The 56,734-nt window shown below is 71.1% G+C and carries 53 protein-coding genes (1 of these 53 cut by a window edge); 14 read left to right on the top strand and 39 right to left on the bottom strand.

Annotated features, from left to right (window positions below):
* From AB0K28_RS35075 to AB0K28_RS35045, 7 genes are all read right to left on the bottom strand, one after another.
* A protein-coding gene (locus tag AB0K28_RS35075; RefSeq protein WP_364378339.1) for a DEAD/DEAH box helicase crosses the window boundary here: on the bottom strand, window positions 1-1,736 show its 5' portion. The gene continues 994 nt to the left of window position 1, outside the view; the window shows 1,736 of its 2,730 coding nt (coding positions 1-1,736); it begins with the start codon at window positions 1,734-1,736; its stop codon lies beyond the left edge, outside the window.
* Between the two features lie 100 nt (window positions 1,737-1,836).
* A complete protein-coding gene (locus tag AB0K28_RS35070; protein WP_364378337.1) occupies window positions 1,837-2,724 on the bottom strand; it encodes a YegS/Rv2252/BmrU family lipid kinase in 888 nt (295 codons plus the stop codon).
* A 39-nt stretch (window positions 2,725-2,763) separates the two neighbouring features.
* Window positions 2,764-3,678, bottom strand: a complete 915-nt coding sequence (tatC, locus tag AB0K28_RS35065; RefSeq protein ID WP_364378335.1) for a twin-arginine translocase subunit TatC — start codon at window positions 3,676-3,678, stop codon at window positions 2,764-2,766.
* A 98-nt stretch (window positions 3,679-3,776) separates the two neighbouring features.
* The gene (gene tatA / locus AB0K28_RS35060) at window positions 3,777-4,130 is read right to left on the bottom strand and encodes a Sec-independent protein translocase subunit TatA (protein ID WP_345385838.1); all 354 of its coding nucleotides are present in this window, start codon (window positions 4,128-4,130) and stop codon (window positions 3,777-3,779) included.
* Between the two features lie 29 nt (window positions 4,131-4,159).
* Window positions 4,160-4,360: a hypothetical protein gene (locus AB0K28_RS35055; RefSeq protein WP_355428185.1), complete on the bottom strand. Its 201-nt coding sequence runs from the start codon at window positions 4,358-4,360 to the stop codon at window positions 4,160-4,162.
* Window positions 4,357-5,331 (bottom strand): WYL domain-containing protein, encoded by a 975-nt coding sequence (locus AB0K28_RS35050; protein ID WP_364378332.1) that lies wholly within the window; start codon window positions 5,329-5,331, stop codon window positions 4,357-4,359. The genes AB0K28_RS35055 and AB0K28_RS35050 overlap by 4 nt, the downstream gene beginning before the upstream one ends.
* Before the next feature lie 28 nt (window positions 5,332-5,359).
* Entirely contained in the window at window positions 5,360-6,322 is a 963-nt protein-coding gene (locus AB0K28_RS35045) for a WYL domain-containing protein (RefSeq protein ID WP_345385842.1), read from the bottom strand.
* A 38-nt stretch (window positions 6,323-6,360) separates the two neighbouring features.
* Here AB0K28_RS35045 and AB0K28_RS35040 point away from each other — a divergent pair, with 38 nt between their 5' ends.
* Window positions 6,361-7,443 (top strand): DUF3866 family protein, encoded by a 1,083-nt coding sequence (locus tag AB0K28_RS35040; protein WP_364378329.1) that lies wholly within the window; start codon window positions 6,361-6,363, stop codon window positions 7,441-7,443.
* On the opposite strand, the gene AB0K28_RS35035 is transcribed toward AB0K28_RS35040, so the two are convergent.
* The 9 genes from AB0K28_RS35035 to prcB form a co-directional block, all read right to left on the bottom strand.
* Window positions 7,374-7,868, bottom strand: coding sequence for a DUF3291 domain-containing protein (locus AB0K28_RS35035; protein ID WP_364378327.1), 495 nt, complete (start codon window positions 7,866-7,868; stop codon window positions 7,374-7,376). The genes AB0K28_RS35040 and AB0K28_RS35035 overlap by 70 nt on opposite strands.
* Before the next feature lie 63 nt (window positions 7,869-7,931).
* Window positions 7,932-8,609: a helix-turn-helix domain-containing protein gene (locus AB0K28_RS35030; protein WP_364378325.1), complete on the bottom strand. Its 678-nt coding sequence runs from the start codon at window positions 8,607-8,609 to the stop codon at window positions 7,932-7,934.
* Between the two features lie 9 nt (window positions 8,610-8,618).
* A complete protein-coding gene (locus AB0K28_RS35025; protein ID WP_364378323.1) occupies window positions 8,619-8,972 on the bottom strand; it encodes a hypothetical protein in 354 nt (117 codons plus the stop codon).
* A 15-nt stretch (window positions 8,973-8,987) separates the two neighbouring features.
* The gene (locus AB0K28_RS35020) at window positions 8,988-9,944 is read right to left on the bottom strand and encodes an FKBP-type peptidyl-prolyl cis-trans isomerase (protein ID WP_364378321.1); all 957 of its coding nucleotides are present in this window, start codon (window positions 9,942-9,944) and stop codon (window positions 8,988-8,990) included.
* A 101-nt stretch (window positions 9,945-10,045) separates the two neighbouring features.
* Complete coding sequence (locus AB0K28_RS35015) at window positions 10,046-10,978, bottom strand: FKBP-type peptidyl-prolyl cis-trans isomerase (RefSeq protein WP_364378319.1); 933 nt, start codon at window positions 10,976-10,978, stop codon at window positions 10,046-10,048.
* Between the two features lie 140 nt (window positions 10,979-11,118).
* Window positions 11,119-12,477, bottom strand: a complete 1,359-nt coding sequence (gene pafA / locus AB0K28_RS35010; RefSeq protein ID WP_355428161.1) for a Pup--protein ligase — start codon at window positions 12,475-12,477, stop codon at window positions 11,119-11,121.
* Window positions 12,478-12,608: 131 nt separating this feature from the next.
* Window positions 12,609-13,133, bottom strand: coding sequence for a hypothetical protein (locus AB0K28_RS35005; RefSeq protein WP_345385856.1), 525 nt, complete (start codon window positions 13,131-13,133; stop codon window positions 12,609-12,611).
* A 317-nt stretch (window positions 13,134-13,450) separates the two neighbouring features.
* Window positions 13,451-14,305 carry a proteasome subunit alpha gene (gene prcA, locus AB0K28_RS35000; RefSeq protein WP_364378627.1) on the bottom strand — a complete coding sequence of 285 codons (855 nt, stop codon included), beginning with the start codon at window positions 14,303-14,305 and terminating at the stop codon, window positions 13,451-13,453.
* Between the two features lie 22 nt (window positions 14,306-14,327).
* Window positions 14,328-15,176 carry a proteasome subunit beta gene (gene prcB / locus AB0K28_RS34995; RefSeq protein WP_364378316.1) on the bottom strand — a complete coding sequence of 283 codons (849 nt, stop codon included), beginning with the start codon at window positions 15,174-15,176 and terminating at the stop codon, window positions 14,328-14,330.
* A gap of 196 nt (window positions 15,177-15,372) precedes the next feature.
* Between prcB and AB0K28_RS34990 the strand changes: the two genes are divergently transcribed.
* On the top strand, window positions 15,373-16,455 hold the full coding sequence (locus AB0K28_RS34990) for a DNA polymerase IV (RefSeq protein WP_364378314.1): 1,083 nt from the start codon (window positions 15,373-15,375) through the stop codon (window positions 16,453-16,455).
* Window positions 16,456-16,463: 8 nt separating this feature from the next.
* Here AB0K28_RS34990 and AB0K28_RS34985 read toward each other — a convergent pair whose 3' ends face one another.
* Window positions 16,464-17,462, bottom strand: coding sequence for an endonuclease VII domain-containing protein (locus AB0K28_RS34985; RefSeq protein WP_364378312.1), 999 nt, complete (start codon window positions 17,460-17,462; stop codon window positions 16,464-16,466).
* A gap of 32 nt (window positions 17,463-17,494) precedes the next feature.
* Window positions 17,495-17,704, bottom strand: coding sequence for a ubiquitin-like protein Pup (locus tag AB0K28_RS34980; RefSeq protein ID WP_345385864.1), 210 nt, complete (start codon window positions 17,702-17,704; stop codon window positions 17,495-17,497).
* Between the two features lie 146 nt (window positions 17,705-17,850).
* On the opposite strand from AB0K28_RS34980, the gene AB0K28_RS34975 reads away from it, so the two are divergent.
* A complete protein-coding gene (locus AB0K28_RS34975; protein ID WP_364378309.1) occupies window positions 17,851-18,255 on the top strand; it encodes a hypothetical protein in 405 nt (134 codons plus the stop codon).
* A gap of 42 nt (window positions 18,256-18,297) precedes the next feature.
* On the opposite strand, the gene dop is transcribed toward AB0K28_RS34975, so the two are convergent.
* The 6 genes from dop to AB0K28_RS34945 form a co-directional block, all read right to left on the bottom strand.
* Complete coding sequence (gene dop, locus AB0K28_RS34970; protein ID WP_364378307.1) at window positions 18,298-19,812, bottom strand: depupylase/deamidase Dop; 1,515 nt, start codon at window positions 19,810-19,812, stop codon at window positions 18,298-18,300.
* 86 nt (window positions 19,813-19,898) lie between these two features.
* Complete coding sequence (locus AB0K28_RS34965; RefSeq protein ID WP_364378305.1) at window positions 19,899-21,023, bottom strand: acyltransferase; 1,125 nt, start codon at window positions 21,021-21,023, stop codon at window positions 19,899-19,901.
* Between the two features lie 22 nt (window positions 21,024-21,045).
* Complete coding sequence (locus AB0K28_RS34960; RefSeq protein WP_364378303.1) at window positions 21,046-22,071, bottom strand: pyridoxal-phosphate dependent enzyme; 1,026 nt, start codon at window positions 22,069-22,071, stop codon at window positions 21,046-21,048.
* 10 nt (window positions 22,072-22,081) lie between these two features.
* Window positions 22,082-24,628, bottom strand: coding sequence for a carbamoyltransferase HypF (locus tag AB0K28_RS34955; RefSeq protein WP_364378301.1), 2,547 nt, complete (start codon window positions 24,626-24,628; stop codon window positions 22,082-22,084).
* Between the two features lie 297 nt (window positions 24,629-24,925).
* Complete coding sequence (gene arc / locus AB0K28_RS34950) at window positions 24,926-26,689, bottom strand: proteasome ATPase (protein ID WP_345385880.1); 1,764 nt, start codon at window positions 26,687-26,689, stop codon at window positions 24,926-24,928.
* 204 nt (window positions 26,690-26,893) lie between these two features.
* Window positions 26,894-27,745 carry a tRNA (adenine-N1)-methyltransferase gene (locus AB0K28_RS34945; protein WP_355430611.1) on the bottom strand — a complete coding sequence of 284 codons (852 nt, stop codon included), beginning with the start codon at window positions 27,743-27,745 and terminating at the stop codon, window positions 26,894-26,896.
* A gap of 55 nt (window positions 27,746-27,800) precedes the next feature.
* Here AB0K28_RS34945 and AB0K28_RS34940 point away from each other — a divergent pair, with 55 nt between their 5' ends.
* The 3 genes from AB0K28_RS34940 (at window position 27,801) to AB0K28_RS34930 (ending at window position 30,750) form a co-directional block, all read left to right on the top strand.
* Entirely contained in the window at window positions 27,801-28,895 is a 1,095-nt protein-coding gene (locus AB0K28_RS34940) for a GNAT family protein (protein WP_364378298.1), read from the top strand.
* A gap of 222 nt (window positions 28,896-29,117) precedes the next feature.
* Window positions 29,118-29,621, top strand: coding sequence for a hypothetical protein (locus tag AB0K28_RS34935; RefSeq protein ID WP_364378296.1), 504 nt, complete (start codon window positions 29,118-29,120; stop codon window positions 29,619-29,621).
* Window positions 29,622-29,913: 292 nt separating this feature from the next.
* Complete coding sequence (locus AB0K28_RS34930; protein WP_364378294.1) at window positions 29,914-30,750, top strand: sugar nucleotide-binding protein; 837 nt, start codon at window positions 29,914-29,916, stop codon at window positions 30,748-30,750.
* A gap of 98 nt (window positions 30,751-30,848) precedes the next feature.
* Here the strand turns inward: AB0K28_RS34930 and AB0K28_RS34925 are convergent, their stop codons facing one another.
* The gene (locus AB0K28_RS34925; protein WP_364378292.1) at window positions 30,849-32,396 is read right to left on the bottom strand and encodes an FHA domain-containing protein; all 1,548 of its coding nucleotides are present in this window, start codon (window positions 32,394-32,396) and stop codon (window positions 30,849-30,851) included.
* A 344-nt stretch (window positions 32,397-32,740) separates the two neighbouring features.
* Complete coding sequence (locus AB0K28_RS34920) at window positions 32,741-33,877, bottom strand: site-2 protease family protein (RefSeq protein ID WP_364378290.1); 1,137 nt, start codon at window positions 33,875-33,877, stop codon at window positions 32,741-32,743.
* A gap of 111 nt (window positions 33,878-33,988) precedes the next feature.
* On the opposite strand from AB0K28_RS34920, the gene AB0K28_RS34915 reads away from it, so the two are divergent.
* The 3 genes from AB0K28_RS34915 (at window position 33,989) to AB0K28_RS34905 (ending at window position 36,804) form a co-directional block, all read left to right on the top strand.
* A complete protein-coding gene (locus AB0K28_RS34915) occupies window positions 33,989-34,849 on the top strand; it encodes a RecB family exonuclease (RefSeq protein WP_364378288.1) in 861 nt (286 codons plus the stop codon).
* A gap of 90 nt (window positions 34,850-34,939) precedes the next feature.
* Window positions 34,940-36,124: a sensor histidine kinase gene (locus AB0K28_RS34910; protein ID WP_364378624.1), complete on the top strand. Its 1,185-nt coding sequence runs from the start codon at window positions 34,940-34,942 to the stop codon at window positions 36,122-36,124.
* Window positions 36,121-36,804 carry a response regulator transcription factor gene (locus AB0K28_RS34905; RefSeq protein WP_346114457.1) on the top strand — a complete coding sequence of 228 codons (684 nt, stop codon included), beginning with the start codon at window positions 36,121-36,123 and terminating at the stop codon, window positions 36,802-36,804. Before AB0K28_RS34910 ends, AB0K28_RS34905 begins: the two co-directional genes overlap by 4 nt.
* Window positions 36,805-36,836: 32 nt before the next feature.
* Here the strand turns inward: AB0K28_RS34905 and AB0K28_RS34900 are convergent, their stop codons facing one another.
* From AB0K28_RS34900 to metH, 8 genes are all read right to left on the bottom strand, one after another.
* Window positions 36,837-37,814, bottom strand: coding sequence for a dipeptide ABC transporter ATP-binding protein (locus AB0K28_RS34900; protein WP_364378621.1), 978 nt, complete (start codon window positions 37,812-37,814; stop codon window positions 36,837-36,839).
* Between the two features lie 32 nt (window positions 37,815-37,846).
* Window positions 37,847-38,872, bottom strand: a complete 1,026-nt coding sequence (locus AB0K28_RS34895; protein ID WP_345385900.1) for an ABC transporter ATP-binding protein — start codon at window positions 38,870-38,872, stop codon at window positions 37,847-37,849.
* Complete coding sequence (locus tag AB0K28_RS34890) at window positions 38,869-39,882, bottom strand: ABC transporter permease (RefSeq protein ID WP_345385902.1); 1,014 nt, start codon at window positions 39,880-39,882, stop codon at window positions 38,869-38,871. The genes AB0K28_RS34895 and AB0K28_RS34890 overlap by 4 nt, the downstream gene beginning before the upstream one ends.
* 87 nt (window positions 39,883-39,969) lie before the next feature.
* The gene (locus AB0K28_RS34885) at window positions 39,970-41,736 is read right to left on the bottom strand and encodes an ABC transporter substrate-binding protein (RefSeq protein ID WP_345385904.1); all 1,767 of its coding nucleotides are present in this window, start codon (window positions 41,734-41,736) and stop codon (window positions 39,970-39,972) included.
* A gap of 50 nt (window positions 41,737-41,786) precedes the next feature.
* Window positions 41,787-42,779 carry an ABC transporter permease gene (locus AB0K28_RS34880; protein WP_345385906.1) on the bottom strand — a complete coding sequence of 331 codons (993 nt, stop codon included), beginning with the start codon at window positions 42,777-42,779 and terminating at the stop codon, window positions 41,787-41,789.
* 236 nt (window positions 42,780-43,015) lie between these two features.
* Window positions 43,016-43,525, bottom strand: a complete 510-nt coding sequence (locus AB0K28_RS34875; protein WP_364378284.1) for a cellulose synthase — start codon at window positions 43,523-43,525, stop codon at window positions 43,016-43,018.
* A gap of 100 nt (window positions 43,526-43,625) precedes the next feature.
* Complete coding sequence (locus AB0K28_RS34870) at window positions 43,626-44,270, bottom strand: HAD family phosphatase (protein ID WP_345385910.1); 645 nt, start codon at window positions 44,268-44,270, stop codon at window positions 43,626-43,628.
* A gap of 102 nt (window positions 44,271-44,372) precedes the next feature.
* Window positions 44,373-47,837 carry a methionine synthase gene (gene metH, locus AB0K28_RS34865; protein WP_364378282.1) on the bottom strand — a complete coding sequence of 1,155 codons (3,465 nt, stop codon included), beginning with the start codon at window positions 47,835-47,837 and terminating at the stop codon, window positions 44,373-44,375.
* Window positions 47,838-48,112: 275 nt separating this feature from the next.
* Here metH and AB0K28_RS34860 point away from each other — a divergent pair, with 275 nt between their 5' ends.
* Complete coding sequence (locus AB0K28_RS34860; protein WP_364378280.1) at window positions 48,113-48,967, top strand: PAC2 family protein; 855 nt, start codon at window positions 48,113-48,115, stop codon at window positions 48,965-48,967.
* Between the two features lie 367 nt (window positions 48,968-49,334).
* Window positions 49,335-49,670, top strand: a complete 336-nt coding sequence (locus AB0K28_RS34855) for a TetR/AcrR family transcriptional regulator C-terminal domain-containing protein (protein WP_364378277.1) — start codon at window positions 49,335-49,337, stop codon at window positions 49,668-49,670.
* A gap of 24 nt (window positions 49,671-49,694) precedes the next feature.
* Here AB0K28_RS34855 and AB0K28_RS34850 read toward each other — a convergent pair whose 3' ends face one another.
* Window positions 49,695-50,417, bottom strand: coding sequence for a CbiX/SirB N-terminal domain-containing protein (locus AB0K28_RS34850; protein ID WP_364378275.1), 723 nt, complete (start codon window positions 50,415-50,417; stop codon window positions 49,695-49,697).
* Window positions 50,418-50,541: 124 nt separating this feature from the next.
* Entirely contained in the window at window positions 50,542-51,708 is a 1,167-nt protein-coding gene (locus tag AB0K28_RS34845) for a uroporphyrinogen-III synthase (protein ID WP_364378273.1), read from the bottom strand.
* Window positions 51,709-51,937: 229 nt separating this feature from the next.
* Here AB0K28_RS34845 and AB0K28_RS34840 point away from each other — a divergent pair, with 229 nt between their 5' ends.
* Complete coding sequence (locus tag AB0K28_RS34840; RefSeq protein WP_364378271.1) at window positions 51,938-52,417, top strand: peptide deformylase; 480 nt, start codon at window positions 51,938-51,940, stop codon at window positions 52,415-52,417.
* Here the strand turns inward: AB0K28_RS34840 and AB0K28_RS34835 are convergent.
* From AB0K28_RS34835 to AB0K28_RS34825, 3 genes are read right to left on the bottom strand one after another with little or no spacing between them, the layout of a single operon-like run.
* On the bottom strand, window positions 52,359-52,640 hold the full coding sequence (locus AB0K28_RS34835; protein WP_345385920.1) for a WhiB family transcriptional regulator: 282 nt from the start codon (window positions 52,638-52,640) through the stop codon (window positions 52,359-52,361). The genes AB0K28_RS34840 and AB0K28_RS34835 overlap by 59 nt on opposite strands.
* A gap of 30 nt (window positions 52,641-52,670) precedes the next feature.
* The gene (locus tag AB0K28_RS34830; RefSeq protein ID WP_364378268.1) at window positions 52,671-53,600 is read right to left on the bottom strand and encodes a glycosyltransferase; all 930 of its coding nucleotides are present in this window, start codon (window positions 53,598-53,600) and stop codon (window positions 52,671-52,673) included.
* Window positions 53,597-54,190, bottom strand: a complete 594-nt coding sequence (locus AB0K28_RS34825; protein WP_364378266.1) for an HAD-IIIA family hydrolase — start codon at window positions 54,188-54,190, stop codon at window positions 53,597-53,599. The genes AB0K28_RS34830 and AB0K28_RS34825 overlap by 4 nt, the downstream gene beginning before the upstream one ends.
* A gap of 179 nt (window positions 54,191-54,369) precedes the next feature.
* Between AB0K28_RS34825 and AB0K28_RS34820 the strand changes: the two genes are divergently transcribed.
* Window positions 54,370-55,998, top strand: a complete 1,629-nt coding sequence (locus AB0K28_RS34820; protein ID WP_364378264.1) for a carbamoyltransferase C-terminal domain-containing protein — start codon at window positions 54,370-54,372, stop codon at window positions 55,996-55,998.
* The coding region (locus AB0K28_RS34815) for a glycosyltransferase (RefSeq protein ID WP_364378262.1) at window positions 55,998-56,734 on the top strand (737 nt) is incomplete at its 3' end. The genes AB0K28_RS34820 and AB0K28_RS34815, both read left to right, overlap by 1 nt.

Raw genomic sequence — 56,734 nt, 5'->3', positions numbered from 1 at the left:
ACGATCGCCAGCCCGGCCCGCCGCCCGCCCGGCACCCTGATCACGTCACCCGGCTGCAACGCCTCCAGCGACCGCACCGCCGCCGCCCGCCGCGCCGCACCCCGCTGCCGCGACAGCTCAGCCTCACGATCGGACAGCCGCCGCCGCAGCGCCGCGTACTCGGGGAAGTCGCCCAGGTGGCACGTCATCGCCTCCTGGTAGCCCTCCAGCGCCTCCTCGTGCTTACGCAGCTGCTTGGCCAGCCCCACCACCGCACGATCGGCCTGGAACTGCGCGAACGACTCCTCCAGCAGCGCCCTGGCCCGCTCCCTGCCGAACTGCCCGACCAGGTTGACCGCCATGTTGTACGACGGCTGGAAACTCGACCGCAGCGGATACGTACGGGTGCCCGCCAGCCCCGCCACCGACAGCGGATCCATGCCCGGCTGCCACAGCACCACCGCATGACCCTCGACGTCGATGCCGCGCCGCCCCGCCCGCCCCGTCAGCTGGGTGTACTCCCCCGGCGTCAGATCCGCGTGCGTCTCACCGTTCCACTTGTCCAGCTTCTCGATCACCACGCTGCGGGCCGGCATGTTGATGCCCAGCGCCAGCGTCTCCGTCGCGAACACCGCCTTCACCAGGCCGCGGGTGAACAGCTCCTCCACGACCTCCTTGAACGCCGGCAGCATGCCCGCGTGATGCGCCGCCAGGCCCCGCTCGAGCCCGTCACGCCACTCCAGGTAACCCAGCACCGCCAGGTCCTCATCGGGCAGGTGCGCGGTGCGCTCGTCGACCAGCTGCCTGATCTCGTGCCGCTCCCGGTCGGTCGTCAGCCGGATGCCGGCCGACAGGCACTGCTGCACCGCCGCGTCGCACCCCGCCCGCGAGAAGATGAACGTGATCGCCGGCAGCAACCCCTCGCCGTCGAGCTTCTCGATCACCTGCACCCGGTCCGGCGGGCGCGGCCGCGAACGCGGCGCCCGGCCGTAACCCCGCCTGCCACGCCCCGCCGTCAGCCGCTCCGCATCACGCGTCACCCGCATCAACGTCGGGTTGATCCGCGGCGTCAGATCGTCGGTCATGAACAGGTCGTAGATGCGGTTGCCCACCATCATGTGCTGCCACAGCGGCACGGGACGGTGCTCGTCGACGATCACCGTCGTGTCGCCGCGCACCTCGCCCATCCACTCGCCGAACTCCTCGGCGTTGCTCACCGTCGCCGACAGCGCCACCAGCCGCACCGACTCCGGCAGGTGGATGATCACCTCTTCCCAGACCGCGCCCCGGAACCGGTCGGCGAGGTAGTGCACCTCGTCCATCACCGCGAACCCGAGCCCGGCCAGCGTCGCCGAGCCCGCATAGAGCATGTTGCGCAGCACCTCGGTCGTCATGACGACGATCGGCGCCTCGCCGTTGACGCTGTTGTCGCCCGTCAGCAGCCCGACCTTGGCCGTGCCGTAGCGCTTGACCAGGTCGTTGTACTTCTGGTTGGACAGCGCCTTGATGGGGGTGGTGTAGAAGCACTTGCGGCCCTGCTCCAAGGCCAGGTGGACGGCGAACTCGCCGACCACCGTCTTGCCCGACCCCGTGGGCGCCGCCACCAGGACGCCGTCTCCGGCCTCCAGGGCCCGGCAGGCGTCGAGCTGGAAGTCGTCCAGCGCGAAGTCGTAGAGACCTCGGAACGATCTCAGCGCGGCCCCGTCGTCCCCGTGTTTCTGACGGAAGGCCGCATAGCGTTCCGCTGGCGTTGTCATAGTCGCCAGCCTACCGAAACCGCCATTCCGGTCCGTCCCGGCCGCCGTTCGCGGAGCTTCTGGCGGGCGGCACCGGCCCGGCGCCTTTACAATGTAGATTTCATACGATGACGCGTAACGCCCCCGGCCGGACCTCGCAGTGCAGCGGGGTCTCGCCGATGCGTTCGCCGTCGGCGTAGGCGACCACCTCGGGCGCCTCCACCCGCACGCTGCGCACCCGCCGCACCGACACGGCGGGATGCCGTACGTGGCTGCCCCGGTAGACGCTCGGGAAGACGCGGACGAACTCCCCCGTGGACAGCGCGTTCAGCAGCACGACGTCCAGGAGGCCGTCGTCGGGCCTGGCGTCGGGGCAGACCCGCATGCCGGCGCCGTACGACGTCGTGTTGGCCACCGCGACCAGCATCGCCTCCCGCTCGACCACGTCGGTCTCGTCGTAGGTGATGCGGAACGGGATGGGCTTGAACGCGCGCAGCTCCCGCGCGGTCGCCACCAGGTATCGGGCCATGCCGGGCGGCCAGGTGAGGCCGTTGGCGCGTTCGTTGACCCGCGAGTCGAAGCCGCAGCACGCCACCCCGGCGAACAGCTCCTCGGACGTCCCGGCCCTGATGCGGGCGGCGTCCACCAGCCGGGTCTTCATGCGCAGCACGGCCCTGGCCGCGGCCAGCGGATCCTTGGCCGGCACGCCGAGCGCGGCGGCGATGTCGTCGCCGGTGCCCGCGGGGATGATGCCGAGCGGCACGTCGGTGCCGGCCACCGCCTGCACGGCCAGGTGGACCAGCCCGTCGCCGCCGAAGGCGACGAGCGCGTCGGGCCGCTCGGAGACGGCGGTGCAGGCGCGTTCGAGCGCGTCGGCGGAGTCGTCACCGACGATCACGGACAGCTCGGCCCCTCCGGCACGCAGCCGGCGCGCCACGGGCTCGAGCAGGCGCAGCGTACGCCCGCCGCGGGCGGCGGGGTTCACCAGGAGGGCGAGTTGCGGGGACACGCCCGGAACATATCGCCTCCTGGGCTGCGGGGGAATGCCTCAGCGCTTGTCGGTGCCCGGCGGCTCCTCATCGGCGGGCCCAGCGGCAGGCCCAGCGGCAGGCCCAGTGGCAGGCGTCGCAGGCGGCCCGGCAGGAGGTTCTGCGGCCGATGCGGCAGGCGCGGGCGTCCCGACCGGCGCGTCGTCCTCGGCCAGCGGGGAGGCCTCGTCATCGGACAGGTGGTCGAACTCGCTCCTGCCCGCCCCGCGCCTCTCGCGCAGGTAGATGACGCCCTCGGCGACGAAGTAGAGCAGGATCATCGGCATGGCGAGCGCCATCATCGTCAGCGGGTCGCCGCCCGGCGTGATCACCGCGCCGAAGACGAACATGATGAAGATGACGGTGCGCCGGTGCTTTTTGACCGTGGCGTGCGACAGGACACCGATGATGTTGAGGAACACCAGCAGCAGCGGCAGCTCGAACGAGATGCCGAAGATCACCAGCATGATGAGCACGTAGCCGAGGTACTCGTCGATCTGGATGGTCGCGACGGTGTCGCTCGGTGCGAAGCCCAGCAGGATCGCCAGGCTGGTGTCCATGATGAAGTAGGCGAGAGCGGCGCCGAGCAGGAACAGCGGGACCGCGATCCCGAGGAACGTGATCGAGTAGCGCTTCTCGTTGCGGTAGAGGGCGGGCGTGACGAACGCCCAGATCTGGTACAGCCAGACGGGTGAGGAGACGACGAGGCCGACGAGCGCCGAGACCTTCAGCGTCAGGAAGAACGACTGGAAGATGCCGCCGTAGGTGAGTGTGCACTGCCCTTCGCGCAGCTGCTGCGCCTGCGGGGTGTCACAGAACGGCTCTTTGATGTAGGCCCACACCGGATCGAAGAAGAACCAGCCCACGATGATGCCCACGATCACGGCGGCCAGCGCGATCAGCAGCCGGTTGCGCAGCTCGCGCAGGTGCTCCATGAGGGGCATGCGACCCTCGGGGTCGCGGACTTGCTCCGAATCGCTCGATCGTTTGAGCAGCGCCATCTAGCAGTCCTGGGTGAGGAGGAGGGGTGGGGTCAGGCGTGCTTGTCGGCCTGGGCGGCACTGGCGCGCAGCCTCGCGGCCTGCTCCTCCAGCTGGCGGGCCTGCTCCTCGGCGGACAGACCGGGCGCCGGGGCGGGCGGGGCCGCGGGGGTCGCCGGCAGCGGCTGCGGCTGCGCGGGCTGCGGCTGGGCCTGCGCCTGCGGCTGGACGGGCTGCGCGGTGTGCTGCACGTCGTCGTCGTCATCGCGCAGCTTCGCGGTCTCGGACTTGAAGATGCGCAGCGACCGGCCGATGCCGCGGGCCATGTCGGGCAGCTTCTTCGCACCGAACAGCAGCACCAGCGCCAAAAGAATGATCAGGAGTTCGGGCACTCCGAGGTTCGGCATGAAACGCCCTTTCTAGCGAGTTGCCTCTTTCAGCCACGATCGTACGCTGCCCGGGGCGTGGTCTCACCCCCCTGGCCGGTCAATCTGGCCCGCCGCGGCTCAAGCTGGGCCTGCGCCTCGGCCACTTCCCTTCTCAGAGTACGTGCCGCCGCCACGACGCGAGCACCGGCCACCGCCAGCACCGCCAGCCCGGCCACGCCGATCGCGACGGACAGGAAGATCCAGGTCATGACCGGTGAGCGTACAGGGCGAGCGCCCGCTCGGCCTCCTCGCGCACGCTCTCCGCCATCGCGGGCGGCGAGACGACCCTGCCGGTGTCGCCGAGGCGCAGCGCCAGTTTCAGGATCCAGTCCTCGTCGCGGGCCCGCAACGCGACCCGCAGCCGGCCCTCGCCCAGCTCGGTGACCTGCTCGCACGGGTAGTACTCGGCCACCCACCGCCCGGCGGCGCTCAGCTCCAGCTCGACCAGCTCGTCGGTGGGCGAGGGCCGGAACACGCCGTCGGTCACGTCGCGCGGCTCCGCCTCCGCGGGCGGGTCGGCGGGCACGTCCAGCACCTCGACGCCGAGCACCCGGTCGAGGCGGAACAGCCGCATCGCCTCGGCCCGGTAGCACCAGCCCTCCAGGTAGGCGCGGCCGTCCACGACCAGCACCCGCATCGGGTCGACCTCGCGCGGCGTCACCTCGTCGCGGCCCGGCACGTAGTAGCGCAGCGACAGCCTGCGCCCCTTGGTGAGCCCCTCACGCACGCGGGGCAGCGCGTCGGGCGCGGCGTCCACGTCGACGGCGACCTGGCTGCTGACGGTCGCGGCGCCCTCGCCCGCGGCCCGCTCCAGCTTGGCCGTCACGCGCGGCAGCGCGTCGGGCACCCCGCCCTCGGGCAGGGCCAGCTCGGGCCTGGCGGCCAGCGTGCGCAGCGCCACCAGCAGCGCGCTGGCCTCGTCGATGCCGAGCCGCAGCGGCCGCGCGATGGTCTCGGCGTTGTCGATGAGGATCTCGCCGCCGTCCCACGACACGTCGATGAGGTCGCCCGGAGTGTGGCCGGGCAGCCCGCACATCCACACGAGCTGCAGGTCGTCGATGAGCTGCTTCTCGCTCAGCCCGAACACCGCCGCCACCTCGCCGACCTGCGCCCCCGGGTGCGACATCAGGTAGGGCACCAGCGCAAGCAGCCGCGGCAGCCGATCGGCGGACCCGCTCATTCCCGTTCCCCCTCGTTCAGACGCCCGCTCACGCCAGCGCTCCCTTCAGGCGGCAGATGACGGCCTCGCGCGCGTCGGGCGGCCCGACGACCTCGACGTCGGAGCCCAGGCTGGCCATCCACCCGGCCAGCCGCTCTGCGTCGGAGAAGACCAGCTCGGCCTCGTCCCAGCCGTCGCCGCCCGCGCGTACGGACCTGGCCAGCCGCCGCAGCCCCTCGCACGTCCCCTGCCTGACCCGCACGACGGCCACCCGCTCGTGGCTCGGCTCGTCGGGGAAGGCCACCATGGCCCGCAGATCGACGTCGGCGGGCACCTCGACCACGCCGGGCCGGCCGACGGCGGTGACCTGCCCGGTGATCCTGCTGAGCCGGAAGGCGCGCGGCGCGTCCCTGTCGCGGTCGAACCCCGCGAGGTACCAGCGGCCGCGCCTGCTGACCACGCCCCACGGCTCGACGGTGCGGCCGCGCACGGTCTCGCTGCCCGACGCCCGGTAGTCGAAGCGGACCACGCGCCGGTCGCGCACGGCGTTCCACAGCGCGGGGAAGGCCGGGTCGCGGGTGTCGACGCGCAGCTCCAGCGCGCTGCCGCCCATCGAGCCGCCGACCGGCTGGTCGGTGGCGACGCCGCCGGCCCGCAGCTTCAGCAGCGCGCCCGAGGCGGCCTCGGCCAGGCTGGCACGCTGCCACACCTGCGCCGCCAGGCCCAGCACGGCCGCCTCGTCGGGCTCCAGTGTGATCTCCGGCAGCTCGTACGACTCCCGCTCGATACGGTAGCCCGGCTCGTCCTCCCACGGGTCGCGCACCACGTCGATGGGGATGCCGATCTCGCGCAGCTCGTTCTTGTCACGCTCGAACATGCGCTGGAACGCCTCGTCGCCGTCGCGGTCGTAACCGGGGACGGCCTGGCGGATCTGCTCGGCCGACAGCGGGCGCCGGGTGGCGAGCAGGCAGATCACGAGATTGAGCAACCGCTCTGTCTTCCGGCGCGACATCTGCCTCACTCCTCCTTCATCGACGCTACCCTGCCCCCGTGATCAGATGGCGCAAGGGCGAGGTCGTACGGATCCGACGCGAGTGGCCGGGAGCGGTGGAGCTGGACGTCACCGTGCCCGAAGGTGAGTGCCGGGCGCTGGCCTACCCCCCGTTGGTGGGCCGCCCGGAACCCGGTGACGAGGTGCTGCTCAACACGACCGCACTCGCGATGGGTCTCGGTACGGGAGGTTACGCCATGGTGGTGGCCGTCCCGAACCGTTTGCCGGAAGATCCCTCCGGCCCCGGGCACCTGGTGAAGGCCAGGTACACGCCGCTGCAGGCCACGGTGCTGGGCGCGGACGAGCAGGATTCGCCGCATCACGACCTGTTGCGCGAGGCGGACTCCCTCGACGGCATGCCGGTGGTGGTGGCCGACCTGCACTCGGCGCTGGCCCCCATCCTGTGCGGTCTGTACGAGGCCCGGCAGGGGGTCCGGGTGGCGTACGTGATGCAGGACGGCGGGGCGCTGCCGGCGTGGTTCTCGATGGCGGCCGCCCGGCTGCGCGAGATCGGCTGGCTGTCCGGGGTCGTGACGGTGGGGCAGGCGTTCGGCGGCGACGTCGAGGCGGTCACCGTGCACACCGGGCTGCTGGCGGCCCGCCACGTGCTGGAGGCCGACGTGGCGATCGTCGCGCAGGGCCCCGGCAACCTCGGCACCGGCACCCGGTGGGGCTTTTCGGGGGTGTCGGCGGGCGAGGCGGTCAACGCGGCGGGCGTGCTGCTCGGACGGCCGGTGGCGGCGCTGCGGGTCAGCGAGGGCGACCTGCGCGAGCGCCACTACGGCGTCTCCCACCACTCGCTGACCGCCTACGGCAGGGTGGCGCTGTCGGCCGCCGACGTGCCGGTGCCGATGCTGCCGGGCGAGTTCGGGGAGCGGGTCAGGGACCAGGCGGAGCTGCTCGCCGTACGGCACCGGCTGGTCCCGGTGGAGGTGGACGGCCTGTACGAGGCGCTGCGCGAGTCGCCGGTGCGGCTGTCGACGATGGGCAGGAGCCTCGATGAGGATCTGCCCTACTTCCTGGCCTCGGCGGCGGCCGGCAGGCTGGCGGCCTCGCTGCTGGGGCGGCCCTCCGGCGTGTAGGCGTCCCTGAACGTGAACGCCTCGGGGCCGGGCCCGCCGGTCCTGAGGCGCTCCAGCCGTTCCATGCCCTCCGCGAGCGACGGGATCTCCCCGTCGGGCACCCACCACATCACCATGTACGGCTCCACCGCGCGCAGGAACCACTCCCTGCGCCGGCGCAGCACGCCCAGATGCGGGCTGCGGTAGACGTAGTCCCACAGCGACTCCGTCGACTCCCACACCGAGAAGTTGATCAGCAGCATGTCGCCGTAGTCGTGCACGACGGTGGCGGTGGGGTCGGCCTCACTCTCCTTGAGCCGCCAGACGAAGCCGGGGGCCGCGTCGGCGAGGGCGTTGATCGGTTCGAGCAGGGCGACGAACTCGGCGAGCTCGGCGCTGTCGATGGGCGCGCGCAGATGAGCGATGTTGAGCTGGGCGAGATGCATGGGCTCAGCTCACCATCGCAGGCGCTTCTATGTCAATATGCGTTTGTTTTAGAAGTGCGGGGATCACGGGAGGTCTTCATCCGGTCCTTCGGGTTCGAGAACGTCGAGCGACACGCAGCACTCGTCCGGGCGCGGGTCGAGCACCGCCCTGCCGGGATCGTCGCCCAGCCCCTCCAGCAGTCCCTGGCACAGCGCCAGGTTCATCGAGCACACCAGCAGCGGCTGCTCCCGCGCCAGCACGTGGAACGGGCAGTTGCGCAGCCGCAGCCGCCCGCCCTCCGCGTACGGCTCGTAACCCCGCTCGCGCAGCACCCGCTCCACCGGCTCGCCCCTGCGTCCGGCCCCCAGCCGCGCGCCCGCCTGCCTGGCCACCGCCTCGGTCTGCTCCTCGGCGCCCAGCCGGTCCACCACGTCCGCCAGCACCGAGGCCAGCGCCGCGTAGTCGCGCGGCGGCAGGCTCACCGACCGCTCGCCCCGCGCCCTGCGGTAGACCTTCGCCGGCCGGCCGCTGCCCGGGCCGCGCTTGTCCGGCCGGCGGAACCCGCTCTCCAGCAGCCCCGCCTCCACCAGCTTGTCGAGGTGGTGACCGGCCAGCGTCCTGGACACCCCCGCCGCCTCGGCCGCCTCACCGCGCCCCACGTCGCCGCCGCTGGAGGCGACCACGTCGTACAGGCTGCGGCGGACGGGGTCGTGCAACAGGGCCAGCGCGTCGAGATCGCCGCCCACGGGCTCGCTACTCACACGCGGAGTCTACGAAAGCCGCCGCTCCACCCGCTTCAGCACGCAGGAGCGGCCGACCTTGTACGCGCCCCCGCCGTACCGCTTCCAGCAGGCGCCCTTCTTGAGCACGCGGATGTCGATCCACCCAGGAGCGCCGTGACTCCTGTGCACGGCCTTGGCGTTGCGCAGCAGTTCGGCGGCCACCTTGCGCGCCTGGGCCTTGGTCGAGGCGGAGGCGTTCACCCAGCTCACGCCGGCGTCGCCGCCGAACACGCAGGGCTTGACGCCCTTGCAGAACGGCGGGTTCGCGGTGGCGCCCGCCGCCGGCGCGAGGCCCAGCAGAACGGTTAACGCGGACACGATGACGACCAGTGAACGGATCATGCCGAACATCCTGCCTCAGTAGGCGGCGAGCAGATCCACGACGAAGACCAGCGTGTCGGAGCCCTCGATGCCCCACTCGGGGCGGCCGGCCGGGCCGTAGCCGTACGCGGGCGGCACCACCATCGCGACCCTGCTGCCCGCCGGCACGCCCGTCAGCGCCTTGTCCCAGCCCTTGATCACGCCGCCGTCGCCCAGCTTGAACGCCTTCGGCCCGCCGCCCGCCCAGGTCGCGTCGAAGACCCGGCCGCCCCGCCAGACGGCGCCTGCGTACTGGGTGACCACGAGCTGCCCCGCCCGCGCCGGAGGGCCGTCTCCCCTGCTCAGCACCCCGGCCGTGAACTCCTGCGGCGGCGCGCTCCGCGGCACCGTCAGGGACGGCCCGGGGCCGCCGCCGATCCGCACGCCCGCCAGCGTGCCCGCCCCCGCCCGCACCGTGGCGTCCTTGTGGTGGGCGCCGAGGATGTCCACGACGTAGAACAGCTCCTCCCCCGCCCGCACGCCGCGCGGCGGCGCCGCGCCGAAGGCGTACTCGGGCGGGATCGCCGCGGTCACCCTGCTGCCCACCCTGCGGCCCCGCAGCGCCCGCTCCAGCCCCGGCAGCAGCTCGCCCACCGGGAACGCGGCCGGCGTGCCCCGCGTGAAGCTGGAGTCGACCAGGCGGTTGGCGGCGCCGTCCCACACGTGCGCGGTGTACTGCACGATCGCCACGTCACCGGCCGCCAGCGGCTCGCCGCCGCCCTTCGTCGGCTCGTCCACCCGCAGGCCCGCCCCGGGTTTCGCGGCGGGGAAGACGATCGTCGGCCGCGCCCCGAACGCGCCGCCCACCTTCAGCTCCTCAGCGGCCCCGCCCGTGCACCCGACGGCCAGCGGCAACACGACCGCCACGACCGCCACAGCCCGCAGCACGGCCCGTACGGCCCCGTCGTGAGTCCCGGCCCGCGGCGACGGCTCCCGGGTGGCGGCACGGCGCATCGGCCCTCCCACACGCGAAACGGCCCGGTGGCGCCATGCCACCGGGCCTCGCGATGCTACCGGGCCGCCGGTCGGCGGACCGGCGGTTCGCTAAAGACGCATCAGTAGGCGCCCAGGACGTCCACCACGAACACCAGCGTGCTGTTGGCCGGGATGCCCTGCTGCTCCTGGCTGCCGTAGCCCATCTCCGGCGGGATGCTCATCACGACCCGGCTGCCGACCGGCACGTCCACCAGGCCCTTCTGCCACCCCTGGATCACCTGGCCGAGCGGGAACTCGGCCGGCTCGCCCCGCTCCCAGCTGGAGTCGAACTGCTTGTCGCTGCCCCAGATCTTGCCCGTGTAGTGCACCGACAGCGTCTGGTTCGCGGTCACCTTCTCGCCGGTGCCGGTGATCAGCGTCTTGACGACGAGGTCCTTCGGCGCCTTCTCCTTGGTCTTCGTGGTCAGCGTCGGCGCCTTCTCGCCACCGGGGTTGACCACCTCGACGCCCTTGATCGACTCCTTCGTCTCCGTGCCGGTGGCCGCCTTCAGCGGCGCCGGCCGGGTGCCGACCACGTCGAACACGAACACCTTCGTCGGCTCCGCGGGAGCCGCCTGCTGCTGCCCCTGCACCGCGTCGTTGGCCAGCACGGCCAGCAGCCGCCCGCCGCCCTTGACCTTGGTGAAGCCCTCCTGCAGCACCTGCGGCAGCTGCTCGTTGACGGCGATCGTCTCCGGCGCCTTCGTGTCGTAGGACGAGCCCTGGACCTTGTTGTCCTTTCCGTCCCAGTTGAAGACGGTCAGGTTCACGATCACGCGGTCGCCCGCCTTGACGCCCGTGCCGTCGCCGGGCTGGATCACCTCGTACGACGACGTGGTCGCGGGCGTGCCGGACGGGAACGTCACCGTGGGCTTCGCCCCCACGTTCCCGGCGACCTTGACGCCGGACGACCCGCCGGTGGAGGCGGTCGTGCCGGAACCGTCGTCGGAGCCGCACGCGGCGGCGAACAAGATCAATGGCACGGCGGCCAGTACGGCCAGAGCGCGGCGCATGGATTTCCCTCGGAAGAGACGTCAGATTCGCGTCACACTACCCGACATCGGAGTAGGGCCGAGGTAAACGGCACCCCAGGCCCTGCCCCGGAACCGCGCCGCGTTTCCGGGGCGCGTCTCCGGGGCGGGGCGCCCGCCGGTCACATGCCGGCGATCAGCTTGTCGACCCGCTCGTCCACACTCCTGAACGGGTCCTTGCACAGCACCGTGCGCTGGGCCTGGTCGTTGAGCTTGAGATGCACCCAGTCGACGGTGAAGTCGCGCCGCTTCTCCTGCGCCTTGCGGATGAACTCGCCCCGCAGCCGCGCCCTGGTCGTCTGCGGCGGCACCGACTTCGCCTCGAAGATCTTCAGATCGGACGCCACCCGCTCCACCGAGCCGCGCTTCTGCAGCAGGTAGAACAGGCCGCGCTTACGGTGCACGTCGTGATAGGCCAGGTCGAGCTGGGCCACCCGCGGCGACGACAGCGGCAGGTCGTACTTGCGGCGGTAACGCTCGATCAGCTGGTATTTCGTCACCCAGTCGATCTCCCGCGACACCAGGTCGAGATTGCCCGTGTCGACCGCGGTCAGCGTGCGCTCCCACAGCTCCAGCACCCGGTGGGCGATCGCGTCGCCGCCGCGGCGGTCGACGAAGTCCTTCGCCTTCGACAGGTATTCCTGCTGGATCTCCAGGCTCGACGCCTCACGCCCGTTGGCCAGCCGCACCCGCCGCCGGCCCGTCATGTCGTGAGACACCTCGCGGATCGCCCTGATCGGGTTCTCCAGCGACAGGTCGCGCATCACCGTGCCCGACTCGATCATGCGCAGCACCAGGTCGGTCGCACCGACCTTCAGCAGCATGGTCGTCTCGCTCATGTTGGAGTCGCCCACGATGACGTGCAGGCGGCGGAACCGCTCGGCGTCGGCGTGCGGCTCGTCCCGCGTGTTGATGATCGGACGGGACCGCGTCGTCGCGCTGGAGACGCCCTCCCATATGTGCTCGGCCCGCTGGGAGACGCAGTAGACGGCGCCGCGCGGCGTCTGCAGCACCTTGCCCGCGCCGCACACGATCTGCCGCGTCACCAGGAACGGGATCAGCACGTCGGCCAGCCGGCCGAACTCGCCGTGCCGGCCCACCAGGTAGTTCTCGTGGCAGCCGTAGGAGTTGCCAGCCGAGTCGGTGTTGTTCTTGAACAGATAGATGTCACCGGCGATGCCCTCTTCGCGCAGCCGCTTCTCGGCATCCACCAGCAGGCCCTCGAGGATGCGCTCCCCGGCCTTGTCATGGGTGACGAGCTCGATGACGTTGTCACACTCGGGTGTTGCGTACTCAGGATGGCTGCCCACGTCGAGATAGAGACGTGCGCCGTTGCGGAGGAAGACGTTGCTCGATCGGCCCCAGGACACGACCCGCCGGAACAGGTAGCGCGCGACCTCGTCGGGGGACAGCCTGCGCTGGCCCCTGAACGTGCAGGTCACGCCGTACTCGTTCTCCAGCCCGAAGATGCGACGATCCATCACCTCACACTATGCCCACGGATCGGCGAGCGGGAGAGATCTTCGCACGTGTTTTCCGGTCCGGGTCCCGCGAGACGCGTTTTCGTCCCCCGCGCCCGCCCCCACGGGGCGCGGGTCGTCCACGACGTACGTCAGGGGGTGAAGATCTCCTGAACCTTGACGATCTGCCCCTTGTAGACGGTGATGAGCGAAGGCCGCGGCGTCTTCCCGTGCCGCTTGATCAGCGTCGCCCTGGAGCACCGCTTGACGCCCAGGCTGCTGTTACGGCTGACCGTCAGCTCCGCCTGGGAGGCCTTGCAGCCCAGCGCCGACAGGTAGACGACGTCCTTGGCGACGCGCGAGGCGTACGCCATCGCGTCGCCCTCGGGCGGGCCCACGAAGTAGCCCTCGGTGTGCTTGCTCTTCTTCCACTTGACCGGCACGTACTCGGCCACGCCGCCCCGCACCGCGACGATCTGGCCGCGCAGGATCCCGTTGCGGCGGGAGTGGATGCCCTTGGTGAAGTCGTGCTTCGGGTCGGGCTGGAACGAGGTGCCGAAGGTGTTCGGCGCCTTGAACTTCGGAATCGCGGGTGCCGCCTGTGCCGGCGCACCGGAGGCCAGCAGCACGGCCGCGGCGGCTCCGGCCACCAGCAGGCCACGTAGTGGAGTTGTCACGGCTCTTAAGATCCACGAGCGGCCCGGCAAGTTCGGACGTATCACAGTGAAACAGGTCACACTCCCCCGGGCCCTCACGTCCGCGCCTGGGAGCCCTCCCACCCCGCCCGGCAACCCCCAGATGCCCCACCCGTGCCCAAACCCCGCAGCGGGCCCCTCACGGCCCGCCCGGGGGCCACCTGAAGCGTCGGGGCAGCCGGACACGTGAGGGTGCTCGACGATGGTGCCGCAGCCGGGCCCGCCGCCGGGAGCCTCACCGTCGGTGCACACGACGGTGGGGCCGCCGGATCGGCGGCCCCACCAGAAGGCGTCAGGAACTACAGCGGCGACGAACCGTCGTCCACCGGACCCTCGGGACCCGTGGGCGGCGGCGTGGACGGCTTGTCGCCGGACGACGGCGCGCTCGGCCCGGCGGACTCACCCGAAGACTCGCCCGAGGACTCACCGGAGGACCCGCCCGAGGGCTCCGCCGCATCGGCCGGCGGGGTCGAGGTCTGCGCGAGCAGCCGCTCCAGCCGCGCCCCGGTCAGCCGCAGGAACTTGCGGTGCTCACGGTTACGGTCGAGCACCGCCACCTCGAGCTGACCCACCGGCGGCCGCTCACCGCCCGGCTCGGTCAGCGCGGCCAGCGCCACCTCCAGCGCGTCGGCCAGCGTCATCGACTCGCGGTAACGCTCCTTCAGCCGGGACGCCACCGCCTCGGCCTGCCCGCCCATCGCCGCGAAACCGTGCTCGTCGAACACCGAGCCGTCGAAGGTCAGGCGATAGATCGCGTCGCCGTCCTTCGTCTCGCCCACCTCGGCCACCACGACCTCGACCTCGAGCGACTTGATCGACTCGGTGAAGATGCGGCCCAGGTTGGAGGCGTAGAGGTTGGCCAGGCCGCGCCCGGTCACGTCGGAACGGTCATAGGTGTAACCGTTGATGTCGGCGTAACGGATGCCGCCGAGCCGCAGCTCCTCGAACTCGTTGTAGCGCCCCACGGCCGCGAACCCGATGCGGTCGTAGATCTCGCTGATCTTGTGCAGCGCCCTCGACGGGTTGGGCGCCACGAACAAAATGCCGTCGACATATTGGAGCACGACCACGGAACGGCCCCGCGCGATGCCCTTGCGCGCGTAGTCGGCCTTGTCCCGCATGATCTGCTCGGGGGACGCATATCCGAATGGCATGGACACAGTGGTGATCCTTTGCTTAGCGCAGCGGGGCGATGGGACCGTCGGGCGAGATCAGGCGGGCGTCGAGCATCTGCTGGACGTAAGCGCTCACCTCGTCGTCCGACAGACGGCGGAAGCCGTCGGCGTCGATCACGGCCACGACCGGCCAGATCTTCCTCGTCACGTCGGGCCCACCGGTCGCCGAGTCGTCGTCGGCGGCGTCGTAGAGCGCCTGGATCAGCGTCATCACCATGTCGTCGGCCGTCGAGCCGTCGCGATAGAGCTTCTTCAGCGACCCGCGCGCGAAGATCGAGCCGGAGCCGATCGCGTCGAACCGCTCCCGCTCGTAAGGCCCGCCCGCCACGTCGTAGCTGAAGATGCGGCCCTCGTCCTTGTCGGGGTCGTAGGCGGCGAACAGCGGCACCACCACCAGCCCCTGCATCGCCATCGCCAGGTTGCCCCTGATCATCGTGGCGAGCCTGTTGGCCTTGCCCTGGACCGACATCGTGCGGCCCTCGAGCTTCTCGTAGTGCTCCAGCTCCACGCGGTAGAGGCGGGCGAACTCAAGACCCGTGCTGGCCGTGCCCGCGATGCCCATGCACGAATAGTCATCGGCGCGGAACACCTTCTGCACGTCACGCTGCGAGATGATGTTGCCGGACGTGGCCCGCCGGTCGCCCGCCATGACCACGCCACCGGCGAAGGTGGCGGCCACGATCGTGGTCGCGTGCGGAACCTGGTCGCCGATCGGGGTGGCCAGCATCTCGTCGCGCCGTGGCAGCAACTCGGGCGCGTACGAGCTGACGAACTCCGTGAACGAGGAACTCCCGGTGTTCTGGAAAAGCTGATTCACCAAGCCGACGGGCAGATCCCTGTGCGATGCCACGCGACTCCCTCCAAACGTTCAGTGTTCCTAGGGCGACCCTACTCATGTTGGGTTGCTGTCTGCACTTCCCACGATCAGCTCACGGCGAACCAGGATCGCCCTGCCGCCCGAAAGATTCCGTACGCCCGAAAGGTCGGTAACCGCCCTCCGCAACCGCTCCCCCGGCCCGCCGCCGCACTGACGCCATACTGGCGACATGGGCACCACGCCCCAGAGAGACTGGATCCTGCACCTCGACCTCGACCAGTTCATCGCCGCGGTCGAACTCCTGCGCCACCCCGAACTCCGCGGCAGACCCGTCGTCGTCGGCGGCACCGGCGACCCCACCCAGCCGCGCACCGTCGCAGCCACCGCCACCTACGAAGCCCGCGAACACGGCATCCACTCCGGCATGCCCCTGCGCACCGCACTCCGGCGCTGCCCCGACGCCGTCTTCCTGCCCACCGACCCACCCGCCTACGAGGCCGCCTCCCAACACGTCATGGCCGTCCTGCGCGAACACCCCGTCCGCGTCGAAGTCTGGGGCTGGGACGAAGCCTTCATCGGCGCCACCACGAACGACCCCGAGGCCCTCGCCGCCACCCTCCAGCACGACGTCCGCCGCCGCACCCACCTCGACTGCTCCATCGGCATCGGCGACAACAAGCACCAGGCCAAACTCGCCTCCGCCTTCGCCAAACCCGCCGGCATATACCGCCTCACCAGCGACAACTGGGCCGACGTCATGAACGACCGCCCCACCGACGCCCTCTGGGGCATCGGCGCCAGAACCGCCAGAAAACTCGCCGCCCACAACCTGCGCACCGTCGCCCAGCTCGCCGCCGCCGACCCCCGCGACCTCGCCAGCCACTTCGGCCCCACCAACGGCCCCTGGTACCGCTACCTCGCACTCGGCAAAGGCGAAGCCGAAGTCATCACCACCCCATGGATCGCCCGCGGCCACAGCCGCGAGACCACCTTCACCCACGACCTCACCGACCCCGGCACCGTCACCGCCCACCTCACCACCCTCGCCACCCAGGTCGCCCACGACGCACGAGAAGCCGGCCGCGAGATCACCCGCGTCACCGTCAAGATCCGCACGACCCCGTTCCAGACCAGAACCCGCCAGACCACCCTCACAACGCCCACCACCGACCCCGCCACCATCACCGAAGCCGCCCGCACGACCCTCGCCCGCCACGACCTCACCCGCCCCGTACGCCTCATAGGCGTCGCCGTGGAATACGCACCCACCACCTCAGAGGGACCAGAGCCGGGCCCCACTCCCGGCCCCTGACACCACCCTCACCCCACCCGCGTCACCCGCGCATAGAACTCCGACCGCAACTCCTCCTCGGCCCGCGCCAACTCCTCCAGCTCCTCATCCGACACCACCACCTCACCGAAATCCTCGACCGTCGCCTCCACATAAGAAAGCGCCCGCCGCACCACCCCCGGATCATCACGGAACTGCCCGATCCCGGTATTGCACGGCAGACACAACACCTGCCGCACCGCACCCGACCGATGACAATGATCCACATGCTCCGGCGGCCGATCCCAGCACACCACGCACAACCCGTGCTGAGCCGAGATCATCCGCTCGACGTCCTCATGCCGCACGCGATAACGCCGCGACAAGTGATACGTCCGCGACGGCGCCACCGGAGAATCACCACGCCCCTCAGGAAGGACCACGAACTCCGGCCAGAGCACCTCCCCTTCCAAATAGAGCGCGGCCAGCTCCAGCAACACCAGGTTGTCGGCGAAATGCCCCAGCCCGTTGTTGCAGTTGAAACAGAGCACGCCACGCACCCGGCCGGTCGCGTGACAGTGATCGACGAACGTCCCGGGAACGGCCTGGCAGATGGCGCAGAGCCCGCCCTGACGGGCGAGCATGCGCTCGAAGTCGTCCTCGGTGATCCCATAGCGGTACTGGAGCAGATAGTTCCGCTCGCTCCCGTATTTCTTGATTTTGTTCTCCCGCGCCACGACGGTGTGGCACGGGCGGCAGTAAGCAGTCATGCCATCCTTCATCGCCCGGTTACTGCCGAACTCACTTGTGCTTTTCACCTCCGTGCACCGAGGGCAGTATTTGCACCCTTCGGGCACCTGCACCCGCTCGCGCACGGCTTTTCCCTGCCCTGCCTTGCGTTTGCGATAACTCGCGGTGGAACGCCGCCGGAAGCAGACCTTGCAGTAGCGCGCCCGCCCATCGGGCATGCGCTTGTTGGCCCCGAACTCGGCAAGTTCCTTGACTTCTTGACAGTCGGAGCACCACTTGAATCCGTCCGGCGTTTCCACCCGATTTACCCCTTATGCCTGTCCGTTTTGTCCTACTCTCCGCCCTTCTGGACGTAGCTGCGCACGAATTCCTCTGCGTTCTCTTCGAGAACTTCGTCGATTTCGTCCAGAATGGAGTCGACGTCGTCCGTGAGCTTCTCCTGACGCTCCTGGACGTCGGGCGCCGCCGAGGCCTCGGTCTCCTCGACCTCGTTCTCGCGCCGCCCGGTCTGCTTCTGACCACCGGTGTCCTTGGTTGCCATGTCCTACCTCCGTTGGGGGACTGCCTCCTAGGCATATCTTCCCCGAACCGGGCGACATTTCGCGCCGATCGCCCCGCGATCTTGCCGGCTTGACTGGATAGCGAAACTATCCAATACTGAACCCCCGTACCCACAGGAGGTGTGAGATGTCCGAAATGTCGTTGACCATGGCCGGTGTGCTCCTCATCACAGTCCCGCTCGTCGCCTACGGCGGCACGACGCTGCTGACGTTCCTCATGCGGAACGTCCCCGGCTACCTGGACAACCCGGTGCGCCGCGGCCTGTGGCGGGCCGGGCACGCGCATGCGGGCGTGCTGGTGCTGTTCGCGCTGGTGGCGATGCTGTACGTGGACCAGACAGGGCTGCCGGAGCCGGCGCGGATGGCGGCGCGGGTGCTGATCGCGGCGGCGCCGATCCTGATGCCGCTGGGTTTCTTCCTGTCGGTGCTGCGCCCGCGGGACACGAGGCCGAGCCGGTTGATCTGGCTGGCGGTGGCTGGTGGGGTGTCGCTGGCGGCGGGCACGCTGACGCTGGGGGTGGGCCTGCTGTGAGTGCGGGCCGCCCCTGGCGGGTGTCCGCCAGGGGGCCTGGTGTCATTCGCCGCCGGTGAGTGCGGCGACGAGGTCGGCGGCGGTGCGGCAGCGGTCGAAGAGTTCGCCGACGTGGGCTTTGGTGCCGCGGAGCGGCTCGAGGGTGGGGACGCGCTGGAGGGATTCGCGGCCGGGGATGTCGAAGATGACGGAGTCCCAGGAGGCGGCGGCGACGGATTCGCTGTACTGGCTGAGGCAGCGGCCGCGGAAGTAGGCGCGGGTGTCGGTGGGCGGGTGTTCGACGGCGCGCTGGACTTCTTCCTCTGTGACGAGGCGTTGCATGCGTCCGCGGGCGACGAGGCGGTTGTAGAGGCCGCGGTCGGGGCGGATGTCGCTGTATTGGAGGTCGACGAGCTGGAGTCTGGAGTGTGACCAGGCGAGGCCGTCGCGGCTGCGGTAGCCCTCGAGGAGTTCGAGTTTGGCGACCCAGTCGAGTTCGCGGGCGAGTTGCATGGGGTCTTCGGCGAGGCGGGTGAGGACGGATTCCCAGCGGTCGAGGATGTCCTTGTTCATCTCGTCTTGGGCGGTGCCGCGCTCTTCGACGTATTTGCGGGCCTGCTCGAGGTATTCCATCTGGAGCTGGACGGCGGTGAGCTTGCGTCCGTCGCGCAGGGGGATCTCGTAGCGGCAGCTGGGGTCGTGGGAGACGGCGCGCAGGGCTTGGACGGGGTTTTCGACGGCGAGGTCGCGGGTGAGGAAGCCCTCTTCGATCATGGCGAGGACGAGCGCGGTGGAGCCGAGTTTCAGATAAGTGCTGATCTCGGACATGTTGGCGTCGCCGATGATGACGTGGAGGCGCCGGTATTTCTCGGGGTCGGCGTGGGGTTCGTCACGGGTGTTGATGATGGGGCGTTTGAGGGTGGTCTCGAGCCCTACTTCGACTTCGAAGAAGTCGGCGCGCTGGCTGATCTGGAAGCCTTCGCCGCGGCTGTCCTGGCCGATGCCGACCTTGCCGGCGCCGGTGACGACCTGGCGGGAGACGAAGAAGGGGGTGAGGTGGCGGACGATGTCGGCGAAGGGGGTGGCGCGCCGCATGAGGTAGTTCTCGTGGCAGCCGTAGGAGGCGCCTTTGGCGTCGGTGTTGTTCTTGTAGAGCTGGATGGGGGCGTTGGAGGGGATGGCGGACGCGCGGGTGGCGGCGTCGTACATCACCCTTTCGCCGGCCTTGTCCCAGATGACGGCTGCCCGGGGGTTGGTGCACTCGGGCGAGCTGTACTCGGGATGGGCGTGGTCGACGTAGAGCCTGGCGCCGTTGGTGAGGATGACGTTGGCCAGCCCGAGGTCCTCGTCGGTGAGCTGGGTCGGATCCGCCACCTCCCTGGCCAGGTCGAACCCGCGCGCGTCGCGCAGCGGGTTCTCCTCCTCGAAGTCCCATCGTGCCCTGCGCGCGCGGGCCGCCGAGGCGGCCAGGTAGGCGTTCACGACCTGTGAGGAGGTCACCATCGCGTTGGCGCCTGGCTGGCCGGGTACGGAGATGCCGTACTCGGTCTCGATGCCCATCACCCGACGCACCGTCATGCAACACCCTCTGTTCGTCCGGGTCTGTCTATCCGCCGTTTATATGCCCGAGCCTATGCCCTTCACAGTGCCCCAGGGTCACAGAGTTATGGCACCGACGCCTTTTCAACCTGTACGACCGGAGCTGATGTGGTTTGCGGGGATCTGCGGGGCTTGAGTAGCCGCTGGATGGGGCGTTCGGCAAAGGAGTAGACGAGATACGACACCACGACGGCGGTCAGTGTCGTGATCGTGACGACCGCCCAGGGCGGAAGATCCCCGACGAGCAAGGGGATGAGGGCCACCGCGATGACGCTATGGAACAGGTAAAGCGGGTATGTCGTGCCGCCGAGCGCGGTGAGCAGCCTGGATGGTCTGAGCCGGACGAGGCCGAGGGCGACGAGGGCCGTCGCGGCGAAGATGAGGGTGATGGTGACGATGACGCCGACGTCGGTGACCGGCATGTTCTTGAACCCGGCGGCGTCGATCCTGCTGTGCACGCGGCCGAGCGCGGATTCCCAGGACAGGCCGTAGCCGGCGAGCACGTAGAGCCACGGGAGCCAGGCGTTGCCGTGCTTGTGGATGAGGTAGAGGGCCATGCCGGCGACGAAGTAGGGGGCGTACTTCGGCATGACGATCTCGTCGACCACGGGGTTCTCGAGTTGCCCGGCGATGACGACGGCGGCCAGCCAGACGCCGCCGAAGACGAGCACCCGCCGGTACGTGACGCCGACGATCACCAGGATGGCGATGAGGAGGTAGAAGCGCAGCTCGGCCCAGAGCGACCAGTAGACGCCGCTGGCATCTGTGAGCTTGAACAGCCGCTGGAACATGGTGGCGTTCACCAGGTATTCGCCTGGGGAAAGTTTTGGGTCGAGCGGCTTGGCGGCGGTGAGCCCGTAGAGGGCGGCGATGGCGGCCAGGCTGAGCCAGTACGCGGGGTAGAGCCGGACGAGCCTCGATCGTGCGAAGGCGCCGAGGCCGCGTCCCCAGACGCTCATGAGGATGACGAACCCGCTGATGATGAAGAACAGCTCGACGCCGAGGATGCCTAAGCCCGCGATGGGGGCTAATGCGGGGAAGAGTTCGGCGGGCCGGTCTCCCCACACGCTGGCGTAGGCGACCAGGTAGTGGAAGGCGACGACGGCCAGGGCGGCGAGGAAGCGCAGCAGGTCGAGCTCGGCCAGCCGGCCGTTCTCCCGTGCGTGTCTGCGCCGGTTCGGAGCGTGCACGCCATCTTTGACGTATCAGTGATCACTCTGGTTCCACTGGTCCTTCTGTTCCCACCAGCAACACGCGTGAGGTGTCGTCGAGGCGGAGGGCGGCGCGGGCGGAGGGGGTGAGGGCGAGCAGGCCGGCGGCTCCCGCGGCGCCGCAGCCGGACAGGGCGATGCCGTGGCCGGCGAGCAGCCGGGCGGCGGCGCCGGCCTGCTCGTCGGTGACGGTGACGTAGAGGTCGGCGAGGTGGCCGAGGAGGCGGTGGGCGAGGAGGGAGGGTTCGCGGCAGTCGAGCCGGCCGAGTGTGGTGTGGCCGCCCGGGATGCGGACGGGGCGGCCCGCGCGGGCGCTCTCGGTCAGGCAGGGCGCGCCCTCGGGTTCGACGACTACGATCTTGGGCCGATCGCCCCACCGGTCGCGCACGTACCCGGCCGCGGCGGCGGCCAGCCCGCCTACGCCCGCCTGGACGACCACGTGCGTGTACGGTCCGGTCTCGGCGGCCTCGTCGAACAGCACCGTGTAGCCGCGCATGACGTCGAGGGGGATGCCGGTGTAGCCGGGCCATGAGCTGTCGGACACGAGGCGCAGGCCGTGCGTTCTGGCGTCGTCCAGGGCGGCCGCCATGCTGGCCTCGTAGTCGGGGCCGCTGCGGCGTACCTCGGCGCCGAGGCCGCGCAGCCGGTTCGCGAAGGTCTCGGGCACGCCTTCGCTGAGGTGGACGACGCAGGGGACGCCCGCCTCCGCGGCTCCTGAGGCGACGGAGATGCCGTGGTTGCCGGCGCTGGCGCAGACGAACGGGGCGCCGCCGGGCTCGCGTTCGTGGAGCAGGTGAACGGCGTACGCGCCGCCGAGCGCCTTGAAGCTGCCGAGCCCCATGCGGCCGCTCTCGTCCTTGACGTCGGCGGCCAGCGTGCCGGCCAGCCCCGGGACGGTGCGCAGGGGCGTGGGCCGGTAGCGAGGGTGGCGGGCGAAGCGGGCGCGGGCCCACCTGGCGTGCCCGGCCCCGATGAGCGCTCGGTCGTCCGCGGTGTACGGGGTGCGGGCGGGGTTGAGGAACTCCATGATCGCCATGCTAGGCGGGGTGGTCGCGGGCGGCGGCGACGGCGGCCTGGCCGAGGCTGAGCCCGCCGTCGCCGGGTGGCACGCGTACGTGCCGCAGGACCCGGAACCCGGCCGCCCGCAGCCGCTGCAGGGTGCGTTCGAGCAGGAGCGCGTTATGGAAGAGCGCGCCGGTGAGCGCGACGGCGGTCAGGCCGGTGGCCTGCCTGAGCGCGGCGCAGGTGCGGGTGACGGCGGCGGCGAGGCCGTTGTGGAAGCGTCCGGCGATGACGGCGGGGTCGGTACCGGCGGTGAGGTCGTCGGCGGCGGCCCGCACGAGATCGGCCGCCTCCAGGACGAGGAGACCGCCGACGGGGGCGAGCCCGGCGAAGGCCGGCTCGCCGGGGGCCGGCTCAGCGCGGGCCAAGTCAGCGCGGACCCAGTCAGCGCGGGCCAAGTCAGCACGGGCCAAGTCAGCACGGGCCAAGTCAGCGGCGGTCGGCCCGGCAGGGGATTGCCCTGCGGCCGGGGATTGCCCTGCGGCCATGAGTCCGGCGGCCAGCGGTCCGGCGGGCTGTCTCAGGGCGGCCGGGTAGGCGCCGGTTTCGGCTGGGTCGGTGAGCTGTTCGAGTTCGGCGGCGGCCTGTCCCTCGTACGTGATGGTCTCGCGCAGGCCGAGCAGGGCGGCGACGGCGTCGAACAGGTGGCCCGCGCAGGAGGTGAGCGGCGCTTCCTGGCCGCTGCCGGCCTGCTGGAGTGCGCCGGCGAGCCGGTCGCGCAGCCCGGGGTCGCAGGGGTGGTCGCGCAGGTAGGCGGCGGCCATGCGCCAGGGGCGGCGGGCGGCGGCGGGCCCGCCCGGCATGGGCACCGGGGCGAGGTGGGCGAGGCGCTGGTAGCCGGTGCGGTCGGCGCGCAGGAACTCCCCGCCCCACAGGGTGCCGTCGGGGCCGTGGCCGAGCCCGTCGAGAACGACGCCGATGACGGGGCCGAGGTCGCCGTTGTCGGCCAGGCAGGCGGCGACGTGGGCGTGGTGGTGCTGGACGGCGACGTGGTCGACGCCGGTGAGCTCCAGGGCGTGGCGGGTGGCGAGGTGGCCGGGGTGCGCGTCGTGGGCGACGATCTCGGGGTGGATGCCGAGCAGGGCCTGGTAGTGGTCGATGGTCGCGGCGAAGGTGCGCAGGGTGTCGTGGTCGTCGAGGTCGCCGAGGTGCTGGGAGAGGTGGGCGCGGCGCCCTTGCAGCAGGCAGAAGGTGCCGGCGACGGTGGCCCCGCAGGCGAGGACGGGGCGTGGGGCGGGGCGGCGCAGGGTGATGGGCTCCGGGGCGTGGCCGCGTCCGCGGCGCAGCACGGTGATCTCGCCGGCCATGGGGCGCAGGACGGTGTCGTCGGCGCGGCTGTGGATGGCGCGGTCGTGGGTGAGGAAGGCGTCGGCGATGCCGGACAGGCGGGTGAGCGCGTCGGCGTCCTCGTACGCGAGGGGCTCCCCCGCGACGTCGCCGCCGGTGAGCGCTAGAGGCGCGCCCAGTTCGGCGAGCAGGAGGTGGTGCAGCGGCGTGGCGGGGAGGGTGATCCCGAGCGTGCGGCGCCCCGGCGCGCCCGAGCACGCGACTGCAGAGTCAGCCGAAGAGGCGGCCGAAGAGACAGACGAGGACGCGGCCCCGGACACAGCCGACGAGACGACGGGTGGGGCGACTGAGGGGGCGATGGGGGCGTCTGGGCGGAGGGGCAGGAGGACGACGGGTCTGGCGGGGCTGGTGAGGAGGGTGGCGGCGGTGTCGTCGATGTCGCAGTACTGCCGGGCCTGGACGAGGTCGGCGGCCATGACGGTGAACGGCTCCTCCGCGCGGTGCTTGCGTCCGCGCAGGGTGGCGGCGGCCCGTTCGCCGGTGGCGGCGACGGCGAGGTGGTAGCCGCCGAGCCCCTTGACGGCGACGACGCGGCCGGCGCGCAGGAGGGCGGCGGCGCAGGTGATGGGGTCGCCGCACAGTTCGGTGCCGCGCGGGTCGCGCAGCGTCAGGGTGGGGCCGCAGGCGGGGCAGCAGGTGGCGGCGTCGTGGTGGCGGCGGCTCGCGGGGTCGTCGTGTTCGCGGGCGCAGCCGGCGCACATGGTGAAGGGCGCCATGGTGGTGTGGCGCCGGTCGGCGGGCAGGGCGCGGGTGATGCTGAGGCGGGGGCCGCAGTTCGCGCAGCCGGTGAAGGGGTAGCGGTGGCGGCGATCGGTGGGGTCGGTCAGCTCGCGCAGGCAGTCGTCGCAGGTGGCGGTGTCGGCGAGGGTGGCGGCGGTGCGGGGTCTGGCGGGGTCGGTCGCGGCGATGGTGAAGCCGCGGTGGCCTGCGGGTTCGCCGCTGACGACGGTGACGCGTTCGATCTCGGACAGGGAGGGGGCGTCGCGTTCGAGTGCGGTGAGGAACTCCTCGACGCCTTGGCAGGCGCCCTCGACTTCGATGTGCACGCCGGTGACGTCGCCCCTCACCCGGCCCGACAGGCCCAGGCGGTTGGCGAGCGAGTGGACGAACGGGCGGAAGCCCACCCCCTGGACGATGCCTTCGACGTGCACGTCTACCCGTTTGAGCGTGGTCACAGGGCCAGTGTGCGCCTGTCAGGGGTGGCGTGCATGCGTATCGGCTCGTGTCGGCGCGCCGCATGGAGGGACGTTTCCATCTTTCCTTGAACGTACGGGACACGCGGGAGGACTGGGCTCGCGTCCGAAACCCACCGGCAGGTCCGAAACCTGCGCCGCGTCCGAGGCACTACGGCCTGTCCGAAATGACCCACCGCCCCCACTCGGCGTGGGCAGGCAGGCCGTGACGCGGGCAGGACCACAACAGGCGGCAGGGCCGCGCGGTGGTGGCCGCGCGGCCCTGCCGTCCGAGAGGTTCTACAGGTATTGGCCGGTGTTGGCGACGGTGTCGATGGACCGGCCGGCTTCTGTGCCCTGCTTGCCGGAGACCAGCGTGCGGATGTAGACGATCCGCTCGCCCTTCTTGCCGGAGATGCGGGCCCAGTCGTCGGGGTTGGTGGTGTTGGGCAGGTCCTCGTTCTCGGAGAACTCGTCCACGCAGGCCGTGAGCAGGTGCTGCACCCGCAGGCCCTTCTGGCCGGTTTCGAGGAACTGCTTGATGGCCATCTTCTTGCCCCGGTCGACGATGTTCTGGATCATCGCGCCGGAGTTGAAGTCCTTGAAGTAGAGGACTTCCTTGTCGCCGTTGGCGTAGGTCACCTCGAGGAAGCGGTTCTCCTCGCTCTCGGTGTACATGCGTTCGACGACGCTCTGGATCATCCCCTGGATGGTGGCCTCGCGGGAGCCGGTGTGCTCCGCCAGGTCGTCGGGGTGCAGAGGCAGGTCGGAGACGAGGTACTTCGAGAAGATGTCCTTGGCCGCCTCGGCGTCCGGCCGCTCGATCTTGATCTTGACGTCCAGGCGGCCGGGCCGCAGGATCGCCGGGTCGATCATGTCCTCGCGGTTGGAGGCGCCGATGACGATGACGTTCTCCAGGCCCTCGACGCCGTCGATCTCCGACAGCAGCTGAGGGACGATGGTGTTCTCCACGTCGGAGGACACGCCGGAGCCTCGGGTGCGGAAGATCGAGTCCATCTCGTCGAAGAACACGATCACCGGGGTGCCCTCTGAGGCCTTTTCGCGGGCCCGCTGGAAGACCAGGCGGATGTGCCGCTCGGTCTCGCCGACGTACTTGTTGAGCAGCTCCGGGCCCTTGATGTTGAGGAAGAAGCTCTTGCCGGACTGGCCGGTCTTCTCCGCGACCTGCTTGGCCAGGGAGTTGGCGACGGCCTTGGCGATGAGCGTCTTGCCGCATCCGGGCGGGCCGTAGAGCAGCACGCCCTTCGGGGGACGGAGCTTGTGCTCGCGGAACAGATCGGAGTGCAGGTAGGGCAGCTCGATGGCGTCCCTGATCTGCTCGATCTGCCGCATGAGGCCGCCGATCTCCTCGTAGGAGATGTCGGGGACCTCTTCGAGCACGAGCTCTTCGACTTCGGACTTGGGTATGCGCTCGTAGACGTAGCCGGAGCGAGGTTCGAGCAGGAGCGAGTCGCCGGCCCTGATGGGCTGGCCGACGAGCGACTCGGCCAGTCGCACGACGCGCTCTTCGTCGGCGTGCGAGATGACCAGGGCCCGCTTGCCCTCGTCGAGCAGTTCTTTGAGCATCACGATCTCGCCGACCTCTTCGTAGCCGAGGGCTTCGACCACGTTGAGCGCCTCGTTGAGCATGACCTCCTGGCCACGCCGCAGCGAGTCGACGTCGACGGACGGGCTGACGTTCACCCGGAGCTTGCGGCCGCCGGTGAACACCTCGATCGTGCCGTCTTCTCTGGCCTCGAGGAAGGTGCCGAAGCCGGATGGCGGCTGCGCCAGCCGGTCGACCTCCTCCTTGAGAGCGACGATCTGGTCCCGGGCCTCCTTGAGTGTGGCGACCAGGCGCTCGTTCTGGCCTGTCACGGCCGCGAGATTCGCCTGTGCCTCGTGGAGACGTTCTTCGAGGACCCTGGCCTGACGGGGTGACTCGGCCAGCTTCCGCCTCAGCGCGGTGATCTCCTCCTGGAGGAAGGAGACCTGTGTTGAAAGATCAGCGACCTCCCGTTCGCGCTGCGCGGCTCGAGCCTCAGCATCATCGCGAGCTGCCACGCCCCGTCACCTCCTTCCCAGTCGAGGGCGACTACTAAGGACCTTACCTATCTCGGGCCCCTCCGTAACCTGGCCGGGCAGTGTTCGTAGAGTGACATTCAGTATTCGGCGAATAATCCCCAATAGTGCGTTTAATACTCCCAGCATAGGAACACGACGATCTGTTCCCGTGTCACGCACCAACGCGCCCTCGTGGCCAAATTGTCATAGTTCTTCAGTCGTCCCCTTCGGTCGGCGGCGGCGCGGCGGCGGGGTCACGCCGTCGGCCATGCGGCGGGCGGAGACGAGGAACCCGGTGTGGCCGATCATGCGGTGATCAGGCCGTACGGCGAGCCCTTCGACATGCCAGTCGCGAACCAGGGTCTCCCACGCATGCGGCTCGGTGAAACACCCGTGATCGCGAATGGCCTCGACCGTCTTGGACATCTGCGTGGTCGTCGCGACGTAGCAGCAGATCACGCCGCCCGGCGTGAGGGCCTTGGCGGCGGCGTCGACGCACTCCCACGGGGCCAGCATGTCGAGGATGACGCGGTCGACGTCGGCCTCGTCGATGGAGGCCACGAGGTCGCCCACGACCAGGCGCCAGTTGTCGTCCATCGGGCCGCCGTAGAACTTCTCGACGTTCTTGCGCGCCACGTCGGCGAACTCCTCGCGGCGCTCGTAGGAGGTGACGTGGCCGTCGGGGCCGACCGCGCGCAGCAGGAAGCAGGTCAGCGCGCCGGAGCCGACGCCGGCCTCGATGACGCGGGCGCCGGGGAAGACGTCGGCCATGCCGACGATCATCGAGGCGTCCTTGGGGTAGATGACCGCCGCGCCGCGCGGCATCGCGAGCGTGTAGTCCTGCAGCAGATGGCGGAAGGCGAGGTATTGGGTGCCGCCGGACGAGCGCACCACGGAGCCCTCGGGCTGCCCGATCAGGTCGCTGTGGGGGATGGCGCCCTTGTGGGTGTGGAAGACGCCGTCCTCTTTGAGCGTGATCGTGTGGCGCTTGTTCTTGGGGTCGGTGAGCTGCACCTGATCCCCTGCCTGGAAAGGCCCATGCCTGCGGAAACCCATGGCGGCAAGGTTATAGGGCTTTCGGGCGCGTCAGGACGCACGATATCTATGGGGGATGCTCCCTCGCGACGTGATCTCCACCGGCCCGCTCATCCTGCGTCCCCCCGTGGAGGCGGACGCGGCGGCCATCGCCGAGGCGTGCGGCGACGCGGTGACGGGGCGGTTCCTGCCGTGGCTGCCCCGGCCGTACGCGGTGGAGGAGGCGCTGGCGGAGGTCAAGCGGGCGGCGGTGCGGTGGGAGGACGGCGGGGCGGCGTACGCGATCGTCCACGACGGCCGTTACGCCGGCGGCGTCTGGGCGAGCCCGCCCGACCCCTGTGAGACGTCCGGGCTGGGCTGCCTGGTGGCGCCGTGGGCCCGGGGCGGCGGCGTGGCGGCGACGGCGGTGCGGGCGGTGACCGACTGGCTGTTCGACCACGGCGTGCGCAGGGTCGAGGTGCAGGCCGAGGTGGAGAACGTGCCGGCGCTGCGGATGGCCTACCGCGCCGGGTTCGTCGAGGAGGGCCGGCGGCGTGACGCGGTGCGGCTGCGTGACGGGCGGTGGGCCGACGTCGTGACGTTCGCCAGGCTGCGGGGCGAGGGGGTGGCGGGCACCGAGCCGTACCTGCCGTTCTTCCCCGGCGGTGAGCTGAGCGACGGCGTGGTGCGGCTCGCGCCGATGGGCCCGGGCGACGCGGGCGACTTCCACCGGATGATGGCAGAGCCGAGCGTGTCCGCCTTCTCCGTGGGGCCGCCGACCGCGCTGGAGGACGACGAGCGGCGCTGCCGCTACACCGGCTACTGGTGGCGGTCGGGGCAGCGCGTCGAGCTGGCGATCAGGGACGCCGCCTCCGACGCCTTCGCGGGGCATCTGCAGCTCATGCAGGTCGCTCCGGCGCTGGGGCAGGCGATGATCGGCTACTCGCTGGTGCCGGAGTTCCGCGGGCGCGGGTTCATGACGCGGGCCGTACGGCTGCTGGTCGACTGGGCGTTCGCGGCGACGCCGCTGCACCGGATCGTGGCCGGCACCGACGTCACGAACGCGGCCTCGCACGCGGTGCTGGAGCGGGCCGGGTTCCAGCGGGAGGGGCTGCACCGGGAGCTGCTGCCGAGGCGGGACGGGACGCGGGCCGACGACGTCTACTGGGCGGTCGTCCGCTCCGGGTCCTGAGCGGCGATGAGGCGCGGCCGGCGGGGGCCGGCGGCCGCGCCGATTCGGGGACGGATGGGGCCTCCGTGACGGGACGAGCGTCACGAGTGAGCAAAAATCCCGATTTCCTGTTGGAGGCTGGTCAAGAGCCGCGTCGGGGGCGATAGTCAGGGAACCCGCAGGTGAGTTTCGTGCGAACGGGCTGCGCGAGCTCGCCCCCTCCCGCCTCGAGGGATCACCGCGATGCCATACAACCGTGTCGATGTCGCCGTGCGTGAACTCATCACCGTGTTCTCCGGCGTGGAGCTCACGGACCTGATCGATCGGCTGGCGCGTGCCGCCGCCGCGATCGCGGGCACCGCGTACGCGGGGTTCGTCCGCGTGGACCCGCTGCGGCAGGACGCGTGCTGCGTCCACGTGCACGGCCCGCCCGGCGACCCGCTGCGCGTGCGGGCGTGGCTGCGCGAGTCGGGGGTGTTGAAGGAGCTGGCCGCCTCCCGGCAGGCGCTGCGCCTGGCCAGGGACGAGTCGGTGGGCGAGCCCGGGTTCCTGGCGACGTCCGTGCCGGTGTCGGCGCGGGATCACGCGTTCGTGTGGGTCGCGGGGCGGGAGTTCTGCGACGCCGACGAGCATCTGCTGAGCCGGTACGCGACGGCGGCGGGCCGGGCTCTGGAGGCGGCGAGCGGGATGGAGGCGGCGGTGCGGCTGTTGCGCGGCGTACGGGCCTTCCGGCCGTCTCCGCTCTGATCCCCCGGCGTGATCCCCGGTGTGATCCCCCGCCTGATCCCGGTTGCTTCGGGACGGGCCGGATCGCGGGGATCGGGACGACCGCTTCCGGGGTGCTTTCCCCCGTGGACGCGGCCGGTAATCGCGTTCCCGGACGGAAAGATCTTCCTATTGGGCCGGACGGAAAGAGTAATTCGAATTTCCGGGAGTTGCGGATTTCGCCGGTGATTCCGCCGCTCCCCCGCGGGCAGCCGGATCCCCGACCGCGCCGGGGATCCGGCCTCCTCCTGAGGAGGTTGTAGCGTGGCCGCTCATGAGGGTGCTGATCGTGGGTGGCAGCGGGTTCCTGGGCGGCGAGCTGATCCGGCTGTGCGCCGGCCTCGGCCACGTGGTGGGTGCGACCCGCTTCAGCGGCCCGGCGGGCGGCGGGTCCTCGCCGGCCGAGTGGTTCCCTGCCGATGTGCGGTCGCGGGCGGCCGTGGCGGAGGTGGTCGGCGGGTTCCGTCCCGATGTGACGATCAACGCGGCGTACCGGTCGGGTGACTGGGCCACCACGGCGGACGGGGCGGCGCACGTGGCGGCGGCGGTGGCCCGCTCGGGTGGCCGGCTGGTGCACGTCTCCAGCGACGCCGTCTTCTCCGGGGACGCCCCCTCCTACGACGAGACGTGCCCGCCTGACCCGGTCAACCCGTACGGGGCGGCCAAGGCGGCGGCCGAGACCGCCGTGCGGGCCCTGGTGCCCGGGGCGGCGATCGTCAGGACGTCCCTGATCGTCGGTGGCGGCGGCTCCACCCATGAGGCGTTCGTGCGCGCGCTGGCGACCGGCTCGGCATCGGGCGTGCTGTTCACGGACGACGTACGCTGCCCCGTCCACGTCGCGGACCTGGCGGCGGCCCTGCTGGAGCTCGCCGAGCGCGACCTGCCCGGCGTCCACCACGTGGCGGGCCCCGAGGCCGTGAGCCGCTACGAGCTGGGCCTGCTCATCGCCCGCAGAGACGGCCTGCCGGAGCAACGCCTGCGCCCGGGCCTTCGCACCACCGCAGGAGTACGGGGCCCGCTGGCGGTCCACTTGGACTGCTCGGCCACCCGGCGCCGTCTCCAGGTCCGCCTCCGCGGCGCCTCGGAGTTCCTCAAACCCACTCGGTCCTGACGGCTCGACGGCACGCGGCTTCGCTCACACCCGACGCGAAGCGCCCGCGGCTCCGGACCAGTCCGGAGGTGCGGGCGCCTTCGCGTTGAGTCCGGGGGTCAGCCGCGGTGGGCCTCGAAGCGGAGGGTGCGGGAGACGCCGACGCGGACGGTGGTGCCCGGTGCGATGGTGACGGGTTCGTTGGGCGGGATGTCGTAGAAGTTGGGGTCGCCGGGCGGCTGGATCTGGGTGCCGTTGACGGAGCCCAGGTCGACCAGGTTGACGTCCCAGCCGTCGAGGGCGACGCGCAGGTGGCGCCGGGAGACCGAGCCGTCGGGGCTGGTCACCTTGGCGGGCCTGGCGCTGCCGCCGGCCACTTCGGGGGCGCGCTCGGGGTCGCGGCCGAGCAGGTAGTCGCTCTCGAGGGGCAGCGCGGTGCCGTCGTCGAGGATGAGGACGCCGAGCGAGGGGCGGGGGCCCTTGTAGGGGACGAGGGTGCGCTGGACGAGGGCGATGCCGCAGACCGCGCAGTAGGGCACGCGCGGGTCGTTGAAGTGGTCGTTCTTGCAGTCGACGCCGTAGACCATCGGCCGGTCGCCCTGCTCGGGCTGCTCCTGCTGCGGCGGGCCCGGGTGGTCGAACTGGTCGGGCGGGCCGAGCACGGGCGGCGCGGGCTGGTCGTAGTGGTCGGGCGGGCCCATGTGCTGGGGCACCGGGTGGTCGCCCGAGCCGTTGCCGGCGGGCTGCGGCTCGTCGTAGGTGGGGAACTGCTGCTGCTCGGGCAGCGACGGCTGCTGCTCCTGCGCCGGCGGGTAGGGCGGCTCGGGAGGGGTGAGGTAGGCGGGCGGCTCGTGGTAGCCGGAGTCCTGCTGCTGGTAGGAGGGCTCGGGCTGGTAGGAGGGCTCGGGCTGGTAGGAGGGCTCGGGCTGGTAGGGCGGCGGCTCGGGGGCCGGGTGGATGGGCTGGGGGCCCGAGTGGGCGGGCTGGGGGCCCGAGTGCGGCCCAGGCGTGAGCGGGGGCTGGTCGGCCAGCGGGTAGGGGGGCCGCTGCTCGGCGGGCTGCTGCACCGGCTCCGGCGGGGCGGGCGGCGGCTGCTGGGCGGGCGGCTGGATGAGGTCGGGCTCCATGTGCAGGCCGGTGGCCGGCATCTCGCTGGTCAGCATCCTGGCCGGGGCCGGCGGCTGCGGGGCGGGCTGGTCGGTGAGGTCGCCGATGAGGCCGCCGCCGTGGACGACGCCGCCGTCGAGGCGGACGGCGTGGTGGGGGCTGCCGACGCCGGGCAGGCTGAGCTCGACGCGGTCGACGGGGCCGGTGACGAGGCGGTCGGCCCAGGTCAGGGAGTCGCTGCCGGCCAGCCGCGTGTCGCCGCCAGGGGTGGTGACGGTGGCGGAGGCGGAGCCGCTGACGAGGACGGCGACGCCGTCGCCGACGGGGCCCGCGACGGCGCAGGTGGCCGGGTCGCCCGCCATGTTGGCCGCCAGCACCTGCGCGGCGCGGCGGGCCAGCGCGCGGCCGTCGCCGCCTGATTCGGCCGTCTCGCGCAGCGCCTCGAGCAGCGCGTCGGCGGCGGACTCGGCCGAGTCGCACACCAGCAGCAGGCCGCCGGTGTAGGCGACGAGCCCGTTTCCGGGAAGCGGACGCACCACTCCGAATCCATGGCCGGTCATGCGTCCTCCCTCAAGACGACCGTGCTGCGCTCATCGGTGCCCTCGCTGCGCTCGGTCACTCAACTCTCCTCCCCGGAAGCCGGCGATGTTACGGCACCCCGCACTGCCGTGCTGGCCACCAGCCATACGCATACCCAGACGCGGAGGCCGTGTCGCGGCCCCGTCGTCTCGATTCGATGAACCGGTGGGCCGCAACAAACCTCTTAACTGTGCAAGTTTGGCCAAACAGAACACTATCGGCCAGTCGTCGCATCGCAGAAATCGCATGGGGACCGGCGGCGGCCGGCGCGAAACTGCTGGACACGACCCTATCGATGGGCCGCCGCTTAAACGAGTGGGACAAATCAGACGCCGATGAAAACCTTGTTCACATCGGCGGTGGCGAGCACGCCGTAGATCTCGCCGCCGGGCTCGACGAGCAGGTATTCGCTGCCGGGGGCGTCGCGCATGGCCTCGATGAGCGCCTCGCCCGCCAGGTCGGCGCCCAGGATCATGGTGCGCTCGAGCGACTTGGCCAGCGAGCCGACGTTGACCCAGGGGCGGCGGTGCTCGGGGGTGGCCTGGACGGCCGCCTCGTGCACGATGGCCACCGGCCTGCCCTCGTGGTCGACGACGACCATGGCGCCCGCGCGCTGCTCGCCGGCCTGGCGCAGCGCCTCGGAGAGCGGCGTCTCGGCGGCGACGGGGATCGCCCTGCGGGCCAGCGTACGGGCGTTGACCTGCGGGATCCGGGCCCGGATCTTGGCGACGCGCAGCGACTGGCTGGCTCCCATCCAGATGAACGAGGCGAGCACCACCGGCCACAGCAGGTCGACGGGGTCGAAGTCGCGCTCGCTGGTCAGCGCGGTCACCAGCGGGAAGGCCACGAGCGCCACGGCCAGCACCCGCCCGCCCCAGGCGGCCACGACGGTGCCGGAGCCGGGGTTGCCCGCCAGCTTCCACACGCCGGCGCGCAGCATCCTGCCGCCGTCGAGCGGCAGCCCCGGCAGCAGGTTGAAGACGCCGACGATGAGGTTGGCGAACCACAGCTGCCAGGTGAGCACCTCGAGGATGCCGCCGTCGTTGATGAGGAAGAGGTCGGCCAGCCCGCCGAGGCCGGCCAGCGCGAGCGACAGCGCGGGCCCCGCGGCGGCGACCATGAACTCCTTGCCGGGGGTGGGCGGCTCCTTCTCGATCTCGGAGACGCCGCCCAGGAGGTAGAGGGTGATGCGGCGGACGGGCAGGCCGTAGGCCTTGGCGAGCACGCTGTGCGCCAGCTCGTGCAGCAGCACGGAGACGTAGAGGAGGACCGCGAAGACGAACGCGATGCCGTAGGCGGCGAACTCGTCCAGGTACGGCAGCATCTGCCGCATCTGTGGCCCGAACATCACGGTGATGAAGCCCGCCACCAGGAACCACGTCCAGGAGACGTACACCGGAATGCCGAAGGGTCTGCCCATGCGTAGTCCGGAGAACTCCTGCCGCGGGCTCTGCTCGCTCACCGCACTCCTCGTCCAATACGTGCTGTTGCTGCCTTGATGCTACGCGCCGGATCACGTGATCCTGGTTCCGCGAAGGTTATTCTGTCGGCGTCTTGACCTAGAGTGCGGTGCATGACGTTGACCGAGCCGGTGATCATCGGAGCTCTCTCCCCGTCCCGGGCGGGCGATTTCATGACCTGTCCCCTGCTCTACCGCTTCCGGGTGATCGACCAGCTCCCGGAGAAGCCGTCGCAGGCGGCGGTGCGCGGCACGGTGGTCCACGCGGTGCTGGAGCGGCTCTATGACCTGCCGGCGCCGCGCCGCTCGGTCCAGGCGGCGCTGGAGCTGCTGGAGCCGCAGTGGGAGCGGCTGCTGGCCGACGACCCCCAATACGCGCAGATGTTCGCCGACGATGCTGAGCAGGCCGAGTGGCTGGCGCAGGCGCGCGGCATGCTGGAGCGCTACTTCACGCTGGAGGACCCGACGCGGCTGGAGCCGGCCGAGCGCGAGCTCTATGTGGAGGCGGTGCTCGACGGCGGGCTGATGCTGCGCGGCTACGTCGACAGGATCGACGTGGCGCCGACCGGCGAGGTCCGGGTGGTCGACTACAAGACGGGCAGCGCGCCCGGGCCCGACTTCGAGGCCAAGGCGCTGTTCCAGATGAAGTTCTACGCGCTGGTGCTGTGGCGGCTGCGCGGCGAGGTGCCGCGGCTGCTGCAGCTGGTCTATCTGGGCGGGCGGGGCGAGGTGCTGCGGTACGCGCCCGACGAGGCCGACCTGCTGGCCACCGAGCGCAAGGTGATGGCGCTGTGGGCGGCGATCGAGCGGTCGCTGGAGACCGGCGAGTGGCGGGCGCGGCGCAGCAGATTGTGCGACTGGTGCGACCATCAGGCGCTGTGCCCCGAGTTCGGCGGCACCCCTCCCCCGGTGCCCGACCGGCAGCCGGGCGACACCGTGCGCAGCAGCCGGCGGGCGGCGACCGACGAGCTCTGACCGCCCCCAGGTTGGGGATCAGATGGGTGCTTTTCCTCCCGTGGGAGGAGGTTGCGGGCTCTCACCTGGTCTTACAGTGAAGCGGTGCGCATGGATCGGAGCAGGCTCCACGACACGGTGCTCGCCGGGGTGGTGGCCGTGGCCTCCGTGGCACTGTTCGTGCTCTACGGGCCCGAGCGGCTGCAGGCCGAGGGGCTGCCGGTGCACGGCATGCGGCCACCGGACGCGCTCGGCGGGCTGCTGGTGGTGCTGGCCTGCGCCCCCATCGTGGTGCGGCGGCGCTGGCCGCTGAGCGCCCTGTGGGCGGGCCTGGTGCCGGAGACGCTGCTCAGCTCGCTCGGCTACGGCACCGGCACGTCGAGCCTGTCGGGGATGGTGCTGCTGTATTCGGTGGCCGCGCACCGGGGGCTGGCGATCTCGCTGGTGGCGCTGGTGGTGTCGCTGGTGGCGTATCTCACGGGCGCGGCGGCCGGTCCCGTCGGGCCGGTGGCCTGGAACCAGTACGTCATCGTCGCCGTGGTCCTGGTGGCGGTGTGGGGGGCGGGCAGGAGCCTGCGGCTGCGCCGGGCGTACATGGAGGAGCTGAAGGACCGTGCGGCGCGGCTGGAGCGGGCGCACGCGGCCGACACCAGGGCGGCGCGGGCGGAGGAGCGTTCACGCATCGCCCGCGAGCTGCACGACGTGGTGGCCCACCACGTGAGCGTGATGACGGTGCAGGCGGCGGCCGCGCGGCGGGTGCTGGCCACCGACCCCGAGCTGGCGCGTGAGGCGCTGTCGGCGGTGGAGCACACCGGGCGGCTGGCGATGACGGAGATGCGCAACATCGTGGGCGTGCTGCGCACGGACGCGCAGGCGGAGCTGGGCCCGCAGCCGGCCGTGCGCGACCTGCCCGCGCTGGTGGAGCTGATGCGGGAGGCGGGGCTGCCGGTGCGGCTGCAGGTGGAGGGCGCCGAGGTGGCGCTGCCCGCGGGGGTGGACCTGGCGGCGTACCGGACGGTGCAGGAGGCGCTGACCAACAGCCTGCGGCACGCGGGCGCGGGCGCGAAGGCGACGGTGACGGTCCGCTACGAGCCGGGCGAGCTGGACGTGCGGGTGGAGGACGACGGCGTGGGCGACGGCGTGGGCGCGGCGGCCGGGGAGCCCAGGTCCGAAGGGCACGGCTTGGTCGGCATTCGCGAACGTGTCACGCTCTATGGTGGAATCCTGAACATCGGTCCGCTGCCGGGGGGCGGTTTCGAAGTGCGGGCCCGGTTCCCGTTGAAGGACGGCCAATGACGATCAGAGTGCTGCTGGTGGACGACCAGCCGCTGCTGCGTACCGGTTTCCGCCTGATCCTCGAGGCCGAGCCCGACATCACGGTGGTGGGCCAGGCGGGCGACGGCAAGGACGCGCAGGAGCAGACGAGGGCGTTGCTGCCCGACGTCGTGCTGATGGACATCCGCATGCCGGGGGTCGACGGCATCGAGGCGACCCGCCGCATCGTGCGGGAGGCGGCGCCGGCCGCGCACGTGCCGAAGGTGCTGGTGCTGACCACGTTCGACCTCGACGAGTACATCGTGGAGGCGCTGCGCTCGGGCGCGTCGGGGTTCCTGCTGAAGGACGTGCCGCCCGACGAGCTGGTGCAGGCGATCAGGGTGGTGGCGGCGGGCGACGCGATCGTGGCGCCGAGCGTGACGCGGCGGCTGCTCGACAGGTTCGCGACGCGGCTGCCGTCGGCGTACGAGCAGGCGGCGCCCGCGCGGCTCGACCGGCTGACCGAGCGGGAGCTCGAGGTGCTGCGGCTCATCGCCAAGGGCATGTCCAACGCGGAGATCGCGGCCAAGCTCGTGGTGAGCGAGACGACGGTCAAGACGCACGTCGGCAACGTGCTGACGAAGCTGGGGCTGCGTGACCGGGTGCAGGCCGTGGTGCTGGCGTACGAGACCGGGTTGATCACGCCGGGCGCCATCTCCTAGGACAAGGGGGCGCCCGGCGCGCGGAGGCGCGGCTAGCCCGCCTTGGCGGCGGGCGTCTCGGGGGCGTTCTCCGGGAAGTGGCAGGCCACCTGGTGGCCGGTGGCCAGCGCCTGCAGCGGCGGCTCGACCGTCTTGCAGATCTCCTGCGCCTTCCAGCAGCGGGTGTGGAAGCGGCAGGCGGGCGGCGGGTTGAGCGGGCTCGGCACGTCGCCGGTGAGGCGGATGCGCTCGCGTCCCTTGGCGCCCTTGGGGTCGGGCACGGGCACGGCCGACAGCAGCGCGTTGGTGTACGGGTGCATCGGCGAGGTGTAGAGCTGCTTGCGGTCGGCCACCTCGACGATCTTGCCGAGGTACATGACGGCGACGCGGTCGCTGATGTGCCGCACCACCGACAGGTCGTGGGCGATCACGACGTAGGTCAGGTCCAGCTCGCGCTGCAGGTCCTCCAGCAGGTTGACGACCTGGGCCTGGATGGACACGTCGAGCGCGGAGACCGGCTCGTCGGCGATGATGAGCTTGGGCTTGAGCGCGAGCGTACGGGCGATGCCGATGCGCTGGCGCTGCCCGCCGGAGAACTCGTGCGGGTAGCGGTTGTAGTGCTCGGGGTTGAGCCCGACCAGCTCCAGGATCTCCTGGACGGCCTTCTTGACGCCGTTCTCGGTCTGCACGCCCTGGATGCGGAACGGCGCGCCGACGATGGCGCCGACCGTGTGGCGCGGGTTGAGCGACGAGTAGGGGTCCTGGAAGATCATCTGCATGTCGCGCCTGAGCGGCCGCAGCCGGCCCTGGCTCATGTGCGTGATGTCCTGGCCCTCGAAGACCACCTTGCCGGCGGTGGGCTCCAGCAGGCGGGTGACCAGGCGTCCCGTGGTGGACTTGCCGCAGCCGGACTCCCCCACCAGGCCGAGCGTCTCGCCCTTGTACACCTCGAAGCTGATTCCGTCGACCGCCTTGACGGCGCCGACCTGCCTTTTGAGCAGGCCCTTCGTCACGGGGAAGTGCTTCTCCATGTCCTGCACGGAAAGAAGCAGCTCGTTGTCGCTCACTGGGTCTCCAGCACTGGCTTGATCTCGTTAACCCACAGGCTCTGCCGCTCGTCCCTGCTCATGTGGCAGCGCACCAGGTGGCCGCCCTCGGTCTCGGCGAGGGCCGGCACCTCGGTCGTGGCCTTGCCGGCGGTGCGCTCGGCGTACGGGCAGCGGGGGTGGAAGGCGCAGCCCGGCGGCACGTTGATGAGGGACGGCGGCGAGCCCTTGATCGGCAGCAGCCGCTCGGTGGGCTCGCGGTCGAGCCGCGGCATGGAGCCCAGCAGGCCCCAGGTGTAGGGGTGCTCGGGGCGGTAGAAGACGTCGTCGGTGGTGCCGTACTCGACGCACTTGCCGGCGTACATGACGAGGATGTCGTCGGACAGCTCGGCGACCACGCCCAGGTCGTGGGTGATGACGATGAGCGCGGAGTTGAACTCGCGCTGCAGGTCGCGCATCAGGTCGAGGATCTGCGCCTGGACGGTCACGTCGAGCGCGGTGGTGGGCTCGTCGGCGATGAGCAGCTCGGGGTCGCACGACAGCGCCATGGCGATCATGGCGCGCTGGCGCATGCCGCCGGAGAACTCGTGCGGGTAGCTGTCGACGCGCCTGGCCGGCTCGGGGATGCCGACGCGGCCGAGCATGTCGACGGCGTGCTTGCGGGCGACCTGCTTGGAGACGCCGTTGTGGATCCGGTACGCCTCGATGATCTGGTGGCCGACCGTGTAGAAGGGGTGCATCGACGACAGCGGATCCTGGAAGATCATCGCCATCTTCTTGCCGCGCAGCTTGCGCACGTGCTCGGCGGAGGCGCCGATGAGCTCCTCGCCGTCGAGCCAGATCTCGCCGGAGATGCGGGCCCGGCCGCCCTTGTGCAGGCCGAGCACGCCGAGGCTGGTCACGCTCTTGCCGGAGCCCGACTCGCCGACGATGCCGAGGGTCTTGCCCCGCTCGACGCTGAACGACAGCCCGTCGACGGAGCGGACGAGGCCGTCGTCGGTCGGGAAGTGGATCTTCAGGTCCTTGACGTCAAGGAAGCTCACGACAACCTCACCCTCGGGTCGACCACGGCGTACAGCAGGTCGACGACCAGGCTCGCGACCACCACGAATCCGGCGGCGACGAGCACGACACCCATGACCTGCGGCAGGTCCTGGTTCCTGATCGCCAGGATGGCGAACTGGCCGAGCCCGGGCAGAGTATAGGTGGTCTCGGTGAGCACGGCGCCGCCGATGAGCAGGCCGAAGTCGATGCCGAACAGGGTCAGGATCGGGGTGAGCGCGGCGCGCAGGCCGTGCTTGACCACCACCTGGTTCTCCCGCAGGCCCTTGGCTCTGGCGGTGCGGATGTAGTCCTCGCCCATCGTCTCCAGCATGCCCGCCCGGGTGAGCCGGGCGTACGTGGCGGCGAACAGGAACGCCAGCGTGATCCACGGCAGCAGCAGGTTGTACGCCCATTGCAGCGGATTGACGGTGAAGTCGGTCCAGGCGCCGCCCGGCGGCGTCCAGCCGAGGCCGTAACTGAAGACGACCAGGGAGATCATGCCGGTGAAGAAGATGGGCAGCGAGACGCCGGCCAGGGCGGTGCCCATGGAGATCCGGTCGAAGAAGCTGCCTCTTCGCAGGGCCGACAGCACGCCGACGCTGACGCCGCCGATCACCCACAGCAGGGCGGCGCCGATGGCCAGCGAGAAGGTGGTCGGCATGCGGTCGAGCAGGTCCGGCCAGACGGGCTGGCCGGAGATGAAGGAGTAGCCGAAGCAGGGCGCGGGGCACTGCTCGACGCCGGCGCCGTAGTCGTACTCGGCTCCGGCGACCAGGCCCTTGACGAACCTGCCGTACTGCACGACGACCGGGTCGTTGAAGCCGAGCCGTTCGGCCACCAGGTGGACGGTCTCCGGAGTGGCCGCCCGGCCGACGTACCGCGACGCGAGGGCCTCGGGTGTCGCCCCGGCCCACTGCGGCACGACGAAGAAGATGCCGAACGTGACCATGCTGATCAATATGAGCATGGCGATCGCGCCGATCAGACGCCTGATGATGTATGTGACCACCGCTACCGGCCGAGTGGCCCGCCCGCCGGGGCGGGCGGGCCACTCCTGCCTTCACCTGCCTTCGCTAGATCCCCGAACCTCGCCTGGTCACTCGACGCCGAGCAAGATGTAGTCGTACATGCTCTGGCCCTCGTTGTAGGCGAGGTTCGTCACGCCCTGACCGCGCATGAGCAGCGACTTGGCCCACACGACCGGCAGGAGGGACGCGTCCTCCATGACCTTCTTGTCGACCTCGACCCACAGCTTGGCGCGGGCGGTGTCGTCGAGCTCGGCGGAGGCCTGGTCGATCAGCTTGTCGACCTCCGGGCTCTTGACGCTGAGGTTGTAGTTGCCGGCCTTGCGGATGGTGCGGCTGTCGACGATGGCCTGCATGAAGCCGTAGCCGTCGGGCCAGTCGGAGCCCCAGCCGTGCGTGGCAAGGCCGATCTTGTTGCTCTTGACGTAGTCGGTGTTACCGGCGTAGTCGGAGAAGTAGCTGGAAGCCGGGAAGCCCTTGAGGTCGAGCTTGATGTTCACCTTGGCGAGGGCCTGCTGCATGGCCTCGGCCAGCGCCTTCTCGCGCGGGCGGTCCGAGCGGAACGCCATGGTGGTCTCGAAGCCGTTCGGCTGGCCGCAGGCGGCGAGGGCCTGCTTGGCCTTCTCGACGTCACCCTTGTTCTCGGGGCTGGCGTACAGGTCGAACTTCTCCTGGCCGACGATGGGCGGCGGCATGACGTTGGTGGCGATGTCGCCACCGGCCAGCGGGCCTCCGTAGGCGGTCTGGTTGGCGACGCGGTCCGCGGCGAACATCACGGCCTTGCGGCAGTCGAGGTTGTCGAGCGGCGCGTTGTCCGGGATGACCGAGACGTACCAGAGCCTGGGGATCGTCGGGTTGTCCGTACGGGCCTTGAGCGCCGGGTCCGGCAGCACCTTGCCCAGCGCGGCCGGCTGCAGGCCGGTGCCGGGGATGTCGAGGTGGATGTCGCCGGAGATCAGCTGGTTGTCGAGGTCGTCGGCGTTGACGTTCAGCTGGACCTCGATGCGGTCCGGCAGGGCCGGCCTGTTCGGGTCGGTCGCCGGGTCCCACTGGTCGTTGCGGACCAGGGTGAAGCGCTTGCCGATCTCGTTGGTCTCGAACTTGTACGGGCCGGAGGAGACGACGTGCTCCTTGTACTTGGCGCCCGTGTCCTTGTCCTTCGGCACCGGAGCCGTCATCGGCATCTGGACGATGTAGTCCATCGACGCGAACGGCTTCTTCAGGTGGAAGACGACGGTGCTGTCGTCGGTGGCCTCGACGGCGGACTTGTAGTCGACGTCCGGGGACTTGTAGACGCCCTTGAAGTCCTTCGGCCAGTCGAGCAGCTCGTTGAGGTAGGAGGGGCCGTGCGCGAAGGTCTCCTTGTCGAAGGAGCGCGCCACCGCGTAGGCCACGTCCTTGGCCGTGATCGGGGTGCCGTCCTCGAACTTCAGGCCGCTCTTCAGCTTGTACGTCCAGGTCTTGCCGCCGTCGCTGGCCTCACCGAGCCCTTCGGCCAGGTCGGGGATGACGGTGTTGCCCTCGGGGCCGGGACCCGGCTTGTACATCGTCAGCGTCCGCCAGTAGAAACGGCCGAAGTTGAACGAGTAGCCGTAGTAGGTGTCACCCGGGTCGAGGCTGTCCCAGTCGGAGGAGTGGGCCGCCTTCAGCGTCCCGCCCTTCTTCGTGGACGGGTTGTAGACCGAGGTGAGCGCGGCGTTGAACGCGGGTTGCGCGGCACCGCCTGACGCCGACTGGGCGGGCTGCTGTGAGGTATTCCCACCTCCGCCGCCACAGGCGGAGAGCACCAGGGCGAGGGCCGCTGTCGCGGCTCCGGCCAGTGCGTGTTTCCTTCTCATTGACTAACCCCTTGATGAGTGAGATGCGGGGGATGAAGCGTTGGCGGGACTCAGTGGGCCCGTGGGTCGAAGGCGTCGCGCAGCCCGTCGCCGAACAGGTTGAACGCCAGGACCGTGATGAAGATCGCCAGCCCCGGGAAGAGCACGAAGTGGGGCAGTGTGTAGAAGCGGACCGCCTCGGACAGCATGCCACCCCAGGTCGGGGTGGGCGGGCTGACGCCGACGCCGAGGAACGACAGCGCGGCCTCGAAGAGGATGTTGGTCGGGATGAGCAGCGTCGCGTAGACCAGGATCGGCGCCAGCAGGTTCGGCAGGATCTCGCGGAAGAGGATGTAGCCGTGGCGGGCGCCGAGGCTCTTGGCGGCGTCGACGAACTCGCGCTCGCGCAGCGACAGCGTCTGGCCGCGCACGATGCGGCCGATGCTGGGCCAGCTGAAGAAGCCGATGATGAAGATCAGCATGGCGATGCGCAGCCCGTTGCCCTCCAGGCCGAACCCCTCGTCGGGAATGACGCCGGCCAGCGCGATGGCGAAGACCAGCAGCGGGAAGGCGAGGAAGACGTCCATGAGCCGGCCGATGATCTGGTCGACCCAGCCGCCGAAGTAACCGGCGATGACGCCGAGCGTGGTGCCGATGATGACCGACAGCAGCGTGGCCACGAAGCCGATCAGCAGCGAGATCCACGCGCCGGCGACGATGCGGCTGAAGATGTCGCGGCCGTTGACCGGTTCGACGCCGAGCAGGTATTCGCCGCCCACGCCGCCGAAGGCGCCCTTGGGCAGCAGCGTGTTCGGGTCGATCTCGTCCTGGTGGAACTCCAGGGGCGGGTGGCCGAACACGGAGATGATCGGCGAGGAGAAGATCGCGACGAGGATCAGCAGGATGACGATGATGCCGCCGGTGAGTGCGACCTTGTCGCGGCGCAGCCGCATCCAGGCGATCCTGGTGAGGGATCGGCCTTGGATGGCCTTGCCCGTCCCGGCGAGGACAGCCTCCGGGTTCGCCTCGGCTGCTGAACCGGGAACGTCGAGCGGTGCGGTCATTCCGTAATGCCCCCTGCTGACAAGACGACGCAGTCATTGCGTGCTGACTCTAGACCGCTTGTCGCGACCTCATGGGGCAGAATCTATGGCCTGAGCTGCGCTGACTAGTCCCTCAGGCCGCTATGTGGCCAATCCGTGATTGTTGCGAAACTCATTCGTATTGATCTTGAACGGATTGTCTAGGGCGAGTTCCGGTTACGTCTCGGAACCGTGACATAGTCACCAGGCGTGTCCGTTCAGCTGATGCCGCGCCGCTTGAGGAGCTCCTCGATGTCGGAGAAGTCGTCGTCGCCCTTGCTCGCCGGCTTCTGGTTCACGGCGGGCCGCGGCTTGGCCGCCCCGGCGGATTTCTGGGCCGCCTGCTGGGCGGCCTGCGGGCCCGCCGCTCCGGCGCCGGCCTCCGGCGTCCCGGCGGCCGGCTTCTTCCGCCCCAAGGACAGCTTCCTGCCGCGCATCACGCCGGACACCACGAACAGCACGACCGACAGCCCGGCCAGCGCCACGCCCGCCCACACGGCGGGGTTGAGCACCAGCCCCGTCACGAAGCCCACCACGGTGGTGCCGATCGTCCACAGCGACTGCAGCGCGCCCGTGAGGTAGGCGGCCAGCGGCAGCAGCGCCCAGGCCGTCACGCGCATGCCGGCCGCCGCGCCCCGGCGCCGGAACGCCAGGAAGGCCAGCACCAGCCCCGCTATGGTCACACCGGCGCACAGCGGCATCCAGGCGATCGCGTTAAAGGTGTCCATCTCGCCGCCCCCTAGTCCGTGGCTCTTGCTTTACCATCCTGGCACGCGAAGGCCCGTGCGCCTCCTCCGTGAGAACCACTTTTCCCTTAGGGGAACGTGCCTACGGCCCCAGAAGTGCCCTCAGGTCCGCGACCCCTACGTCTGTCAGGGACGTCACCACCAGCCGCCCCGGCGCCTGCTCGACGGGCAGCAGGCTCGGCACCGCCACCACCGCGCAGCCGGCCGCCGTCGCCGCGGCCACCCCGTTCGGGGAGTCCTCCAGCACCACGCAGCGCACCGGCTCGGCCCCGAGCCGCCGCGCGGCCGTCAGGTAGGGCTCCGGGTCCGGCTTCGTACGGGTGACGTCGTCGGCCGTCACCACCAGGTCGAACCGCTCCCTGCCGACGCTCTTCAGCACCGCGTCGGCGATCGGCCGCAGCGAGGAGGTGACCAGCGCCACCGGCACCCCCTCGTCGCGCAGCGCGTCGAGCAGCTCGGACGCGCCCGGCATGACGGGCACGCCGTCCTGCAGCCGGGCCACCATGCCGTCGATCATCCACTCCCGCACGGCCTGCGGCGCCACCTCGGCGCCCGAGACCGCCAGCATGTAGTCGACCGTGCGCTCCATGGAGCCGCCCACCAGGTGGGCCTGGTGCTCGGGCGTCCACGCGGCGCCCAGCCTGGCCATCACCCCGGTCTCGATCTCCAGCCAGACGCGCTCGCTGTCCACCAGCAGGCCGTCCATGTCGAAGAAGACGGCGTCCATGAAGTGCTCTCCCCGATCGGTCGGCGGTTCTCACCGGATCACGCTGCCGCCCCTGCGCGCACGGCGAACCGCCCGATGCCGGGCGCGGCGGGACCGGGCGGGTCAGACGTTGAAGTATTTCGCCTCGGGGTGGTGGGCGACCAGCGCCGAGGTGGCCTGCTCGGGGTGGAGCTGGAACTCCTCCGACAGCGTCACCCCGATGCGCTCGGGGTCGAGCAGCTCGAACAGCTGCTTCTGGTCCTCCAGGTTGGGGCAGGCCGGGTAGCCGAAGGAGTAGCGGCAGCCCTGGACGTTGACCTTGAGCATGTCGTCGAGCGACTCGTCGCCGCCGATGCCCCACTCCGCGCGCACCCGGGCGTGCCAGTATTCGGCCAGCGCCTCGGTGAGCTGCACCGACAGGCCGTGCAGCTCGAGGTAGTCGCGGTAGGCGTCTTTGGCGAACAGCTCGGCCGTGGCCTCGGAGATCTTGGCGCCCATGGTGGCCACCTGGAAGCCGACGACGTCGACCTCTCCGCTGTCCTTCGGGCGGAAGAAGTCGGACAGGCACAGGTGGCGGTCGCGGCGCTGGCGCGGGAACGTGAAGCGGGTGCGCTCATTACCGGCGTCGTCGAGGATGATCAGCGAGTCGCCGTCGGAGACGCACGGGAAGTAGCCGTAGACGACGGCCGCCTCCAGCAGGCCCTCGGTCTGCATGCGGTCGAGCCACATGCGCAGCCGCGGCCGGCCCTCGATCTCGACCAGCTCCTCGTAGCCGGGGCCCTCGCCGCCCCTGGTGGGCTTGAGCCCCCACTGGCCGAGGAACAGGGCGCGCTCGTCGAGGAAGGCGGCGTAGTCGGTCAGCGAGATGCCCTTGACCAGGCGGTCGCCGTGGAAGGGCGCGCGCGGCACCGGGTTGTCGGCGGCGACGTCGGAGCGGGCCGGCAGCTCCTCGACGGGCGTGCGGACGAGCGTGGCGCCGGTCTTGACGCGCCGCTCGCGCAGCGGCGGCAGCGTCGCGCCCGCCTCGCCGCGCTTGACCGCCATGAACGCGTCCATCAGCCGCAGCCCCTCGAACGCGTCACGGGCGTAGCGCACCTCGCCCTCGAACAGCTCGGCGAGGTCCTGCTCGACGTAGGCGCGGGTGAGCGCGGCCCCGCCGAGCAGCACCGGGTAGCGCTGCGACAGGCCCCTGGAGTTCATCTCCTCCAGGTTCTCCTTCATGATGACCGTCGACTTGACCAGCAGGCCCGACATGCCGATGACGTCGGCCTTCTGCTCGTCGGCGGTCTCGAGGATGGCCGAGACCGGCTGCTTGATGCCGAGGTTGACGACCTGGTAGCCGTTGTTGGACAGGATGATGTCGACGAGGTTCTTGCCGATGTCGTGGACGTCGCCCTTGACGGTGGCCAGCACGATGCGGCCCTTGGTCTCGCCCTCGACGCGGTCCATGTGGGGCTCGAGGTAGGCGACGGCGGCCTTCATCACCTCGGCCGACTGCAGCACGAACGGCAGCTGCATCTGCCCCGAGCCGAACAGCTCGCCGACCGTCTTCATGCCGTCGAGCAGCACGTCGTTGATGATCTCCAGGGCGGGGCGCTGGTCGAGCGCGGTGTCGAGGTCGGCCTCGAGGCCCTTGCGCTCGCCGTCGATGATGCGCCGCTTGAGCCGCTCCCACAGCGGCAGCGCGGCCAGCTCCTCGGCCTTGCCGGCGCGCATGGCGGCGGCGTCGACCCCTTCGAACAGGTCCATGAAGCGCTGCAGCGGGTCGTAGCCCTCGCGGCGGCGGTCGTAGACCATGTCGAGGGCGACCTGGCGCTGCTCGTCGGGAATGCGCGCCATCGGCAGGATCTTGGAGGCGTGGACGATGGCGGAGTCGAGCCCCGCGTTGACGCACTCGTTGAGGAACACCGAGTTGAGCACCATGCGGGCGGCCGGGTTGAGGCCGAAGCTGATGTTGGACAGGCCCAGCGTGGTCTGCACGCCCGGGTAGCGGCGCTTGAGCTCGCGGATCGCCTCGATGGTCTCCAGGCCGTCGCGCCTGGTCTCCTCCTGGCCGGTGGCGATGGGGAAGGTCAGGCAGTCGACGATGATGTCCTCGACCCGCATGCCCCAGTTGCCGGTGAGGTCTTCGACCAGGCGGGTGGCCACCCGCACCTTGTGGTCGGCGGTGCGGGCCTGGCCCTCCTCGTCGATGGTGAGGGCGACCACGGCGGCGCCGTGCTCGCGGACCAGCCGCATGATCTTCTGGAAGCGGGAGTCGGGGCCGTCGCCGTCCTCGTAGTTGACGGAGTTGACCGCGGCGCGCCCGCCCAGCATCTCGAGACCGGCCTGCAGCACCGCGGGCTCGGTGGAGTCGAGCATGATCGGCAGCGTGGAGGCGGTGGCGAAGCGGAAGGCCAGCTCCTTCATGTCGGTCACGCCGTCGCGGCCGACGTAGTCGACGCACAGGTCGAGCATGTGGGCGCCGTCGCGGGCCTGGTCGCGGGCCGTCTCGACGCAGTCGTCCCAGCGGCCGGCCAGCATGGCCTCGCGGAAGGCCTTGGAGCCGTTGGTGTTGCAGCGCTCGCCGATGGCGAGGTAGGAGGTGTCCTGGCGGAACGGGACGGTCTGGTAGAGCGAGGAGGCGCCGGGCTCGGGGCGGGGCCGGCGGGTGGCGGGCTGCTTGCCGCGCACCTTCTCGACCACCTGGCGCAGGTGCTCGGGCGTGGTGCCGCAGCAGCCGCCCACCAGCGACAGGCCGTAGTCGCGGGTGAAGGTCTGGTGGGCCTCGGCCAGCTCCTGCGCGCTCAGCGGGTAGTAGGCGCCGTCGGCGGTCAGCACCGGCAGGCCGGCGTTGGGCATGCAGGACAGCTTGAGCCTGGAGTGGCGGGCGAGGTAGCGCAGGTGCTCGCTCATCTCGGCGGGGCCGGTCGCGCAGTTGAGCCCGACGATGTCGACGCCGAGCGGCTCGATCGCGGTGAGGGCGGCGCCGATCTCGGAGCCGAGCAGCATGGCGCCGTTGGTCTCGATGGTGACCTGGGCGATGATCGGGATGTCGCGGCCGGCCGCCTCGATGGCCCGCTTGGCGCCGACCACGGCGGCCTTGACCTGGAGCAGGTCCTGGCAGGTCTCGATGATGAGCGCGTCGGCGCCGCCGGCGATCAGGCCGGCCGCGTTGTCGCGGTAGGCGTCGCGCAGGCTCGCGTAGGGCAGGTGGCCGAGCGTCGGCAGCTTGGTGCCGGGGCCCATGGAGCCGAGCACGAAGCGCGGCTGGTCGGGGGTGGCCCAGTGGTCGGCGGCCTCGCGGGCGATGCGGGCGCCGGCCTCGGAGTATTCGAAGACGCGGTCGGAGATGTCGTATTCGCCGAGCGCGGCGAGGTTGGCGCCGAAGGTGTTGGTCTCGACGCAGTCGACGCCGACCGCGAAGTAGGCGTCGTGGACGCCGCGCACGATGTCGGGGCGGGTGACGTTGAGCACCTCGTTGCAGCCCTCGTGCCCGTGGAAGTCGTCGAGCGTGGGGTCCTGGGCCTGGAGCATCGTGCCCATCGCCCCGTCGGCCACGATGACGCGCTGGGACAACACTTCTCGGAAGGACGGGGAGATGCTCATGAGGTTCAGCTTATCGGGTGGGCTTCGAGCGCCGCTCGCACACCGCTCGCACGCCGCTCGCACGCCGCTCGACCGCCTCAGGCGACGGCCTGAGGCCCTGTGGGGGCGGCGTCGGCGGGGTGCGGCGGTTCATTCCCGGCGTTTCGTGATCGTTGTCTTGCGGGGCGCGTTCGCGGGTCGCGAACGGGGCAGGGCGGCATTAGGGGGGAGATCGGTGACGGCGATGCCCCCTCACCGCATAGGCTTAGCGGGACGAAGGGAAGTGGAGGCGACACGTGATAGAGCTCGAAGGGCTCCCCGAGCTCGTCGACCCGGTGCTCATCGCCGCGTTCGAGGGGTGGAACGACGCGGGTGAGGCTTCCAGCGGCGTGATCGCCCATCTCGAGTCGGCCTGGAAGGCGGAGCCGCTGGTGGCACTCGACCCCGACGACTACTACGACTTCCAGGTCACCAGGCCCGTGGTGGAGATGACCGACGGGCTGGCCCAGTCGATCGTGTGGCCGACGACGCGGCTGCTGCGCGCGCGGCCCCCGGGCGTCGAGCGCGACGTGGTGCTGCTGCGCGGCATCGAGCCCAACATGCGCTGGCGCTCGTTCTGCGACGACATCATCTACGTCTGCCGCGAGCTCGGCATCGAGCTGGCCGTCATGCTCGGCGCGCTGCTCAACGACTCGCCGCACACCAGGCCCGTGCCGATCCTCGGCGGCGCCACCACCGAAGGGCTGGCCCGCTCGACGGGGCTGGAGCTGAGCCGCTACGAGGGCCCGACCGGCATCGTGGGCGTGCTGCAGCACGCGTTCGGCAAGGCGGGGCTCGACGCGATCTCGCTGTGGGCCTCGGTGCCCCACTACGTCGCGCAGCCGCCCAACCCCAAGGCGACGCTGGCGCTGCTGCGCCGGCTGGAGGACGTCCTGGAGATCCCGATGCCGCTGGGCGACCTCGACGAGGAGGCCAGGGCGTGGGAGCGTGGCGTCGACGAGCTGGCCTCGCAGGACAGCGAGGTCGCCGAATACGTCAAGGAGCTCGAGGAGCGCAAGGACGCCGCCGAGCTGCCCGAGGCCAGCGGCGACGCGATCGCGGCGGAGTTCGAGCGCTACCTGCGACGTAGAGATCGCGACACGGACAGCTAACTCTCAGGTAGTAAATCTGCCCAATTTTCTCGTTCTCAGGTAATAATCGGGGACCACCAGATCCCGACAAGCCGGGACTCCAGAGTTAGCCGGCCGGAAACTCCGGCTTCGCACGTGATGCCTACATCCTCCGACCGCGCACGTTAGGCATGCCATGGCGACATCCCATGTTGACCCGCACCAGAGGAGCCAGGACACCCGGCGGCGCATCCTCGAGATGGCCGTCTCGCTCAGGGAGGACCGTGCCGGCGGCTCGGTGGACCACTTCCTCGCGCTGCTCCAGGATCGGCTTCCCCTCTGGTTGAGCATTTTGCATGATTTAGCCCATCGCGCAGGAAAAGGGTCCGTTTCCGACAATCTTCTGCCTGTGGCGCGGGCCGGCATCGACTATTACATCGACGTCCAGAGCGCCGCGCTGCCGGCCTTCACCTCGCCCAACGTCACCGTACGCTTCCGCCAGGCCATCAAGCAGACCGAGCTCGGGCCGCGTACGGAGACCACGCCGCTGGCCGCGTACCTGGCGGCCGAGCAGCGGCTGGGCCGCATCAGGGCCGACGCCGACCCGGAGGCGAGCGCGCGGCTGCTGGTCGCGGGCTGCTTCCACCGGGCCTACATCGAGATGTTCGTCGGCGCCGACGCCGCGCCGTCCAGGGACGCCACTGCTCGCGAGATCGTCCGCGAGCTGCGCCTCGACCCCGTCTGATCTTCTTTCACGTCTTCTTTCTAGTCATGCCCGGCGCAGGGTGCGGGGCATGGCGGCGGAGCGGCGTACGGCCTCGTCGTAGCGGTGCCAGATCAGCGCCGCCACGTCGAGGTCGGCGCCCAGCGGCTCGCTGACCACGGCCGCGGGACGGCCTGCGGCCACCGCGGCCAGCCGGTCGTGGAAGAAGCCCGGCGCGAGCACGTACGAGGCGATCGCCACCCGCGCGGCCGGGGTCGAGGCGAGCCGTTCCATGGCCTCGTCCAGCGACGGCGTGCCCGCTGACGCGAACGCGGCGGTCACCGGGCGGGCCAGCCGGACGGCGAGCTGGTGCGCGGCGGCGCGCACGTCGGCCAGCGCCGCCGGGTCGGACGAGCCGGCCGCGCCGAGCAGCACCGCGTCGGTGGCGCGCAGGCCCGCGCGGGCCAGTTTGCGCGCCAGCGCCGAGGTGAGCAGCCGGTGCGGGCCGAGCCAGCGGGCCACCACCGCCTCCGGCCGGTGCTCGGCGACGACGCGGGGCAGGTCGACGTGCACGTGGTAGCCGCCGGCCAGCAGCAGCGGCACGACCACCACCGGCCCGCGCACGGCGGGCAGCACCTGCGCCAGCAGCGGCGAGCTGAGCTCCAGGTAGCTGAGCTCCACGCGGTGTCCTGGACGTGCGGCCCTGGCGGTCCGCGCGAGCGCGGCCAGCGTCCGCTCCCCCGCGGGGTCGCGGGTGCCGTGGGCGGCCAGGACGAGCGTGGGGGTCATCGGCCGGCTCCGGCGGGAACGGGCCACGGCATGCGGAACTCCTCGGTGAGCGGGGCGGGGGTCATCGACGGCCACCGGCCCCGGGCGGGCCGGGTGGTGGGCTCGGGGGTGGGTGGTGCGAGGGTCAAAGGCCGGCCTCGTACAGGCAGGCGAGCCGGTAGCCGCGCTTGACCACGGTCTCGACGATGCCGCCGGGCCCGAGCGCGCGGCGCAGCCGGGTGATGGCCATCTCCACGGCGTGCTCGGCCGAGTCGCGGGCGACGCTGCCCGGCAGCACCGTACGCAGGTCGGCCCGCGACACCACGTGGCCCGGCTTGTCGGCCAGGCGCTTGAGCACCGCCATCGGCGCCGGCGGCAGCGGCCGCAGCTCGCCGTCCACGACCACGGCGTGGCCGCGGATCTCCAGCCGGTGGCCGCCCGCGACGAGCCGGGTGACGCCGTGCTCGGGCAGGTGCCTGGCCAGGGCGCGGGCGAGCGCGCCGAGCCGGGAGCGGTCGGGCTGCAGGGTGGGCACGCCGCGCGAGGCGAGCGGGTCGGCGGTGACGGGGCCGACGCAGGCCGCCACGACCGAGCCGCCGAACGCGGCGAGCAGCGCCTCCTCCAGGCCGTCGGCGCGGGCGGCGTTCAGCATGGCGTGCACGGCGGGCGCGCTGGTGAAGGCCACCGCGTCCACCGAGCCGGAGACGGTCTGGCTGATGAGTCGGCGCAGCGGCGAGATGTCGCGGTACGGCAGCCACCGGTAGACCGGGATCTCGATCACCTCGGCCCCGGCGGCGCGCAGGTCGGCGACGAAGTCGCGCAGCGGCTCGCCGTGCTGCTGGACGGCGATGCGCCGCCCGCGCAGGTCCTGGGCGAGGAGGTGCTCCTTGACCTCCTGGCAGGACTCGGTCGAGGGGGTCCAGTGGTCGTTGAGCCCGGCGGCCCGCACCGCTCCCCTGGCCTTGGGGCCGCGGGTGAGCAGGCGGGCGTTGGCGAGGTGCTCGCCGAGCTCGGCGGACAGGCCCCAGCCCTCGGCGGCGGCCATCCAGCCGCGGAAGCCGACACCGGTGGTGACGACCACGTCGTCGAGCGGGGCCCGCAGGCTCTGCCGGGTGGCGGCGAGCAGGTCGGCGTCCTCGGCGAGGGGGACGAGGCGGATCGCGGGGGCGCTGACCACGCGGGCGCCGCGGCGCTCCAGCAGGGCGCCGAACTCCTCGCGCCGTCTCGTCGCGGTCACGCCGACGGTGAAGCCCGCCAGCGCGTCGGGCGCCGTCTCCGGTGACGAGCCGCCCTCCAGGGGAAGCGCGCTCATGCGTGCACCTCCAGATAGTCGGGGACGCCTGGCCGGGCCCCGAGCACCCGGCCAGGCATCACAGGTGCGTGTGACGCAAGTGAGATCACCCTCCGATACTGCTTTCGGGTGGTTTCGCCCGGGGGTCTCCTCTGTTACCGCTGTGCTACAAGGCTGCGGTGGCGCGATTGGCCGGGCGCGGGCGGGGGAAACGTTCTCCGTGACGAGGCCGCCTATCGGGGAGTCGCGGGTGACGGTCCTGCCTATTCGCATGTTCGGCGATCCGGTGCTGCGCACGGTCGCCGAGCCGGTCAAGGATTTCGATCGGGAGCTGCGCCGGCTGGTGAAGTCGCTGACGGCGACGCTGCGGGCGGGCGCGGGGCGGGCCGGGCTGGCGGCCCCGCAGCTCGGCGAGCCGGTACGCGTGGTGGTCTACGACTACGACGGCAAGTCGGGCCACCTGGTCAACCCGCGGCTGGAGTTGTCACAGCGGCGGGTGACGGCCGATGAGGCGTGCCTGTCGGCGCCGGGCGCGTGGTGGCCACTGGAACGTTCCTACATGGTCACCGCGCGTGGCCGTGACATGTTCGGCAAGCCTGTCACCGTCAGGGCGCTCGGCACGCTGGCGCGGGTGCTCCAGCACGAGACCGACCACCTCGACGGCGTGCTGTTCAGTGACCACCTCGAAGCGGACGAGCGGGAACGTTTTCTCGCGGCTCTGCCAGGCTGAGCTCGCGCCGCTGCCCGGGGTCGGTGCCGCCCCACACGCCGTACGCCTGCCGGGTGTCCAGGGCGTATGCCAGGCATGGTTCGCGTACGGGGCAGCGGGCGCACACCCGCTTGGCCCGGTCGGCCTGCGACTGGCTCGGCCCCTCCATCGAGATCGGGAAGAACAGCTCGGGGTCGAGGTCCAGGCAGGCTGCTCTGCGTGTCCAGTCGAGCATCATCATCATGCTCCTCGCGCCTACCCATGCCTCAGGGCGTCATACCTCGCTGAGCAGGCGGTCCCAGTCCCGCAGGAAGCGGTCCAGCCCGTAGCGGGCCAGAGCGGCGGCCCTGGCGGCCTTGCCCGCCTGGCTCGCCCGCTCCGGATCTCCCGCGAACTCGGCCAGCGCGTCGGCCAGCACGTGCACCTTGGTCGACAGCACGCCGGCCTCGGGCGGCACCGCCTCGATCGCCTCGGTGGCGGCCAGCGCGACGACCGGCATGCCGAGCGTCATGGCCTCGATGAGGGCGAGGCCCAGCGAGGTCCAGCGGTAGGGGTGCAGGTAGACGCGCCGCTTGGCCAGCTCGGCGTGCATGACGTGCTGGGGCAGGTCCTCGTACGTGCCGTACGGCAGCCCGTCCACCTTCATGCCGAACACGTCGAGCGGCACCCGCTCGGCGAAGCGCGGCAGCAGGTCGGTGCCGGCGACGCGGGTGCGGCGCACCGGCTCGTTGACGACGACGCCGGCCCTGGCCAGCTCGCCGCTGTAGAGGTGTCCTGGGTCGGGGACGCCGTGCTCGATGACGCGGGTGGGGGCGCGGCCGTTGTCCCAGTAGAGCTCGTTGAAGTGGGTGACGTGCACGAGCGTGACGTCGCTCTGGTCCGCCAGCGGGTGGCGGGTGCGGGGCACGTCGCCCGCGGGGGTGTTGTGCTCGACGTAGACGGCGGGCAGGCGGGAGACGCGCGGGCCGAGCCATTCGCGGGCCAGGTCGACCTCGTACGGGCGCTGGTAGACGACGGCGTCCACCTGCTCGTCGCGCAGCCGGTCCCAGGGCACCTCGCGGGCGCTGTCCGGCCAGTCGTACGTGGCCGCCCGCCCCCGGCCATCGGGACCACGGCCGGGGACGAGCGGGAGCAGGTACTCGTGCGACCCGCGGATGAACGCGCTGGTCCACGAGCCGTGAACGTGCCAGAGGAGGATCTTCACCAGCGGCTCCAGCCCATGGCGCGGGCCCAGGGGGCCGAGACGGCGGGCACCGGCTCCTCCGCGCCGCTCAGCACGCGCTCGACGACGTCGCTCAGGTCGTCGGCGACCTCGGGCGCCCGCTCGATCTCCTCCTCCAGGGTCTGCTCGGTGGGCACGAGGATGCCCCTGGCCCCCGCGGCCCTGGCCGCGTCCATGTCGCGGCCGATGTCGCCGACGACCACGCAGTCGCGCGGGCTGACGTCGAGCACCGCGGCGGCCCTGATCACCAGGCCGGGCGCGGGCTTGCGGCAGGTGCAGCCGTCGGCGTCGTCGTGCACGCAGATCGCCCACGCGTCGAACGGGCCGAGCAGCTCCTCCACCTTGGCGTTCACCTGGTCCATCTCGTCCGGCGACAGCAGGCCCTTGGCGACGCCCGACTGGTTGGTGACCACGGCCACCGGCACGTCGGCCCGTCTCAGCCGGCCCAGCGCCTCCACCGCGCCCGGCATGGGTTCGACCAGGCCGGGATCGCCGTTGTAGGGCACGTCCCTGATCAAGGTTCCGTCCCGGTCGAAGAGCACGGCCCCGGGACGCCGCTTTTCGAACACCATTCACCTCCGTCGCGTGCCCGGCAGCTACCCGGGGCCCGCCTCGGCAAACAACTACTCAGCGTGAGCAATCCCAGGCGGCCACGCCCGTTTTGGCCTCTTCCGGGCCTGTTCGCGGTCGCGTCAGGTTTGAGGGCCGCTTCTCTCGGTAGCGGTTCTCGACATCCTCAGGGGGAGGAAGCATGAGATTTCTCGGCATCAACGCGATCTTCCACGACCCGGCCGCCGCGCTCGTGGCCGACGGGAGGATCGTGGCCGCGGCCGAAGAGGAACGCTTCAGCCGCCGCAAGCACGGCAAGAGACCGCTCGCCTTCTCCGCCTGGGAGCTGCCCGAGCTGGCCGCCGCCTGGTGCCTGAGCGAGGCGGGCCTCTCGCCCGAGGACATCGACGCCGTCGCCTACTCCTACGACCCTTCGCTGGTGGTCCAGCGGCCGGAGGGCGACTGGGAGGACCTGCGCACCCGGTACGCCGTCCGGGCACCCGCCTTCCTCGCCACGGCCCTGCCCGGCCTGGACCCCGGGCAGGTCAGCTACGTGCCGCACCACGTCGCGCACGCGGCCTCGGCGGGCCTCGCCTCGCCGTGGCGCGACTGCGCGGTGCTGGTGTGCGACGGGCGCGGCGAGAACGTCTCCCACCTCGCCGGCCGCTACCGGGGCGGCGAGCTGGAGATCCTCGCCACCCAGGAGCTGCCGCACTCGCTCGGCCTGATGTACGAGGACGTCACCCAGCACCTCGGCTTCCTGCGCTCCAGCGACGAGTACAAGGTGATGGCGATGGCCTCCTACGGCCGCCCCCGCCACCTGGAGGCGCTGCGCGAGGTGATCTACACGACCGGCGACGGCGGGTTCCGCGTCGAGCCGGTCGACTGGAACGTCTACGCCAAAGCGCTGAAGAAGGGCACTCCCTGGACCTCCGACCACGCCGACCTGGCCGCCAGCGTGCAGGCCCGGCTGGAGGAGGTGCTGCTGGAGCTGGTGCGCTGGCTGCACGAGCGGACCGGGGAGCGGCGGCTGGCGCTGGCGGGCGGGGTGGCGCTCAACTGCGTGGCCAACACCCGGCTGCTGGACGAGGGGCCGTTCGACGAGGTGTGGGTGCAGCCGGCGGCCGGCGACTCGGGCACCGCGCTGGGCGGGGCGCTGCACCTGGCGCAGGTCTACGGCGAACCGGCCGCGCCCATGAGCTGCCCGGCCCTGGGGCGCGGCTTCACCGACGAGGAGCTGGGGGCGTGGCTGGACGTGGCGCGGGTGCCGTACACGCGGCCGGCCGACCTGGGCGCGGCGGTGGCTGCCGAACTGGCCGCCGACCGGATCGTGGCCTGGTTCCAGGGCCGCTCCGAGTACGGGCCGCGGGCCCTCGGGCACCGGTCCTTGCTGGCGCATCCGGGCGATCCGCGCAACACCGAGCGGCTCAACGACGTCAAGGGGCGCGAGCAGTTCCGTCCCGTCGCGCCGATGGTGCTGGAGTCGCGGGCGCGGGAGATCTTCGGGCGGGGGCCTGTGCCGTCGCCGTACATGCTGTTCGTGCACGACGTGCACCCGGACTGGGCGGCGCGCATCCCCGCCGTCGTGCACGTGGACGGGACGGCCCGCATCCAGACCGTCTCGCCCGAGCGGCAGCCGCTGATGGCGCGGGTGCTGAGCGAGTTCGAGGCCCGGACGGGGCTGCCCGTGGTGGTCAACACGAGCCTCAACACCGCCGGTCGGCCGATGGTGGACGACCCGCGTGACGCGCTGGAGTGCTTCGGGTCCGCACCCGTGGACGTGCTGGCGCTCGGGCCCTATCTGGTGCGGCGCGGGGAGGTGTTCGGCTGATGTTCACCGTGGTGATCCCCACCGTCGGGCGGGCCACGCTGCGCGAGACGCTCGCCGCCGTGGGGTCCGACGTGCCGGTGGTCGTGGTGGACGATCGTCGCGGCGATCCCGGGGCGCTGCACGTTCCCGCGCACGTACGGGTGGTGCGCGCGGGCGGGCGCGGGCCCGCGGCGGCGCGCAACGCGGGCTGGCGGGCCGCCGACACCCCGTGGGTGGTCTTCCTGGACGACGACGTGATCCCCGCCTCCGGGTGGGCGCAGGCGGTCTGGAAGGACCTGGTGGACCTGCCGCCCGAGGTGGCGGGCAGCCAGGGCAGGATCCGGGTGCCCCGGCCCGTGCGGCGCAGGCCGACCGACGCCGAGCGGCACACCGCCGGGCTGTCGGGCGCGCTGTGGGTGACGGCCGACATGGCGTACCGGCGCGAGGTGCTGCAGGCCATGGGCGGTTTCGACGAGCGCTTCCCGCGCGCCTACCGGGAGGACGCCGATCTCGCGCTGCGGGTCTCGCGGGCCGGGCACCGGCTGGTCAAGGGCGACCGGGTGACCACGCATCCCGTCCGTGACGACGGGTTCTGGGCGAGCGTGCGCTTCCAGCGGGGCAACGCCGACGACGCGCTCATGCGGCGGCTGCACGGGCCCGGCTGGCGGGCGGCGATCGGCGGCGCGCCCGGACGGCTGCGCCTGCACGCCGCCACGACCGCCGCCGGCCTCACGGCCGCCCTGCTGGGCGTCGCGAC

Origin of the sequence: Nonomuraea sp. NPDC049504, from assembly GCF_040676845.1 — a bacterium.
Lineage (GTDB): Bacteria > Actinomycetota > Actinomycetes > Streptosporangiales > Streptosporangiaceae > Nonomuraea > Nonomuraea salmonea.
This window is presented reverse-complemented; position numbering and strand designations above follow the sequence as displayed.

Coding starts and splice junctions, on each gene's coding strand:
- tatC (WP_364378335.1), bottom strand. CDS start 3,678: ATGGAGCACCTGCGCGAGCTGCGCAACCGGCTGCTGATCGCGCTGGCC.
- tatA (WP_345385838.1), bottom strand. CDS start 4,130: ATGCCGAACCTCGGAGTGCCCGAACTCCTGATCATTCTTTTGGCGCTG.
- AB0K28_RS35055 (WP_355428185.1), bottom strand. CDS start 4,360: ATGACCTGGATCTTCCTGTCCGTCGCGATCGGCGTGGCCGGGCTGGCG.
- AB0K28_RS35050 (WP_364378332.1), bottom strand. CDS start 5,331: ATGAGCGGGTCCGCCGATCGGCTGCCGCGGCTGCTTGCGCTGGTGCCC.
- AB0K28_RS35045 (WP_345385842.1), bottom strand. CDS start 6,322: ATGTCGCGCCGGAAGACAGAGCGGTTGCTCAATCTCGTGATCTGCCTG.
- AB0K28_RS35035 (WP_364378327.1), bottom strand. CDS start 7,868: ATGCATCTCGCCCAGCTCAACATCGCTCATCTGCGCGCGCCCATCGAC.
- AB0K28_RS35025 (WP_364378323.1), bottom strand. CDS start 8,972: ATGATCCGTTCACTGGTCGTCATCGTGTCCGCGTTAACCGTTCTGCTG.
- AB0K28_RS35020 (WP_364378321.1), bottom strand. CDS start 9,944: ATGCGCCGTGCCGCCACCCGGGAGCCGTCGCCGCGGGCCGGGACTCAC.
- AB0K28_RS35015 (WP_364378319.1), bottom strand. CDS start 10,978: ATGCGCCGCGCTCTGGCCGTACTGGCCGCCGTGCCATTGATCTTGTTC.
- pafA (WP_355428161.1), bottom strand. CDS start 12,477: ATGGATCGTCGCATCTTCGGGCTGGAGAACGAGTACGGCGTGACCTGC.
- prcA (WP_364378627.1), bottom strand. CDS start 14,305: ATGCCATTCGGATATGCGTCCCCCGAGCAGATCATGCGGGACAAGGCC.
- AB0K28_RS34990 (WP_364378314.1), top strand. CDS start 15,373: ATGGGCACCACGCCCCAGAGAGACTGGATCCTGCACCTCGACCTCGAC.
- AB0K28_RS34980 (WP_345385864.1), bottom strand. CDS start 17,704: ATGGCAACCAAGGACACCGGTGGTCAGAAGCAGACCGGGCGGCGCGAG.
- AB0K28_RS34975 (WP_364378309.1), top strand. CDS start 17,851: ATGTCCGAAATGTCGTTGACCATGGCCGGTGTGCTCCTCATCACAGTC.
- dop (WP_364378307.1), bottom strand. CDS start 19,812: ATGACGGTGCGTCGGGTGATGGGCATCGAGACCGAGTACGGCATCTCC.
- AB0K28_RS34960 (WP_364378303.1), bottom strand. CDS start 22,071: ATGGAGTTCCTCAACCCCGCCCGCACCCCGTACACCGCGGACGACCGA.
- AB0K28_RS34945 (WP_355430611.1), bottom strand. CDS start 27,745: ATGGGTTTCCGCAGGCATGGGCCTTTCCAGGCAGGGGATCAGGTGCAG.
- AB0K28_RS34940 (WP_364378298.1), top strand. CDS start 27,801: ATGCTCCCTCGCGACGTGATCTCCACCGGCCCGCTCATCCTGCGTCCC.
- AB0K28_RS34935 (WP_364378296.1), top strand. CDS start 29,118: ATGCCATACAACCGTGTCGATGTCGCCGTGCGTGAACTCATCACCGTG.
- AB0K28_RS34930 (WP_364378294.1), top strand. CDS start 29,914: ATGAGGGTGCTGATCGTGGGTGGCAGCGGGTTCCTGGGCGGCGAGCTG.
- AB0K28_RS34925 (WP_364378292.1), bottom strand. CDS start 32,396: ATGACCGGCCATGGATTCGGAGTGGTGCGTCCGCTTCCCGGAAACGGG.
- AB0K28_RS34915 (WP_364378288.1), top strand. CDS start 33,989: ATGACGTTGACCGAGCCGGTGATCATCGGAGCTCTCTCCCCGTCCCGG.
- AB0K28_RS34910 (WP_364378624.1), top strand. CDS start 34,940: ATGGATCGGAGCAGGCTCCACGACACGGTGCTCGCCGGGGTGGTGGCC.
- AB0K28_RS34905 (WP_346114457.1), top strand. CDS start 36,121: ATGACGATCAGAGTGCTGCTGGTGGACGACCAGCCGCTGCTGCGTACC.
- AB0K28_RS34900 (WP_364378621.1), bottom strand. CDS start 37,814: ATGGAGAAGCACTTCCCCGTGACGAAGGGCCTGCTCAAAAGGCAGGTC.
- AB0K28_RS34885 (WP_345385904.1), bottom strand. CDS start 41,736: ATGAGAAGGAAACACGCACTGGCCGGAGCCGCGACAGCGGCCCTCGCC.
- AB0K28_RS34880 (WP_345385906.1), bottom strand. CDS start 42,779: ATGACCGCACCGCTCGACGTTCCCGGTTCAGCAGCCGAGGCGAACCCG.
- AB0K28_RS34875 (WP_364378284.1), bottom strand. CDS start 43,525: ATGGACACCTTTAACGCGATCGCCTGGATGCCGCTGTGCGCCGGTGTG.
- AB0K28_RS34870 (WP_345385910.1), bottom strand. CDS start 44,270: ATGGACGCCGTCTTCTTCGACATGGACGGCCTGCTGGTGGACAGCGAG.
- metH (WP_364378282.1), bottom strand. CDS start 47,837: ATGAGCATCTCCCCGTCCTTCCGAGAAGTGTTGTCCCAGCGCGTCATC.
- AB0K28_RS34850 (WP_364378275.1), bottom strand. CDS start 50,417: ATGACCCCCACGCTCGTCCTGGCCGCCCACGGCACCCGCGACCCCGCG.
- AB0K28_RS34845 (WP_364378273.1), bottom strand. CDS start 51,708: ATGAGCGCGCTTCCCCTGGAGGGCGGCTCGTCACCGGAGACGGCGCCC.
- AB0K28_RS34835 (WP_345385920.1), bottom strand. CDS start 52,640: ATGATGATGATGCTCGACTGGACACGCAGAGCAGCCTGCCTGGACCTC.
- AB0K28_RS34825 (WP_364378266.1), bottom strand. CDS start 54,190: ATGGTGTTCGAAAAGCGGCGTCCCGGGGCCGTGCTCTTCGACCGGGAC.
- AB0K28_RS34820 (WP_364378264.1), top strand. CDS start 54,370: ATGAGATTTCTCGGCATCAACGCGATCTTCCACGACCCGGCCGCCGCG.